This window comes from Nocardia arseniciresistens, from assembly GCF_046764875.1.
GTDB classification, from domain to species: Bacteria; Actinomycetota; Actinomycetes; order Mycobacteriales; family Mycobacteriaceae; genus Nocardia; species Nocardia arseniciresistens.
In genome coordinates this window covers 344,723-401,128 of the sequence record NZ_JBKORD010000008.1, presented here as the reverse complement: position 1 = coordinate 401,128, position 56,406 = coordinate 344,723, and the positions used below count along the sequence as shown (strand labels likewise).

The window sequence follows — 56,406 nt, the reverse complement described above, 5'->3', positions numbered from 1 at the left end:
CCGAGCGAAGCGAGACCGAGCACTAGAGTTCGCGGCCCGTCTCGCTTCCGAGCAGTCGAAGCGCATGCGCCGAAGGCGCGAGTCTCGACTGCTCGGAAGCGAGACCAAGGGGGCCGCGAACACGCCGCGCCCGCGCGGCCGAAAACACAGCTTCACCCCTTGCGCATGGGGACGTGCATGATGCCGTCCTCTTCGAATTCGTCGCCGTCGGGCTTGAAACCGAACTTGGTGTACATGTCGATCAGGTAGGTCTGGGCGCTCAGGCGCACGGTGGCCGAACCGGCTTCGGCAAGCGCGGCTTGCACCAGCCTGGTGGTGTAGCCGTGGCCGCGGGCGGGGACCGCGGTGCACAGCCGGCCGATGCGGAAGGATTTCACGCCGTCGTCGTACTCTTCGATCAGTCGCAACGTCGAGATGACCTCGCCCTCGTCATCGAGCCAGAAGTGTCGGGTTTCCGGCACCAGATCGAGCCCGTCCAGTTCTGGATAGGCGCACTTCTGCTCGACGACGAAGACTTCTACGCGAAGTTTCAACAGCTGATAAAGGGTGGCGGTGTCGAGATCCTGCGCCCATGACCGTTTGAGTGCAACCGTTGACATCATCGCGTTTTGATACCACGCCTACGCGGTCGGCGCGACCCCCTTGCGCTTGGGCGTGTTGTCCGACACGCCCGTCAGGTTCAGCGTCTTCGACGTCCAATCCCACATTTCGCGGTACAGGGCCTGGTTCTCCGAGAGCTTCACGCCCAGCGAGGGGACCATTTCCTTCAGCTTCGGCGTCCAGTCGGCGTACTGGCCAGGGAAGCAACGCTCGAGCACATCGACCATGGCGCTCACACAGGTCGACGCGCCGGGCGAAGCACCGAGCAGACCGGCGATGGAGCCGTCCTCGGCCGCGATCACGGCGGTGCCGAGCTCGAGCACACCGCCCACACCCTTGCGCCGGATGATCTGCACGCGCTGACCCGCGGTGATCAGCTCCCAGTCGGGGCCTTCGGCCTTCGGTACGAACTCCTGCAGTGTGTGCACCTTGCCGGCCTCAGACTTCAGCAGCTCGCTGACCAGGTACTTGACCAAACCCAACTCGGTGACGCCGACGCCGAGCATGGAGAACAGGTTGCCGGCACGCACCGACTTGAACAGGTCGGTCAGCTTGCCGTCCTTGAGGAACTTCGGCGTCCAGCCCGCGTACGGACCGAACAGCAGGCCGGGCTTGCCATTGATGACGCGAGTATCCAAGTGCGGCACCGACATCGGCGGCGCGCCGACGGCTGCCTTGCCGTACACCTTGGCTTCGTGCAGCTTGACCAGTTCCGGATTGGTGCTGCGGAAGAACTGACCGCTGACCGGGAAGCCACCGAAACCGGCGATTTCCTTGATGCCCGACTTCTGCAGCAGTGGCAGCGCGCCACCGCCCGCGCCGACGAAGACGAATTTGCTGATGACGGTGCGGGTTTGGCGGGTACGCAGGTTGCGGACCTGCACCAGCCAGGTTCCGTCGGACTGCTTGGTGAGGTTGCGCACCTCATGGCCGAAGGCCAGATCCGCGCCGGACTTGCCGAGGTATGCGAGCAGTTCCTTGGTGAGCGAACCGAAGTCGATGTCGGTGCCGAGATCGCTCCAGTTCAGCGCGACCGGATCGGAGAAATCGCGGCCCTTGGCCATCAGCGGCAGTCGCCGCGCGAATTCGTCCGCGCTGTCGATGTACTCCATGCCCTCGAACAGCGGGTGGCGCGCGAGCGCCTCGTACCGCTTGCGCAGGTAATCGACATCGTCGGCACCGTGCACGAAACTGACGTGTGGGATGGGATTGATGAAGCCAGACGGATCGTTGAGTAGTCCGTTCTCCACGCCGTAGGCCCAGAACTGCCGCGAGACCTGGAACCGCTCGTTGATATCGATCGCTTTGGAGACATCGACGGAGCCGTCCGGTCTCTGCGGGCTGTAGTTCAACTCACACAGTGCCGAGTGGCCGGTGCCCGCGTTGTTCCACGGGTCGCTGCTCTCCGCCGCAACGGCGTCGAGCCGCTCGAACAGCGAGATCGACCAGTCCGGCTGCAGCTGCCGAAGCAGCGCGCCGAGGGTGGCACTCATGATGCCGGCACCGATGAGTACCACATCGGTCTTTTCAGTCATGGCAGCGTTCGGCACGGGTAGATCGACTTCCTTGTCACTCTCTGCGGCAGTTCACCGGCACGGTGGCCTGCCTGGCACGGGCGCTATTTGGTTTTTTACGAGCCTGGCGTGACTCGGCGGTGAGAAGGTTACCCGCCGTTCACCTATTGCCAATTGTGCACCTCACCGGTTCGACAACCGGCAACGAACCTGTCGAATGTGACGTAAATTCCTCCCTCGGCCTCAGCGACGGTGGAACTTCAATCCGAAGCGAACCTCGCCTAGATTGGTTGTCGTGACGAACGAATCCTCGCTAGACGTGTCGGACATCACGACCGGCGCACAGTGGCAACCGGACGTTCTCGGCGCGGGTTACGAACAGCGGACCTTGACCTTCGGCCCCGATCCCGACGGCGAGGGTGACGCGGTGGCCACGCTGGTCAGGTACACCCCGGAATCCGGCGCCGCGGCCACCGAGCAGGCGGTGCTGTATGTGCACGGCTTCACCGACTATTTCTTCCAGCAGCACCTCGCCGAGCATTTCGCCGGGCGCGGGCACCGGTTCTACGCGCTGGATCTGCGCAAGTGCGGGCGCTCGCTGCGCGACGGGCAGACACCGCACTACGTGACCGACTTGGCGCTCTACGACGCCGAGCTGAACGAGTCGCTGCGGATCGTGCGTGAGGAGACCGGCGGCGAGGTGCTGCTCGTCGCGCACTCCACCGGCGGACTGATCGTGCCACTGTGGCTGGACCGGCTCAATCGAGCGAAGGGCACCGTCGCCTCCGGCATCACCGGCATGGTGCTCAACAGCCCCTGGTTCGACCTGCAGGGCCCGTCGTACTACCGGACCATCGGAACTCCCGTGATCAAGGCCCTCGGGAAGTTCCGGTCGATGATCGAGCTACCCGGCGGAGGCATCAGCTCCTACGGCGACAGCCTGCACCACAGCGTCGCGGGCGAATGGGATTACAACCTCGATTGGAAGCCGCTCAGCGGCTTCCCGGTCCGCTTCGGCTGGTTGCGGGCGATCCGCAATGGTCATGCCCAGCTACATGCCGGTCTCGATATCGGGGTGCCCGCGCTGATCCTGCGCTCCAGAATCACCAAGTTCGCGCGCAAGTACGGACCCGCCGTCGACGTGGCGGACGCGGTGCTCGATGTCCGGCAGATCCAGCGCTGGTCGGGCTGCCTCGGTGATCGCACGAATATCGTCCCGATCGACGGCGCACGCCACGATGTTTTCCTGTCCTCGGCCGAGCCCCTCGCGCAGGCTTTCACCGAGCTCGACAACTGGCTGGACTGGCTGGCGATCTACCGACGCAGTTACACCTCACCAAAGGCTGGTGCGTAACACGATCTCGGTCGCCAGCTCGTGGTCGGCTTCGGTCGCCACATTGTCGACGTCGATCTCCACCACCCGGAATTCGCCGTAGACGTAGCGGCCCGAGGTATCCGCGACCACGCGCGGCAGGTTCTTGGTGACCAGCACCGTGACCGCAAGCTCGACAGGACGCGCGGACGGGTCACGCACGGTGCCGTCCGCGGCCGGTGCCGCGGGATGACCGCGATCGGCGACCACGAGGCTGATGAAGCGGCCGAAACCGCCCCCGCACAGCTGCCAGGCCAGCTCCGCGCCCGACCCACGCCCCGCGACGTTCACCCATGGCACGCCGAGTTCGTCGAGAATGCCGTGCACACCTGCCGGATCCAGGTCCGCGGTCGATTCCACTGCGATCGTGCGCAGGTCCGAGTTGTGCAGTCGAGCACAGACCTGGTCGTACACGTCGACCGGATCACCCGCGTCCGGCAGCAGCAGCACGCTGTGCCGAGATTCGGGCCCGCCGACCCGCACGGTCCAAGCCCGGTCACCGACCGTGATCCGCCGAGATTTCATGCCGGAGCACGCTACACGGCCCGGTTGAACAGAACCGCGTGTCGAACCTCACGTGCGAGTCAGACGTGGGGTTCGCCACTATCTCACCGATGCGATGCACCGCTGTTCGACCAGCTCAGCGGCTTGCTGAAGCTGCCACGGCGGTGAGGGTGGGGAGATCGACTGGGGCACCCTCGTCGATCAGGCGTTCCAGCTGCGGGAGGTCGAGGTGGTCCTCGACCAGATCGGCGAGCAGATCCAATTGGTCGGAGCGAATCGCGGCGACCGAAACATCATCGGCGACAACGAATCCCGAGCGTCCTGCGGCAACGGCGATCCGCCGCAACCACATTCGACGGAACTCGTCCGATTCCAGCAGGCCGTGCAGGTGGGTGCCCCAGACCGCGCCGCTGACGCTGCCCTCCGGTGCGCCGGCGAGCTCCAGCCAGGCGTTGTCGGTGCTGCGGCGTACCCGCCCGTGGTGAATCTCATAGCCATGCAGCGGGATTCCCTCCAGCAGGCTACGACCGGAGACACGCCGCAACACCTTCGGGTCGGCGAATTCGATATCGAGGTCGAGCAATCCGAGGCCCTCGACGACACCCGCGTCGGATTCGACGGTGTCGGAGATCCGGCGGCCGAGCATCTGGTAACCGCCGCAGATACCGAGAATCGGTTTGCCGGCGGCAGCGCGGGCCGTCAACGCGGCGGCAAGCCCGGTGCGGCGCAGCCAGGCCAGGTCGTCGACCGTCGCCTTGCTGCCTGGCAGCACCACCAGATCGGCGTCGAACAGTCGAGACGGTTCACTCACCCAGCGCACCGAGACTCCCGGCTCACAGGCCAATGCTTCGACGTCGGTGGAGTTGGAGATGCGTGGCAGCCTGATGGCGGCGACGGTCAGCCATTCGGTGCCGACGGGTGGAAGCGGCCGCCCGACCGGCGCGTCCGCGACTGTGCTCAGCGAGTCCTCGGCGTCGATCCAGAGGTCTTCGGCGAAGGGAATCACACCCAGCGTCGGTCGGCCGGTGAGTTCGGTGAGTCGGTCGAGTCCAGGGCGGAGCAGCTCCACATCACCACGGAACTTGTTGATCACGAAGCCCGAAATCAGTTGCTGGTCCTCGGGATCGAGCACAGCGACGGTGCCGAACAGGTGTGCGAGCACACCGCCGCGATCGATATCGCCGACCACGAGTACCGGCATTCGAGCCGCCCGCGCGAGTCCCATGTTCGCCAGATCGGTAGCGCGCAGGTTGATCTCGGCAGGCGAACCAGCGCCCTCGCAGATCACCACGTCGAATTCCGCACGCAGAGAGGCGAGTTCGGCCGCGACAACCTCTCGCAATTGCTGTCGGTGCCGGAAATAGTCGCGCGCACCGACGGTGCCGACCGCCCGTCCACGAACCACCAACTGGGAGCGGCGGTCACTGCCGGGCTTGAGCAGCACCGGATTGAACCGCACGCTCGGCGCCAACCCGCACGCCTGCGCCTGTAGCGCCTGCGCCCGCCCGATCTCCCCGCCGTCGAGCGTGACAACAGAATTGTTGGACATATTCTGCGCCTTGAACGGCGCGACCCGCACGCCGCGGCGCGTCAGCATCCGGCAAAGCCCAGCCACCACAACGCTTTTGCCCGCGTCGGAGGTGGTTCCCGCGATGAGCAACGCACCCTTCACGACGCCGCCGCGTATCCGCACACCCGCTTCGAACCGCGCGGTCCACCCGTCACGGCAAGGTCAGGACTTCGGCGCCGGTGTCCGTTACCACCAGGGTGTGTTCGAACTGCGCGGTCCACTTACGGTCCTTGGTGACCACGGTCCAGTGGTCGTCCCAAATGTCGTAGTCGATGCCGCCGAGGTTGATCATCGGCTCGATGGTGAAGGTCATGCCCGGCTCGATGATGGAGTCGATGGCGGGCTGGTCGTAGTGCAGGATGACAAGGCCGCTGTGGAAGGTGGGGCCGACGCCGTGGCCGGTGAAGTCCCTGACCACGCCGTAGCCGAAGCGGTTGGCGTAGGACTCGATCACCCTGCCGATGACATTGAGCGCGCGACCGGGACGAACGGCCTTGATGGCACGCGCGGTGGCCTCCTCGGTCCGCTCGACGAGCAGCCGGACCTCCTCGGCCACATTGCCCGCGAGAAAGGTCTTGTTGGTGTCGCCGTGCACGCCGTTGATGTAGGCGGTGACGTCGATGTTCACGATGTCGCCGTCCTCGATCACGGTCGAGTCCGGAATCCCGTGGCAGATCACCTCGTTGAGCGAGGTGCAGCACGACTTCGGGAAGCCCTTGTAGCCGAGGGTCGAGGGGTACGCCCCGTGATCACACATGTATTCGTGTGCGATCCGATCCAATTCGTCGGTCGTGACGCCGGGGGCGACGGCCTTGCCCGCCGCCTCCAACGCCTGTGCCGCGATCTTTCCCGCGATCCGCATCTTCTCGATGGTTTCAGCCGTCTGCACCCAGGGCTCACTGCCCTCGTTGACGGTCTTCTTCCACGCGTACTCCGGACGCTCGATCGAGCGCGGAACTTCCCGAGTCGGTGAGAGGGTTCCGGGAACAAGCGGTTGGCGAGTGCGCACTGACATGGCACAAGACTATCTGCACCGCCGACTCCGCACCCTCCGACGCCCACCGCGCTCGATACGATCGGACCATGGTCCGTTTAGTTCGGCTGCTAGGCGGATGGGGTGTATGGAACGGACTCAGCCATGCAGGATGGGCCGGTAGATGAGCTCTTGGATGTTGCCGTCGAGCGTCCGGCTCTCGATCAGCTCGAGGTCGAAGTCGGCCGCACCCCGGAAGATCGGGTCAGCACCGGTCTCACCGGTGATGACAGGGAAGAGCGTCACCTGAACGCGGTCGACCAGGCCGGCGGCCATCAGCGCCCGGTTCATCGACAGGCTGCCATGCGAGCGCAACGGCACCTCGGAGTCCTGTTTGAGCCGGGCGACGACGTCGACGGCGTCACCGCTCACGACGGTCGCGTCCGGCCAGTCGAGAGGTCCATCCAGGGTGGTCGACACCACCGTCGCAGACAGGCTCCTCATCCGGGTGACCCAGGGGTCACGCACCGACTCCTCGGTGCCCGAGCTCAGCATCTGCGCGAACGCCCGATAGGTGTTGGCCCCGAAGACCATTCGCTGCTCCGTGTCGTACAGGGCGAGGCGGCGGTCGAGCAGCTCGGGACCTTGCTTGCCCCAGTAGCCGCCCCAGTCGCCGCCGCTGACGCCGCCGAAGCCGTCGATGCTGGAGAACACGTCGAAGGTATAGGTAGCGGTCATGATGCTCTCCTCGGGTGCGTTTGATCGGACATGTAGTTACAGACTGGAACGAACCGCGAAATTCATCGTTCGACAAAAATCAGGCGCAGGGACAAACCGACCTCGCGGTCGAGGCCCATCGCGACTCGCATGCCGTTGCATCCCGGAATAACTCCGGACCTCGGTCCGTTTAGCCCAATAGTTGACGTAGAAACCTCTCGAGAGGGATAGGACGCTATGGAACTGGGACTGACGACATTCGCCGAGCTCTACCCCGTCGGTGACCAACCGGCGCCGACCGCCGGACAGCGGCTACGCGAGGTCCTCGACGAGGCCGTCGCCGCCGAGCAGGCCGGACTCGATGTCTACGGCGTCGGAGAACACCACCGCAAGGACTTCGCCGCCTCGGCCCCCGCAGTCGTGCTGGGCGCCATCGCCGGACAGACACAGCGAATCCAACTGACCAGCGCGGTGACCGTGCTCAGCTCCGCCGACCCGGTACGCGTCTACCAGGAGTTCGCCACCCTGGACGGCCTGTCCAACGGGCGCGCCGAACTGATGGCCGGGCGAGGCAGCTTCACGGAGAGCTTTCCGTTATTCGGTTTGAGCCTCGGTGACTACGACGAGCTCTTCGAAGAGAAGCTCGCGTTGCTGCTGCACCTGCGCGAGGACAACCCGGTGACCTGGACCGGGAAATTCCGTGCTCCGCTGACCGACACCATCGTTTACCCGCGCACCGACAGCCGGCCGTTACCGGTGTGGATCGCGGTCGGCGGCAGCCCGGAGTCCGTGGTCAGGGCCGGACTGCTCGGGCTGCCTTTGGCGATCGCGATCATCGGTGGCGAGCCCGCGCGCTTCAAGCCGCTTGTGGATCTCTATCACCGCGCCCTCGAGGAAGGCGGCCACGACAAGCAGCCGGTGGCGGTACACGCACACGGCTACATCGCCGACACCGACGAGCAGGCCATCGCGGACTTCTACGAGCCATACGCGCTCGCGATGAGCACCATCGGTCGCGAACGCGGTTGGGGCCCGATGACAAAGGCCCAGTTCGACGGGCTGCGCTCACAGAGCGGCTCACTGTTCGTCGGCACACCGGACTATGTGGCGGAAAAGGTCGCCGATGTTCGCGACACCCTCGGCCTCGATCGGTTCATGCTGCACACCAGCGTCGGCACGTTGCCGCACGAGAAGGTGCTGCACAACATCCAACTCCTGGGCGAGAAGGTGGCACCGCAAGTTCGCTGATCGTCAAACCACAAGTCGAACGTCACACCAGGCACCTGCGGTACGGGCCGCCACGGACCTACTCCGTGGCGGCCGTTTTCATTCTGGCGGACGAACTACCTATCGAGGCCGCGACCTGTGCACGGAGCCGGTCGAGACGCAGCTCCGCAATATTGCGGTAGGCGGGGACAAGAATGGCGGCGAGCGCTCCTCTGTGGCCGAAGTTGTGGACGACTTCCGTACGCGCTCCGTACGGACGGACATGCCAGCTGCCGAGCTCGGTGAATCCCGGTACGCTCCAACGAGTGTCAATTCGGTCGGCTTCGATGCCCGTGTAGGTGAACGTTCCGGACAGCCCCATTGGGACGGTTATTCGATACGTCTCACCGACCGCGACTTCGGGCGAGCCGGTGAGTCCGAGGAATGCCGGATTCCACGTGGGCAGCGCCAAGGGATCCAAGAGCACGGCCCGGACCTGGTCCGGCCTCGCGTCGATGACCAGGTGTGCGGATTGCTGGCTGATCACGACTACGCCTGCGTCCCAATGTGTACCGGAGGGTTTTCCAACGCCCGCGCCAGTCGGGCACTCGCACCCGGGTCGTGGGCGGGAAGGATGACGAGTCCTGGCAGCGTTTCACGAAGCTCGTTCACCATCTGCGCCGACGTTCGCATCTGCCGCTTGTCACCGACTCCCGGGATGCTGCCACCGGCGAGTAGTTCGTCGTCATACGTGAGATCGCCGACCAGCAGCAGCGGATGCTGGCCCGGCCGACGCACCAGCATCGACAACGATCCCGGAGTATGACCCGGGGTCCGAAGAAGCACGAGGCTCCCGTCGCCGAACAGATCGTGCCCCTGATCGAACGGCAAGAGAGTCGTGTCCGCCAACCCCTCCGGCTCCACTTGCTTCCACCGCAGCCCTGGAATGTCGATGTGCCTCGGCATCAGGCCCCGAGCCTCAGGGAAGGGTTTACCCAGCGTGTTCCATTCGGCCCGATCGATGACGATTTCGGAGCGACCGAGTTCGGGAAGGCCCCCGATGTGATCCTGATGCAGGTGCGAGATGACCGCGGTATCGACGTCCCCGGGTGCGTAGCCGAGTTTGCGCATCCCCTCCGAAAGTGTTTGCGCAGGCTCGATCTCGAACTTGGCAAGCCGGGAGTACACGAACCCGTTGAGCCCACCTGGGAAGTAGTTCGGATCGGTGACCGAGGCCCGATCCTGGCCGGTGTCGAACAGAACAAGGCCGTCCCGATGCTCGATGACGTAGACGTTGATCGGTCGCGGCGCGGTCCACCGGCGCGAGGAGAACAACCACACGTAGGTGTTCTTCCACGTCGGCCCGACATGCTCGGGACGAATGATGACCGTGCCGGTACTGATCACCGACACGCCGGAAATGGGGTCCACCGTAGCGTTCATTGACTTCCTCCGATGTATATGCCGTGTCAATAGATTACACGACATAGGTTACACGACATCTATCTCTGCCACCACCCTAACCCGAGATAGATGTCGTGTAACCTTCCCGTATGGCTGTACACGCAGGCGGGAGCAACGGTGGGCATAGCGCGAGCGATATGAGGCCAGCGGAAGAACTGCGATACCTCATCCTGGCGATCCAGCGAGAAGGCAACAGGCAGCTCGCCGCAGACTTGCGCCCGCTGGGCGTGACCCCCTCTCAAGCCGAGGTCCTGCGTGTCCTCAGCGATTTCGGACCACTGACGCTGGTGGGCCTTGGAGAGCTACTCGTGTGCGAAACGAACTCGAGCCCGAGCAGACTCGTTGACCGACTTGCGATTCAGGGCCTCGTGCAGCGCGAGACGGGCCCCGACGACCGGAGGTTCGTCACCCTCGCGCTCACGCCGGACGGACGCAAGGTCGCGCAACAAATCATCGCCGTCGAGAGCCGGATGTACGAGGGGCTGGATCAATTGACTTCCGGGCAACCGGTCGAGCAAACCCTGCGCCTGCTGCGTGCGCTGGCGAACGGATCTCCCGCAGGCCAGGCCCTTGCCCGCAGGCGGGGGACTCACGGGGCGGGATAATTCTTCCTACCTGGATAGCTGGGCCTCGAAAGCGATCCTGTCGCCGCGATACAACGACCGAACCCGCTCGATCGGCTCACCCTTCCCGTCCACACTGCGCCGGTGCAGCAGCAAAAGCGGTAGGGCCGTTGTGCATTCGAGCAAGGCGGCCTCGCGCGGGGAAGCAAGGACGGTCTCTATGCGCTCGGTCGCCTTCCCCATCTCGACTCCGGCCGCACGCACCGCGGCGTACAACGAGGTGGTCGGGTCGTAGGTGTCGTACAGGTCGCGAAATCGAGCGAGCGGAAGAAAGGTGCTTTCCAGTCCGATGCGCTCCCCATCGGCGAGCAGTACCCGCTCGAGATGCATCACCGCGGCGCCGAGCGTGAGGCCGAGCGCGTCGGCGACATCGGCATCGGCGGGCACATCCTCCCAATTGACAACCAGTCGGCCGGGCACCCGGCCGTGACTGATCGCACCTTCGGTATAGGACCGCAACGACAACGGCTGCACCATCTTGGGCCGGGAGACCACCGTGCCACGACCCTGCCGCCGAATCCTGCCCTCCACCAACAGTTCTCGAAGCGCTTGCCGAACGGTTTCACGCGCGACTTCGAACCGTAGGGCCAGGTCTCGTTCGGAAGGAACGGGATCACCCTCGGACATGTCGCTGAGGATCTCTTCGAGTTCCGTGCGCACCAGATACGACTTCGGCAATCGGCTCGGCTGCGCAGAATCGATACGCCCACCGCGCCTTTCATCGCTTCCCTGCGCAACCGCCACCTGGTCGCCGACCCCCGCCACGTCCGCTCCGTTCATGCCGACAGCGTACCCGCGATTGGTCTATACCAATTGTTAACCTAGCGTTTGCGCAGGAAACACCCATCGGTCTAGACCATTGCTCAGTATGTGTGCATGCGATTGGTCATCATCGGAGGAGGAATCCTCGGCACCGCACACGCCCTTGCCGCGGTCGGCCGAGGGCATGAGGTCGTGCAGTTGGAGCGAGAGCCGGAGGCTCGCGGCGCGACGGTACGCAACTTCGGCCTGGTGTGGGTCTCCGGACGCTCGGCGACCGAGCTCGATATCACCCTGCGTTCTCGTCAGCTGTGGGAGGAGATCGGTGGGCGCGTGCCCGGCGTCGGGTTCCGCCCCGCCGGATCGATCACCCTGGTGCGCACTCCCGCCGAGCTCGCCGTCGCGGCGGCCGCCGCGGCGGGTCCGAGCGCACAGGTCCGCGGCTTCGAATTGCTGGAGCCGGAGCGGGTGCGTGCGGTCAATCCCGCGCTGCGCGGCAAATTCCTTGCCGGACTGCATTGTTCGACCGACGCCGCGGTGGAATCGCGCCAGGCCCTGCCCGCGCTGCGCGCCCACATGGCGGCGTCGGGCCGCTACACCTTCCATGCGAGCACCGAGGCGAGGTCGATCACCGATACCGGTACCAGCGCCACCGTCATCGACGACCAGGGCCGCCGACACGACGCCGACCTGGTACTGGACTGTCCTGGGGCGGCGCACACCGGCCTGACCCGCGAGCTGGTCGGGACCATCCCGGTCCGCAGAGTGCGGCTACAGATGATGCAGACCGCACCACTGGACGAGCCACTCACCACCGCCCTCGCCGACGGCGACAGCTTCAGGTACTACCCAGGATTCGCGGGCGCCGAAACCGACGCGCTGAACCGGGAGCAGTCCCAGACCGCGATCGCCGCCGAGCACAAGATGCAACTGCTGTGCGTGCAGCGCCTACACGGCGGCCTCACCATCGGCGACACCCACGAATACCAAGAGCCGTTCGCCTTCGATGTCGACGAAGCACCCTACGAGCACCTCACCGCCGTCACCGAGGAATTGCTCGGTCGCAAACTGCCGCAGGTGGTTCGGCGCTGGGCCGGGGTCTACAGCCAGAGCACCGACCCGGCCGCCCTCGTTACCCGCGCGAAGGCCGACGAGCACGTCTGGGTTATCACCGGCCCCGGCGGCCGCGGCATGACCCTCGGCCCCATCCTCGGCGAGGAAACCGCCGACCTACTCAACCTGTGAGGTTTGTCTTGTCGAACAAGAACATTCAACTCGCCGTACTCGATATGGCCGGAACCACGGTCGCCGACGGCGGACTCGTGCTGCGCGCCTTCGATGTCGCCGCCACCGCCGCGGGCATCGAAATCGAAGGCTCCGAACGCGATAGGGCACGCCAGTACGTGATCGACACCATGGGCCAGTCGAAGATCGCGGTGTTTCGCGCGCTGCTCGGCGACGAGGACCGCGCCCAGCTGGGCAACCGCGCCTTCGAGGCCGCCTACGACGCGCTGATCGACGAGATCGACATCACGCCGATTCCCGGTGCGGCCGAGGCGATCGCCGCACTGCGGGACGCGGGCGTCAAGGTCGCACTCACCACCGGCTTCAGCCGCGGCACCCAGGACAGACTGCTGAATGCGTTGGGCTGGAACGACATCGCCGACTTGACCCTGGCGCCGTCGGAGGCCGGGCGCGGTCGCCCCTACCCCGACCTGGTCCTCACCGCACTGCTGCGTCTCGGCATCGACGCCGTCGATCAGGTTGCGGTACTCGGCGATACCACCAGCGATATCGGCACCGGCCTCGCCGCGGGAGCCCGCATCGTCGCGGGAACTCTTACCGGTGCGCACAACGAGGAACAGTTACACGCGGCAGGCGCCACCCACGTTGTTGCCTCGGTCGCCGAGTTCGCGGAACTGATCCTCGCCAATCGAACCTGACCAGCCGCCCCCGGCGAACGCCAGGGGCCAACAGACCAGATCCCGGCACTCGCCGGAACACCGGAAACCCCGTCCCTTCGACACCACACTCGACACGAACCGAAAGTTGCAGCAATCGTGCGTACTTCGAACACGCAGACCCGCCTGGCACGCACCATCTCCCGCTCCACGCTGATCATCGCGTACATCTGCGCCATCACACTCACCGCCGCATGCGGTGGCACCGGCACCGATAGCGGCGACGGCAAGACCATCACCGTGTACTCCGCCGACGGCGTCGGCAGCTGGTACACCACCCAGTTCGCCGAATTCAAGAAACAGACCGGCATTTCGGTCAACCTGGTCGAGGCGGGTTCCGGCGAGGTCGTCAACCGGGTGGACAAGGAGCAGTCCAACCCGCAGGCCGATGTGCTCGTCACGCTGCCGCCGTTCATCCAGAAGGCGAAAAGCACTGGGCTGCTCCAGGACAGCGGAGTGGACACCGCCGCTGTGGCGGCCGCGGACAAGGACGCCGAAGGCAAGTACGTCACGCTGGCGGGCAACTACCTGAACTTCATCGCGAACCCTTCGGTCGACACCACCAACATCACCTGGGACGACCTGCTGAAGCCGGAGTACAAGGGCAAGTTTCAGTACTCGACCCCCGGCCAGGCGGGCGACGGCACCGCGGTGCTGATCCTGCTGCAAAACCTGCTCGGAAAGCAGGGCGCGCTGGACTACCTCGCCGAGCTCCAGGCCAACAACGTCGGCCCGTCGTCCTCCACCGGCAAGCTCCAGGCCAAAGTCGACAAGGGTGAGCTGCTGATCGCCAACGGCGATGTCCAGATGAACCTGGCCAACATCAAGGACAAGGGCTCCAAGTTCACCTTGTTCTTCCCCGCCGCCGACGGCAAGCGCGCCACCGTGGCCGTCCCCTACGTGATGGGCATGGCCAAAGGCGCTCCGCACCAGCCGGAGGCCAAGAAGCTGATGGAGTTCCTGCTCTCGGCCGAGGCACAGCAGACACTGCCCGACGCCTTCGCGGTGCCTGCCCGCACCGACCTGCGCGACGCTCCGGCCGCAGCCGCGGGGCCCTCGGCCGCCGCCGCGCTGAAGGGTGTCGAGATCGTGAACGTCGATTGGAACAAGGTGCTCCAGGAACTGGAAGGCGACGTAGCCGCCTATCAGAAGGCCACCGGTAGCTAGTTCACCAGAAGTGAGGAGCCGCAACATGTCCGACGGTGACGCGCCCCCGAAATCGTCCACCGCGACCGCACCGACCACCCTGTCCACCGACATCGAACCCGCCATCGTGTTCGACCGGGTCGGGGTCAGCTATGGCCGCGGCCGCAAAACCACCGTCGCGTTGACCGATTTCAACCTGCGCGTCGCCGTCGGCGAGACAGTGGCGCTGCTCGGACCGAGCGGCTCGGGCAAGTCGACCGCACTCCGGGCGCTGGCCGGATTCGTCCGGCCCACCTCGGGTGCGCTGCGACTGTCCGGCCGCGACGTCACCGACCTGTCCCCCGCCAAGCGCGGGATCGGCGTGGTCGTACAGTCCTACGCGCTCTTCCCGCACATGAGCGTGCACGGCAATGTCGCATTCGGGTTGAAGTCACATCGTGTGCCGCGCAAGGAGATCGATGGCCGAGTAGCCGAGGCGCTGGCCATGGTCGGCATGGCCGCATATGCCAAGCGGCTGCCCCGCGAATTGTCCGGCGGCCAGCAGCAACGGGTCGCGATCGCCCGCGCACTCGCGATCCGGCCGAAGGTGCTGCTGTTGGACGAGCCGTTGGCCGCGCTCGACGCCCAGCTACGGCAGTCCATGCTCGGCGAGCTCCAAGAGCTGCGCAAGGCGTTGTCGGACACCGCGATGCTGTATGTCACCCACGATCAGTCCGAAGCGCTGGCGCTCGCCGATCGGATCGCGGTGATGCGTGAAGCGAGGCTCGTCGATATCGACACTGCCGAAAACCTGTGGCAGCGCCCGCCCACCGAATTCACCGCCTCCTTCCTCGGCGGCGCAAACCTATTACCGTGTACCGTCAATCGCGTCTCGGGGACCTCCGCGCTGGTCACCGTCGGCACGCACACGCTGCGCGCCGACGCGCCACAGCCCGCCTTCGGCCACGCCGAATGGACAGTGGATTCGGCAGGGCTGCTGTGCATCCGACCGCACACGGTGCGGATCGGCGCCACCTCGGAGCGCGACGCCGTGCGCGGCACCATCGTCTCCAGCGTGTGGCGAGGCGCGTCGACTCGACTGTATTTGACGGTCGACAGGATCACCGACCAGGTCAGCGTCGACGTATCGGGCCGATTCGACGCCGAGGTCGGCGCTGTGGTCGGCGTGCTCTTCGCCGATCCCGCCGGTGTGCTGATTCCATCGCAGCTCAGGTTGGAATCGTCGACTTCCGCAACGAGTTCCGTTGCGAATGGGCCAGGAGCGAAGGCGTGAGGGGCCATGCGGTCCTGGACCGGCCGGGCGGCACGCGAGTGTCCGGCCCGGCCGGTGCCTACGCGCGGCACAACTGGCGGCCGGTGCTCTGGAGTATGCCGCCGCTGCTGGTGGTGCTGGTCATCGCGGTCTACCCGATCGTGCGGGTGCTCGCCGAATCCACGGTGACATCAGACGGGCGCGGCACGGCGGTCTGGTCACAGACGCTGAGCTCGGAGTCGTTCCGTGCTGCGTTGTGGCGCACGATTTCCATCGCGGTCTTCTCGACAGCCGGGTGCCTGGTGCTCGGCACCTTTCTTGCGATCGTGCTGGCGTTCGTCCCGTTTCCCGGCTCCGCGCTGGTCGGTCGGCTGATCGACACGATCCTGACCATGCCGTCATTCCTCATCACGCTGGCCTTTACCTTCCTGTACGGCACGGCGGGCGCGTTGAACGCACTCGTCACCGACATCACCGGACACCGGACACCGCTGCTGGATTTCCTGAGCACCCCGCTCGGGGTGATCCTCGCCGAGATCACCTTCTTCACACCGTTCGTGGTGCGGCCGCTACTCGCCGGTTTCGCGCAACTGCCGCGCGAACAACTGGACGTGGCCGCGAGCCTGGGCGCGTCGCCATGGCGGGTGTTGCGTCAGGTGGTCCTGCCCGAGGCGTGGCCCGCGCTGGCCGCGGGCGGCAGCCTCGTACTTCTGTTGACGCTCAACGAGTTCGGCATCGTGCTGTTCACCGGCGCGAAAGGCGTGACAACTCTGCCCGCACTGATCTACACCCACGGCATCGTGACCTTCGACCTGCCGGGCGCGGCGGTGCTCGCCTCGGTGCAGGTGCTGCTGTCACTGAGTCTGTACATCGGATACCGGTTGGTCTTCGCCCGGTTCACCGATCGAACCGGGAAGGAGAGCTGACCATGCTGGTGTGGACGCGACGCGGCCGAGCCGCGGTGCTCACGGTCTTCGCATTGATCGTGCTCGTGGTGTTCGTCGCACCGATCGTCACCGTGCTCGCTGCCGCGCTGGCCGGCAGCTGGACCGGCCCGCTGCCGTCGGATCTCGGCCTGTCGAACTTCCGGCAGGCACTGACGGGGCAGGACGCGGCCAGTCTGTCGGTCAGCTTGCAGACCGCGCTGCTGGCAGGCGGGTTCGCCCTCGTGCTCGGCACCTGGGCGGCGTTGGCCGCGAGTGCGGCGCCCGGCTGGTGGCGAAAAGTCACCGACGCGGTCTTCCATCTGCCGGTCGCGGTGCCGTCGGTGGCCATCGGTCTCGGGGTGCTGATCGCGTTCAACGGACGGCCGCTGCTGCTCGGTGGCACCAAATGGATTGTCATCGTGGCGCATTCCGTGCTGGTGCTCGCCTACGCCTTCAGCGCCGTCACCGCCGCGCTCGACCGGCTCGACCCCGCCTACCGGCAGGCCGCCGAGTCGCTCGGTGCTGGACCCGTCCGGGTGTTGCTCCTGGTGACGCTGCCGCTGCTGCTTCCCGCGCTCGGCGCCGCGGCCGGTCTTGCCCTCGCGCTGTCCATGGGCGAACTCGGCGCGACCGTCATGGTCTATCCCGCGACATGGAAGACCTTGCCGGTCACCATCTTCGGGCTCACCGACCGGGGCGAGGTATTCGACGCGGCCGCGAGCACCTGCCTGCTGCTATCGGTGACGCTGGTAGCTCTTGTCGCCCTCGGACGTGTGAACGGCCGCGCCGCACTGCGTTGAAACTCGGCGGTACAGCGGCGGGCGTGCCGCGTCGGTCGACCACGCGGCACGCCGGGCGGAGCGCAAAACCAGGACGAACCCGTCGGTCGCGCAGTTCACTGCTCGGGCAAACGGCGACGGCCCCCGACCACGTCGGTCACGAGATCTGTGTACCCGTCGACTAGTTCGGCCAGGTGGTACCAGTGCTTGTGGGTGTTATCGCTACGCGCGCCGTCGACATCGATCGCCTGGTTCGCATCCACCCAGCTGCGAGCCATCCGGTCGACGACCGCACCCAGGCTTTCGGTATGCAGCGACGCGCCATTGCGATGCTGCGGGACCTCCTGCGCGATCCATTCATTGATGTCGTCGACGAGTTCGCTTCGACGACAATCGATCTCGGATACCAGGTGCGCGGCGCCGATTTGCCCACGCCGCGCGTGCAGCTCGGCGAGCGCATGCGCGGACCGCAGCAATTCGCGATCCTGGAAACGACGCCCCTGGAAAGCGCACAATATTTGAGGAGCGGTCGGCAGCACTCCCACCGTCGGCGCGCTCATCCCCATACCCCGAATTCACCCGTCACCAACGCGCTTTGTACCAACATAATTGGCTCTCGATTCGGTTATCCCGGTCATCGGATTGGTTGTTTAAAACTAGGCTAGCTGGATTCTGCTCTTACAGATGCAAGAACGCAAGAGTGCGTCCTCACTGCTGCAAAGCGAGTGTGCTTACATCTGTACGGTGCACTTCCGCAGCGAGACAACGACTTCACCCCTTCGGCCCGGCGGGTGGCCGGTGCGCCCAAGCGCGATAAAACCCCTGGTCCGACGGCCGGTAGCTCTGAATTGCCCTGCACCAGCTTGTCCTTCACGGCTGATCCCGCCACGGAAACCGACCGGTCTGAAACGTGAACCGAGGTCCACCTCCGGCGTCCACACCCCTCGACGACCGTGGGCAGGTCGCGACTGCGACCTGCTGGACGCGCCGGACGGGCGCCGGGAGATCGCGACAGCCGGCGCGCCTCCGATTGCCGGATCGCTGACATCCAGCTATCACCCGTTCCGCGCTATCGGCGGTCCGGCGCATACCGCGACAGTGCCGGGCACACGTGAGACAGTCTATTCAGCAAAGGCCCGGTACCTGCGAAATGTCTGACAGCCGTGCGGATTCGACCTGAACCCATCATTCGGCCTGCCGAGTCGCCGTACTCTGGATTTGCTGGGAGAGGTTGGTGATGAACAGACGACACCGACGACCACTGCTCGCACCCCGGCGGGGCCCGCTTCCATCGCTGTGGCCGCCCAGGATGGCTGAATAGTCTCCCCTGCACCATGTTCTGCGCCGGCGTTGACCATACCCATTGACCTCCCACATTTTCGGATGACGGCCGTTCGCCGCACGAGCGGAGATGCGGGCAGTTCGGCGACCCTCCGCCAGGCTCGTCAAGAATGCCGAAATGTGTTCTCCTAGTTGCGAACTCACGGACGATCGCTACACTCGAAGACAGGCGGACTCAGCTCGGCCGCGCGCCGACTCTGCGGCGCGGTGGGCAAAATCGGAGGCTGAGTTGCGGAACGAAACCTCATGTGAAGGTGGTGCATCGAGCTTTTGACGGGCGATCGTCCGGCTCCCCTGTACCGGTCCTCAGCGGTATCCGCGTGAACGTGCGGTAACCGCCGCTCCGGTGCGTCGAAGTTGGGCAGCGATAGCCCCAGGTATGCCCAACGGTGGACGAGTAACCGCTGGGATCGGCAATGAGTAGGGAGTCGGTTATGGTTACACACGAGTCCAGGGAACGCACATCGCTGGCCGAGGTTCTTCGGCACGGCGACATAGAGTTCCACCAGCAGCTGCAGCATGTTCTGAGCAACCCGGACTACGCCGTCACTGACACGCAGAGCCAGGAGCAGCGCCGGGAGAACGCGTACAGCCAGTTGCGGTATCTCGTCAAAGAGATGGGCAGTACTCGCGATGTCGCGACCGATCTGCCCAAGCTGTTCGCGGTGTTCGACGGTTGCGCAGTGCTGGCGACGGACCTGATCCCGCTGATCTCCGGACACTACAATTTGGCCGCGGGCAGTCTTGCCAGCCTGACCGATCCCTACTCTGCGGCGCCGTATCTGCAGGACCTCGATGACGGTTCCAGCATCGGGAACATGCTGCTGACCGAGTACGGGTGCGGTTCCAATATCGGATTCATGGAGACCACCGCGACCTGGGACGGTGACGGGTTCGTGCTCAACACCCCGCATCCGCGGGCCCGGAAATTCATGCCGAGCGTCGGCATCCCGGTTGCACGGGTCTGCGTCATCGCCGCGCAACTCATCGACAAGGCGGGCACCGGTCATGGCGTGCACCTGTTCACGGCGCGGCTGCGCGATGCCAACGGTGATGAGTGCCCCGGCGTTACGATCACCCAGCTCGGCCGTCAGCCTCTGGTCGTCATGGACAACGCGATCATCAGCTTCGACCACCTCCGGGTCGAGCGCAGCGCCTGGCTGAGCAACGACCTGGCCACCATTGATGACAACGGTGTGCTGAGCTGGCGCGACGAGATCAGTCGGCAACGGGCATTCCCATCGGTCACCAGCCAGTTGACCATCGGGCGAATGGCGCTGTCGTCATGCCTGAACGCCGCGGCCCGCGCCGCGCTCTATATCGCCTTGCGCTATGCCGCCAACAGGGTAGTGCCGATGACATATGTCGACAGACCGCTCATGCTCGACATTCCGCATGTGCGAGACACCCTGCTCACCGACCTAGCGGCAACTGTGGCTCGCACCACCTACGGCAACGCGATCAAGACCTCCCTGGCGAGCAGCGATCTCACCGATCGCGACACCGTCGTGTCGGTGATGTTGGCCAAGCGCTTCATTCAGCTGCATGCACTGGACACCATCACGCACTGTCGAATAAAAATGGGTGCACAAGGCATGTTCAGCGCGAACCGGGTCGCCGACTACCTCGGCGTCTGTCATGGCGCGATCACAGGCGAGGGCGACTGCGACGTCCTGGGTTCCGTAGCCGGCCGCATAGTGGCCAAACAACTTTCCGTCACCCCGCCACCCGAACCCGGCCTACACGACCCCACCGACCCCCACGATCGCGCCCGCTTGTTCACCGCCCGCGCTCTGACGATCGCACAAGAGGCACAACAATACCTGGCGACTCCAGCGCTCGCAGATCGGCTGGCGGTCATTCCGGAGGCGCTCGACCTCGCGGAAGCCTATTGCGCCGAAGAAGCCTTGCGGTTGCTCAACGAAGATGTCGATCATGCCGAGATCGCTGCCGTGCGTGATGTTTTCGCTCTGCACTATCTCGACCAGCATGCCGCATGGTACCTCACCCATGGCCTACTCGACATCGCCGCTGTCCAGACGACGAAGCAGCAGCTCCGCCACGCCATCGACAACCTCGCCGACAACCTGCCCGCACTGCTGGACGCCTTCGACTTCGACGACGAAATTCTCGGCGCACCAGCACTATCCGAGGATCTGCCTGCCGCCTGGGACTCCCGCTGCAACGACCTACCCCGTCACTGATCCAGCCACGCCAAGTCCGGATAGGGCGCCCCGACGGGGCGCCCTATCCGGGGCGGCGTAGTGGAACTCCTGAACCAGTGCTGCGGTGGATTGCGCGGGATGGCCGCAGTCCCGAAACCGACCTGACGGGCGAGTAGGCGAGAGCACCTCCTCATCGAATGAGACCTGCGCAGGTACCTCATCGGTCATCACCCCATGAACTCGATCTTCACCACCGAAGCGGCGTGAGCACCGGTCCCGCCATGGGATCCACGTCCGTTGCGGACCGCGAAAACCCAACTCCAGGTATGGATTCCGATCTCACCCGAAAGCAGGAAAGACGCGGTAGCATTTTCACCAAAGCTCCTGTCTTCGAATAGTTTTAGACAGATCGTCGAACAATGCGACCGCCTTCGGCGGCGCTGTTCCATTTTGCCGTAGCTGCGGAATTCCTTACGCCACATCGACGTGTGCGGGCCATATTCCATTTCCCCCAAGGAGAAAGCGCGATCTCACGAGATTCACCGGACGGAACATGATCGAAAGGATAAGAACATGTCAAACGCGCGTTCGAATCAATTGCGATTGCTGGCCCCCGACCAGGAAACCGATGTCGATGCCGTGGTGAACAGTCTACTCACCGGCACCCCCACCGGCGTCCCGGAGTATCTCGTCGACGATATCGCCGCCGTGCGGGCACAGAGCACGCTCGGGAAGGTACAGATTCCGGGCGAGGGGGGCGTGCTGCTCGACGGCATTGCCGCGTGGCCGCTCACCGACGGACCCCATCCACTGATCGTGCTGCCCGCCGGACTGGACCCAGCTGGATGGAAGATGTACTCCGGAGCCATTATTCGGCTATTGATGCGCGGCTATGCCGTCGTCGCCTACACCGAACGCGGGCTGCCGGGCTCCGAGGGAGAACTGACCGTCGCCGGGCGCGAAGACGTCGAGGACGGCAAAGCCGTCATCACCTGGGCATTGGAACACACCCAGCTCAACGCCGACGCGGAGAAGATCGGCATGGCCGGCATCTCCTACGGCTCCGGTATCAGCCAGTTGGTCGCCCAGACCGATACCCGCGTCAAAGCGGTTGTCGCGCTGAGCACCTGGGCAGACCTGAGCCAAGCGCTCTATGACAACGGAACACGGCACACGGCTGCGGCGGAAGCCCTCGCCGCGATCAGTGACCGCCCGAGCGCCGAGCTGCTGAGCGTGCTCGCCGACTTCAGGGCGAACACCAATATCGACCAAGTCCTGGACTACGCGCGACGGCGCTCGCCCGCTCACCTTCCCGGTGACATACGGCCCGTGCCAACTTTCTTCACCAGCTTCTGGCACGAGACGATCTTTCCGCAGAACCAACTGCTCGACTATTTCGGCCGCTACCCCGGCCCCAAACGCCTGGACTTGGCAGTGGGCGACCATGGCGCGGTGGAGATCCCGGGTCTGCTGCTCGGCGTGTACACCCGCACCACCGAAGCTGCCTACGACTGGTTCGACCATTACCTGCTCGGAGTCGACAACGGCATCGACCGCGACGGCGGTGTGCACACCGAGACTATGCATACCTTCAACGTCACCGCCACCGCGGACCTGCCTGCTTGGTCCAAGCCCGCGCGCCGCTACTACCTCACCGCGCCCGGCGCCGAATCCTCCGACGGCACACTGACCAGGCAAACACCGTCCGCCTTCAGTCAGAGCTTCCAGGCAGGCGGTCAACAGGTCCAAGCGGCAACGGCGCTCGTCGTGGACGGCTTACTGGAGCGCCTGCTGATGCCCCGACGCCAACAGCTCGCCGGCGTCGACCGCAAAGCCGCCGCTGTCTGGACCACCAGACCTGTCTTCCTGCGACCCCAACACCTCTCAGGTGTCCCAGAAGTCGGGCTCACCCTCACCCCGTCCGGCACCACGGTCACCCTCATCACCTACCTGTTCGACCTCAATCCCTTCACCGGCTCCATGCGCATCATCACCCACGCCGCCACCACCGTGGACAACCAGCAACCCGGCCACCCGACCGATGTACGAATCCGCCTGCAGGCTACCGACTACCAGATCCCCATCGGCCACAATCTGGTCCTGATCATCGACGCCCGCGACCACCTCTACTTCTACCCCGATCAACCGGACACCGGCGGCACCGTGACACTCTCGAATGAACACGGTCCGGCCTACCTCGACATCCCCGTCGGCTCCTGATACTCCAGCAGCACTTAGTCATATAAGAAGCGTCTTCGCCGGTAGTGGGCTTGTTCGGCCTGATACCGGCGGTGTCGGGGCACGATCGACCAGTGCCAGATCTGTTCGAGGGTCTCGGCAGTGGTGATCAGGTGTCCAGAAGACGTCGGATTCAGTGAGATGAGGCCGCTGCGGGCAGGGTGGCCACAGCCCAGTTGAAAGGGCGTGGCCCCCTTGGCTCGCCATCCGCGGCTCCGGCGTTTCGACTCCTGTGAAAATGCTTGTGCGACAACATGGTCCGCTCGTGAACTACCGCCGAACCTACCCACTGCCTCGTCCCCCATCCTGGTTATGCCGCTTCCTCTTCCACGGTCAAGCTATCTACTGATCGTGAGATCGAGGTTGGTGTTGGTGTTGACGGGGGTGTAGCTCGTGGTGGTGGTGGTGGATGCGTGCGAGTGTCTGGGCGAGGAGTTCGGCGGGATGGTGGCGGTGGTTGATCCGGGGTGTTCGGGCGGGGTCGATATGTGGTGGCGCAATCCAGGCGGTGCGTCCCGGGTATTGCGAGTCCTTGTCGAGGACAAGGGTTTTCCATCCGCCGCGACCGTCGTGGATGAGCACGTGGCAGCGATCACAGGCCAATGTCTCGTTCTCGATATCGGTGTTGCCGCCTCTTCGGTCACTGCTTGGCACAAGCCGTCGCCGCCTCCACCCGAGGCGCCTACCTCGTCATCTCGATCGTCCGGGTCGGGCGCGACCATTCATTCCTCGGGAAGGGGAGTTGGCCGACCCTGCTGCAGTCCGTCGGCAGCCGCCTTGGCGAAATCGCCGAGCACGGTGGTGTGCTCGCTAGGCTCTGCGATGCCGAGTTGGTTCCAGCCTTCGTCGAAGTTCTTGTTCCGAACGGGATAAACCGGCAGATCGGTGGTCTCCACACCGGATTGGAGGGTGAAGATCGCTGGTTCCAAGTTGGAATTGCCCGCCCACAGGCGCGCGTCGTTGACCCGGCCCTTGTGTCGGATCTCTCGGTCGTTGTCATTTCGCGCCACTTCGGGCGAGGACGAGGGGTGGTACGGCGACAACTCACGTGCCAATTTCGTGTAGTCGCGCGAACGGACCGCGATCCCGGTCTCGCCGTCCACACTCACCCGCGGATAGCGCGAGCGGTCGAGGATCTCATCGAGCCACGGCGCTAGGGGCCGGCTCTCTCGGACCGACATCGACACTTGCCTGGTCCATCCGTCGCTGTCGGGGTCGTGCAGCTGGTAGTCGAGGCGGCCGTGGACTGCGTCTTCGAGCACGCCCTCCGGTGGAGGCGTGGTGCCGGTGTCTCTGACCACTGCCTGCAATTCTCGATTGCCGCGCTCGCCTGTGCTGCGCAGTTCGACCTGCACCTTGCCCTCGGAAGTCTGCAACGCGTGGGAGACGGTTTCGGAAAGCGTGAGACCTGCATCATCGATACGCTCGGCAGGCCAATCCGGCAGTTTTTCCTCCATCCAATCCCAGACACCGGCGTCGGTATGCGGAGTGTTTCCGAAGTACGTCGTATGGGCCGTGGCGCGGTCGGCATCGAGCAGCCACCGCGTCGCGTCGGCACCGCGCTCGTCGTCGGCGGCAAAACGGGTTGTGCCATCGTCGACAACCCCGCTGATGTGCCGCATAGGTTGCGCCACGGCCTCTCCTGCGGTCTCCGCCGTCTTCGCCAGGCCTTTCCTGAGATCGCGTAAGAACTCATCGATCCACGCTGCCGTCGGCCCCCGTTCTGTTCGAAGGCGAGTTGGCTGCGGTCGATCACTCCGATGCTCGGTGTGGGGGTATGGCCGCTCGCGAGCACGCCTCAGGTGTCGGCCAGGCAAGGCAGGACCAGCCTCTCGACATGCGCACACACTGGGACTAACAGCGGGCAACCTGCTGATCTGACCCCTGCCCGCGCATTGTCCATGCTCCGCGTGAACTCGGCAGCCACCGCGCTTTCGCAAGTCCCCGGTGCGACAACCGAACTCGCCTCCGACGCCTGCCACTGGGTTGACGCAAGACACAATCCTGCGCCACACATCGAGTGACATGGCTCGACCAGTTCCCACACGAACGTCATCGCCTGTGTTCGGCGGAACCTTCGCCAGCTGACGACGGAGCCGTTACATTCCCGCACGATTGTGCGGGATGAATATCGTCGATCCTCATCCGAGCAGCGATGTCGACGTCCACCACATCCGCAAGGCACCCGTGCGCCGGTGCAGGCCTGGGGGCCGTGCGGCGCGATCACAGCCGGTTCGGCGAAGATTCGCGACGTATAACCCGTAGATTTGGCGTGGAACAGTGCTAGTACGGGTACAAGACGCAATAGTGCGTCCCAAGTCGTGCGCTGGCGAAAGGGTTGTTTTCATGGCAGGCAAGCGGACGGTCCTGACCGCAGGGTTGCGCAGACTCTCGGTGCTGCTCAACGACATGCGCGAACAGGCCGGGCTGTCGAAGGAAGATGTCAGCGGCAAGACCGGTATCAACATCACCACGCTGTATCGCATCGAGACCGCACAGGCCCGTCCGCAGCGACGCACCCTGACGGCGATGCTCGATCTGTACGGCGTCACCGACCAACAGCGCACCGATGCGCTGGAGTTGCTCTCGGATGCGCTCAAGCCCGGTATGTCCCGGCCGTACGAGGCCAGCCTGACCGATGTGTACGCCGCGTACATCAACTTCGAATCCGAGGCGCTCTCGGCGAGGCACTACCAAACCTCGCACATCCCAGGGCTGTTGCAGACCGAGCAATACGCCATCGCGGTCATCGACACCTCCATGCCGAAGCTGGAAGCAGCGGCACTGGAACGTCGCGCAAGGGCACGTCTCGACCGGGCAGCGGTATTGACCAAAACCGATCCCCTCGAACTGTGGGTTGTGCTCGACGAAGCGGCGATCCGCAGGATGGTCGGCGGGCCAGAGGTCATGAACGGCCAGTTGATGCGGCTGCTGGAGGAGATCAAGAAGAAGAATGTGATCCTGCAAATCCTGCCGTTCGAAGCGGGCGCGCACCCCGGTATGGCAGGAGCTTTCACGCTGCTGGACTTCCCCAACCCCGCAGACCCCGAACTGGTGTACGTGGAAGGCATCGCGGGCGACGAACTGATCGAGGGACACACCGAAATCCGCCGCTTCGGAGTGATTTTCGACCAACTGCGCGCCATGGCACTGAGTCCACGCGACTCCGTCGCCCTCATCAACGACGCCGCAGCCCACATGCGCTAGGCGTACCGTCAGGCGCGGCTGGCCCGTCGGTAACCGAGCGCGGCGGGGATCGCGAAGACGACGATGGCACCGACCGACCAGGCCGTGGTCGCGAGCAGCGGCGCGCGCACCGGGCCGCCGAGCGACAGGCCGCGCATCGCGTCGATGGCGTACGTCATCGGCTGGTGCTCCACAATCGGACGGGCCCAGCCCGGGTAGGCGATCAGCGGCACGAAACCGGTACAGAAGAACATCATCAGCGATGAACCCAGCGAAACCGCCTCGACCAGAGCGGCTTTCGCGCCGAACACCGCGACGGCGGTGACCATCGTGGAGAACGCGAGCCCGAACAGCATCGGCACACCGAACAGCGCGACACCGGCCGCCGCTCCCCGCTCGAACCGGAAGCCGAGCGCGACCCCGACCGCGAAAATCACCAGCGTGCACAACAGGATTCGGACCCCCTCGGCCACGATCCGAGCGGCAAGCCCGGAGGCGCGATGCACCGGCAGTACCCAGAATCGGGCAAGAAGTCCCTGATCGCGCTCCCTGCCGAGGGTGACAGCCCCGGCCACCGATCCCGACATCACACCGACCAGTGACACCATCGGCACCGAGCCATAGAGCGCACTCGCGCCCGCGAACGACGAAATCTGGCGGCCTAGAACAGCATTGAACATAACGAGCAGCAGCGCGGGGAAGACCAGCGACTGGATGACGGTCAACGGATCGCGCCACCAGCGCATCAGCAGCCGCTTGGTCTGAATCATCGTCTGCGGCAACATCAGTCGCCAGATCTCGGTATCGCGGGTTACCCTCGTCATGGACACCGCAGGGGTCGGCGCGGATGTCATGCGGACCTCCGCATGGCGACGAACGTCGAGGCGCCACCGAACACCGCGGCGAGACCGAGCGTCCATGCCAGCGGCGGACCGAGCGTCGACCAGCCCACAACGCCCGCGTTGGGTGTCGAGTCGCCCGCCAGCACCCGCAACCCGTTCACGAATTGCGACACTGGCTGGTTACGCGCGAAACCCTGTATCCAGGATGGGAATTGACTCGCAGGTGCGAACCCGGTCGAGACCATGCCGAGGATCAGCTGCGGCAGGATCAGCGCCTGGGTGGCCGCCTCCGGGCTCTTGACGAGACTGCCGAGCAGGTCGGCACCGAGGCACAGCACCAAGGAGATCGACAACGCGTAGCCGAGGAAACCCAGTGTCTGCCACCAGCTTCCATAGAATCTGAATCCGATGACATGCCCATTCACCAGTGCCGCAGACAAGGCGACCAGCCCACGGTAGAGCGCAGCGGTGACGCGCGCGGCCAGCGGCGTCGCCGAGGGCATCGGCATCGACCCGAACCGCTGATCGAGCCCGTCTTGGGCATCACCGGCCGCGCGGAAGGCGGCCGAGATCCCGCAGAAGGCGGCCGCCTGCATCACGATCATCGGCATCAGGAACTGGGCGTAGCTGCTCAGTCCGTGGCCGTAAACGGTCATCACCAGATTCAGTGGCACGTAGAAACCGACGGTGAACACGGTCGGAGCCAGCACAGCTGTGATCAGTTCACCGTTGCGCCACGAGGGCCGGATCAGCCGCCGGGTCAACACCCACCACTGCGTCACGGGTGCCGTATGCGGCCGCGGCTCGGCGGCCAGCCGATCGCTGCTCATCTGCACACCCCCATCCTCCGCGACACCCGGGCCCGCCGTCGGCCGACACGGCATATAGTCGGCGACTATCTTGCGGGCCGATCGGGTACTTATCAGGTATGACGAACACCGATGCCGGTCGCACGTCCGGGACAACGCAAGAACCCAGCCTGAACCGGGTTATGGGACCGGGATTACTACTGTTGTTCGTTGTCGGAGACATTCTCGGCACCGGGATCTACGCCCTCACAGGCAAAGTCGCGAACGAGGTCGGCGGAGCGGTGTGGGTGCCGTTCCTCGTCGCCTTCCTGATCGCACTCGTGACCGGCTTCAGCTACCTGGAGTTGGTCACCAAGTATCCCCACGCCGCGGGGGCCGCCCTTTATACCCATAAAGCCTTCGGCATCCAGTTCCTCACCTTCATGGTCGCGTTCACCGTGATGAGCTCCGGCATCACCTCGGCGGCGACCGCTTCGCGCGCCTTCGCCGCGAACTTCGCAGAGGCATTCGAACTCAGCCTGAGTGCGGGTATCGGCATCACGCTGATCGCGCTGGCCTTCATGGTTGTGGTCGCCGCCATCAACCTGCGCGGGGTGAGCGAGAGCGTGAAACTCAACGTACTGCTCACCTGCGTCGAGCTGACCGGACTGCTGATCGTCATCGGTGTCGGGCTGTGGGCGCTCGGGTTCGGCAACGGCGACTTCGGGCGGGTCACCGAGTTCGAGACCGGCGACCGCAGTGCGCTCGGCGGCGTCATCGTCGCAACCACGCTGGCCTTCTTCGCGATGGTCGGCTTCGAGGATTCGGTCAATATGGCCGAAGAATGCAAGGAACCGAGCCGTATTTTCCCGAAGGTCCTGCTCAGCGGACTGATCATTACCGGAACGATCTACGTTCTCGTGTCGATCACCGCGGTCGCGCTGGTCCCCGCCGACCAGCTCGGCGCGGGCGATACCCCCTTGCTGAAGGTCGTCGAGGCGGGGGCGCCGGGCTTCCCCACCCATATCTTCGCGTTCATCACGATGTTCGCCGTCGCTAATTCGGCGCTGATCAATATGTTGATGGCCAGCCGCCTGCTCTACGGGATGGCACGCCAGGGCGTGCTGCCCCGACAGCTCGGGCGGGTGCACCAGGGGCGACGAACGCCCTACATCGCCATCGCATTCACCACCGTGCTCGCCCTCGGGCTGATCGCGTTCGTCGGCGAGGTGCCCGAGCTCGGCGGAACGACGGCGTTGTTGCTGCTCGCCGTCTTCACCGTCGTCAATGTGGCGGTACTGGTGTTGCGCAGAGATCCCGTGCCGCACAAGCATTTCCGCACACCCACCGTGCTGCCCATCATCGGCGCCCTGGCCTGCGGATTCATGGTCACCCCGTGGACGGATCGCAACCCGCAGCAATACACGATCGCCGGCGTGCTGCTCGCGATCGGCGTCGGACTATGGGTACTCAACCACTTCGCGATCCGGGGCCAGCACGCCGAAACGGCAGCCGAGGAGTCGCAGACGCCCGACGCCTGAGCGATGGCTTTCGGACGCCCGGGGTGATTGCGCTTCGAGCGACCTGAGAAGTTGGCGTCGGCTGCTGATTCGAGCCATCTACAAGCGACCCCGGCGACTGTTTCGAGTGGCCTATGAGCGGTCGCCAGCGGTGTCGGCGTCCGACGCCGGTCCAATTGCGGGACACCCGAGTCGATCACGGCAGTATGCCCGGATTCCAAAGGTGACGGCCGGGCCTGGTGTCGGTAGTGTGTGCCCCGATGACCAGCATGGAAGCCCGATTCCGTGACGCTGCCCGGACCGTGCCACGCCCCAACCCATGGAACCTGTCTGCCTATCTGGCGAGCGTTGCCGCACATCGCGGCCGTTCGATCTCGCTACACCCGGTTCCGGCCGGGGTACTCGCGGAGACCGGCTGCCGAGGCAGCGGACTGTGGGTCGCACGCAAGCACGACGACATCATCGTTTACGACGCCGACGCCAGCGAGCGCGATGCCGACCACATCATCCTGCACGAGGTGGGGCACATGCTGTTCAGCCACGGCAAGGACGAAGCCGAACCCGCGACGCCGATGACACTGACGCTGACCGCATTGCTGCCATCGCTCTCGCCGGTCACGATCCGACACATCCTCGGCCGCAGCGACTTCGGCACCGAACGCGAGCAAGAGGCGGAGGTGTTCGCCGACATGACCATGGTGTACGCGACGCTACCGCAGCGCAGGGACCGGTCCTTCCGCTTGTTCGGCCGCAGACGCAAACGCTGAGCGGTGACCTCGCGAAGGTCAGTCGATCAACAGGTCCCGTCCGGTAGCCGCCGTGTTCCTGCGCGCAGTTCATCGACCAAATCCTGGTAGTGGTCGGCCAATTCGTTCACCCGCACCCACGCGTCGTAAAACACCGCATCGGGGGCCTGCGCCAAAGGCACGAAGGCCTGGGTGGTTATCGCGGCCAGACGATCGACGATCTCACCGACCGTCTCGTTGCGCACGGCCGCGGCGCCGAAGGGCAGCGGCATCGCCAACATCACCCACAGATTGATCGACCGCACCAACTTCGCCCGCCGCCGATCCAGCTTGTCCATCTCGCACACCGGCGTTCGCTCACGAATCTCGTGTAACTGAGCCAACTCTCCCGCAGCGTCCAGCATCGGATGATCGTCGTGCGGTAGCCCGCGGCACGCCGCGATCAGCAGATCCCGACCAGGGACCATCCGATCATTGTCGGGAAATCCCATCAACGGCCTCCTGCCGACGCCGAACCCGCACCGCCCGACCGCACCCCCAATCATTCTCCCCCATCGCCACACCCAGCGGTTATCCCCCTATCCCTGCGCCTCTCGGGACGGACTACGTCCGACTGCGCCTATTGGACGGGTGCGTGGAGGTAGTCCTGCCCACCCACGTAGGTGGTGCCGCCCGCGGCGGTGGTGCGGCTGCCCGCTTCGGCGACGGCGGCGGCGAACTCCTCGATGGTCGGGAGCGCGCCGTGCTCGCGCCGGACGGTCACCGCATCGGGGTCGCGGCGTTCCAGCAGGCGCACGATGATGGTGCCGTCGATCATGTCGCCGGACACCACGTTCAGTCCGATGCCGTGATCGGTGAGTTCCGGCTCCATCGCGCGCAGTGCGTCTTCGCCCGCGCGTTTACTCGCCGCGATGGGCTCGTAGTCGGCGGGAACCGGTTTGCGACCGTGGAAATGGGCCTGATGGCTGGTGACGAAAACGATCCGGCCACCGGAGGGAATGTGCGGCAGCGCCAGTCGCACCAAGCGCACCTGCGCGTCCCGATTGAGCGTCATCGCGTAGTCCGGTCCAGCATCGCGCTCGAGTCCGCCCGATGCGTTGAGCACCAGGACGTCCAACCTGCCGAACCGGTCCACAATGCTCTCGATGAGCGCATCCGTTGAGTCGGCATCGGCGATATCGGCACCCGCCGTCGACGCGCTGCCCCCCGCCGCGATGATCTCGTCGGCGATGACCTCGGCCCGCTTGAGCTTCTCCCGGTAGTTGACGATCACGTGATCACCCGCGGCCGCCATCGCCCGCGCGGTCTGCGCGCCGATCCCGCGTGACGCACCGGTGATCAGCACGATCCGCTGTTCTGTCGAGTTACCAGCTTCGTCCACCGTCTCCCTCTCGTTCGCCGACCGGCCCGCAGCATTGCTTCTAATTTAGAACCACTATGGTAGTTCGAAATGAGAAGTGCAAGCGGAGCGAAACCGTCGCGAGGCCAGGCCGATGCGGCCAATGAGCCGATGCTGGCCACGATGGAGCTCATCGGCCAGCGGTGGATCCTGCGCGTGCTGTGGGAGCTGGAACCCGGCTGCCTCGGCTTCCTAGAGCTGCGGCGCCGAATGGGCAATTGTTCATCGAGCATGTTGTCGACGCGATTGCAGCAGTTGCAGAATGCCGGGCTGATCGTGAAGAAGTCCGACAAGTCCTACGAGCTGACCACCGCGGGACACGAACTCGGCGACGCACTGCAATCGGTGTGGGACTGGTCGCAGCGGTGGACAGAGCTCGTGACGCCCGCGATCGACGACTCCGAATAGCAGCCGGTCACCCACTGTCATAACCCGATTCGGCCGACCGGCCGTGCCGATACGACAAAGGCGGCTCCGGGCGCGTGTCCGGGAGCCGCCTCGTCGTTGACGGACTACTTCAAGCGAAGCTTGCCGAAGAGGCCGCCTTTTTCGTCGTCGGGGCCCGCGGTGAAGTACAGGGAGTTGGCGTCGCCGAGGCTTTCGCCGTTACCGAACATCAGGGCCCACAGGCCTTCGATCTCGGCGGGCTTGCCGTCGGCGTCACGCAGGTAGTCGACGAACTTGCCGGTGGTGTCGTCGTAGGCCAGGACGTGGCCCGCGCCGCCGAAGTTGCCGACCAGGAGCTTGCCGCTGAGCGGGCCGAAGTCGGCGGGAGCCACCGTGACCGCCCACGGGGCGTTGAGGCGGCTGCCGTCGTCGAGGATGCGGATCAGCTTGCCGGTCTCGTCGAACTCGGCGACCTTCCCCTTGGCAGGCTTGCCCTTGGCGTCCTTCTCCTGATCTTTGTCGAGCGAGTCCTCTTCACCCGCATCGAACTTCGTCGCGTCCTGCTCGTCGGGCTTGGTTGCCGCGTAGGAGACGAACACTCGCTTACCGACGGTCGACACGTTGAACGGGGCCGGATCGCCCGGCTTGGCCTTCTTGCCCCTGTCGGGGGCGGCAGGATCGATCTGGTCGCCGGTGGCGAACGGATTGGCGAAACCCGAGGTCGGGATCGGCTGCCAGTTCTGGTCGAATGTGCGGACCTGCGGGTCGACACCGAAATCGGCGGCGAGCAGCTTGTCACCCGACGGCGCGAGCGCGATACCGAAGAACTGCATACCCTCCGGCTGGCCATCGAACATCAGGTTGGCGGGACCGTCTTGCCGAACGATCTGCCCCTCGGCGCCGAGCTCGGTCCAGGCCGCGATCTTGCCGGAGTCGGTGGCGAAGATGAATCGCGACGAACCGGTCAGCAGCTGCTGGGCTCCGTCCACCTCGACGGGCTGGTCGCGCACAACGAACACATCGGAGGTGATCGGGGCACCGTTGAAGACCACGCCGGTGGTCTTGCCGATGCTGTTGTCCGAGGTATCGGAGTCGGCGCCGGGAATGGTGACGATCTTCAGCGGATCCTGGAACAGCTTCTGGACGTTGGCGTCCGAGGAGGCGGTGACGTCGCCGACGAACTGGAACGACGAGCCGCCGCCACCGACCCAGAAGTGGCCGCCCGCGCCCTTGGGACGATCGGCAAGTCCCCACGCATTCACCATGTCGGGGAAGGTGAACTGGGCCTTGTACTCGTCCTTGTTCGCGGCGAGATTCGTCTGCGCGTAGTGATTGCCGTCGAGAGCAGGCACGTCCTCGTCCGACGACGAATCCGAGCATGCGGCAGCGACGACCAACGCCGCACCGAGTACGGATACGCGCACCAGACCACCACGGGTCCGCGACCGCCACGCACCATTTCGGCGCAATTCACTCCAGCATCCGTTCAATTTTTTCGTCCTTTCGGCCACACACCACCCTCTTGGCGATTAGGCGACGCTAACCTTAGCGCGGGCAGAAATCGGAAGTATCCGAACACCCGTAATTCACGGGTTCAGGCGCACCTCCGCCTCCGCTCCGGCCATGCGCTCTTACGTACCTCGGCCGCCGCTCCGACCATGCGCTGGTCCAAGGCCGGCCTTACCCCAGCTGCGTCGATTAGGATGTGCGCCGTGGTCGAACCCCAACCCCCCGTCGCCCCTCATCCCGATATCGCGCCGCTTGCGCCGTTGCTCGGCACTTGGCGCGGCCCTGGGCACGGTGAGTATCCGACCATCGAGTCGTTCGACTATTTGGAGGAAATCAAATTCGGCCATCTCGGCCGACCATTCCTCACTTATCGGCAACGCACCCGCGCCGCCGACGGCAGCAGGCCGATGCACGCCGAAACCGGCTATCTGCGCTGCCCGCAACCGGATCGTGTAGAGCTGATCCTCGCCCACCCGACCGGTATCACCGAAATCTGCGAAGGCTCACTGTCGATCACCGACGGCGAGGTACGGATGGAGCTGGACTCGACCAGCATCGGCCGCTCCAGCACCGCGAAGCTGGTGACCGCACTCGGGCGCTCGATCCGACTGTCCGGCAACACCATCGACTACACCCTGCGGATGGCGGCCGTCGGCCAAGACCTCCAACACCATCTCGCCGCAACCCTGCATCGGGCCTGACGCGGGTCCGGCCCGAGCGGGATCGGGGAGACCGGTTCCGCACTCTCGATCGATCCACCTGATTCGGCTGGCGCAGAACAGATTTCACCCGTCTTACCGCGCCCTTACCGCACTTGCGTATGCTGAGACCGATCGCAGGGCTCGATGCCTGCGAATCAGCTCCGCGCACTGGGTGATTCGGAGGCAATGTCTTGGCGGCTGCGGGTATCGGACAAGTGGCACTCGATCTACGAGTGCTCGGGCCGGTGCGCCTGCTTGTCACAGGTAAGGCAATTCCGCTGCGGGGGGCCAAGCTGCGCGCCCTGGTGGCGATGCTGGTCATCAATCGACGCAGCGCGGTAGCGAAAACAACTCTCGCCAAAGGTATTTGGGACGAGGGCCCGCCGAGCCGGTCGGTCGACGGTCTATATGCCTACGTGTCGAATCTGCGCACGGTGCTGCGCGGGGCCGGAGTAGACGACCGGACGACGCTGCGCACGGTCGGCGACGGGTATCTGCTGGATATCAGCGACGAGCAATGCGACGTCGGCCGATTCGAACGCGCTCGAAATCAAGGGACGCTCGCCTTCAGTACCGGCGATCCGGAAACGGCCGCGCAATGCTTCGCCATGGCGCTGTCGGAATGGAGTGGCGAAGCCGTCGCCGGACTGCGCGGGCTGCGCTTCACCGACAACTTCGCCACCGACATGGACGAACGCAGGCTGAACGCGACGGCCGACCGCCTCGACGCGGACATCGCCTGCGGACGGGAGAGCGTGATCCTCGGCGAACTCACCGCACTGACCGCCGAACACACCGTGAACGAACGACTGTGGCGGCTATTGATCACCGCGCTCTACCGCGGCGGTCGCCAGGCGGACGCCTTGGCCGCCTGTCTGCGCATCCGCCGCAATCTCGCCGACCAGCAGGGCATCGACCCCGACCCCAAAACCGTCGCACTGGAAGCGGCGGTCCGCAGCCAGCAGGCCCTGCCGACGATCGCCTCGCCACCGGGCGCCACCACCAGGGACATCCCCGACATCCGACGCCAGGCCTGGTTACGGGTCGACGACGACGAGCCGATCGTCATCCCGGCCGCGGGCCTGCGCATCGGCCGCGATGCGGACAACGACATCGTGCTCGACGATTCGTGGGTCAGCCGCAAACATGCTCGCATCCTGACCCGTCCCGACGGCATCTTCATCCGGGATCGGGATTCGGCCAACGGCGTCTACGTGAACGGGTCCCCGATCGGCGCGGATACGACCCTCTCGGACGGCGACGTGATCAGGATCGGATCCACCACGATGCGCTACGAGGTGCCCGGGCGCAGAACCGAAAAGCCACCTCCGTAAAATGTGATCTACGCGATATATCACGATCTGATGTGCGGCCGATCACTTCATCTTGCCCGATCGAACGATTCGTTCTACGGTTCGCAGGCCAGCAAACATTCAGATAACTAGTCGCGGAACACCCACATCGCGGACCCGGTCGAACCCTTCCCCTGTCGATACCCCTGACCCGAGGGAGCCGAACATGAAGCGATCCACCACCATTCTCGCCACCGCCGGTCTGATTTTCGGCGGCGCGGCAACTATCCAGGCACTCGACAGCGGCGACGCGGGGCGCGCGGCACCGATCGTGGAGGAACGCAGCGAACCGGTTCAGCTGTCGGTGTCGACCCTCGAGTGTCAGTACCCCGCGGGCAACGCCTCGAACATATCGCGGGTGACCGCGACCGCATGGTCGGAACTTCCGCCCCTGACCAGCAGCGTCGCGAACGCGATATCGCCCCGGTAGCCCACGAACCACGAGTGCGACCCACCTTCGACCTCGGCCTCCCCCGTCTTGCCATACACCTCGCCCTGGTCGGCGATCCGTTCGGCGGTGCCTCCGGTTACCACCGTGCGCATCATCGCGCGCAACCCGTCGATCACCGCGGGCGCGACGGCAGCCCGCTCACCGTCGATCTCGGTGGTGCGACCGGCGATCAGATACGGCACCGGCGCCGAACCGTGCGCGATCGTCGATGCCATCACCGCCATCCCGAACGGACTCACCACCACCTTGCCCTGGCCGATCCCGTCCTCGGTGCGCTGGATCAACTCGTCCGAGGGCGGCACCGAACCCGAGGTGGCCGGTAGCCCGGCGATCGCATAGCCGGGTCCGATACCCAACTTCGCCGCGGTCGCGTGCAGCGCGTCGCCGGGCAGTTCGCTGGCGAGTTTCGCGAACGAGGTATTGCAGGAGCGTTCGTAGGCGGTGGTCATCGAGACCTCGCCGAGGGTGAAGAGATCGTAATTGGGAATCGTTCGATCCCCGATCACAATTCGGCTCGGGCAGGGCAGCAGCGTGTCCGGAGTGGCCCCAGCTGACATCGCCGCGGCCGCGGTGACGGTTTTGAACACCGAGCCCGGCGGATACTGCCCGATGGTCGCCACCGGACCATCCCGGTCGGCGGCCTTGTTCTGCGCGACCGCGAGGATCGCGCCGGTGGATGGGCGCAGCACCACCATCATGGTCTGCTCGGTGCGCGCGTCGACAGCGCGCTGCGCGGCATTCTGCACGAAGCGATCCACACTCAGCGAGAACGACGGTGCCGGCTGCGATGCGACCTCGGTGAGCACGTCGGTATCGGCGCCATTGGCGTTCAGCGTGACAACGCTCCAGCCCGCTTTGCCGTCCACCTCGGCGATCACCGTTTTGCGCACCTGTGCGAGCAGATCGGGCGCGAAATTGCGGTCGGTGGCGACCAGGTCCCACTGCGAGGTGAGGGCCACTCCCGGCAGCCCGATGAGATCCGCGCTCACCTCGTCGAATTCGTTCTCACTCAGCAGCGCGACGGTATAGGCGCCGTCGGCGGATTTCGCCGAACTCAGAATCGTTTCTGGCGTCAGCCGCTCGTCGAACCGATGGAGCGCAGCGGCCAGGGCGGTCGCCACGGAACCCGGGTCGGCGGCCGCGGCCGCGGTGAACGCGACCCGGGAGACCTTGCCGGGTACCAGCACGTCACTACCGGACTGCTCGTTGACTCGCGCACGCGGCGCCGGGTTGGCGCGCAGCGCCATGGTCTGGGTGTTGCCGAGCTTCGGATGGATATCGGAGGAGGCCCAGCGCACCATCCAGCGGCCGTCGCTGCGGCCCATCTGCAACTGGCCGGTGTAGCGCCACATCCGATTCTTGGGCAGTCGCCACTCGTAGGTGTAGTCGACGGTCGCGGTGTCTCCGGTGACCCTCGCCGCGCCGGTGTGCGCGGTCAACTGCTCGGCCTGTAACTGCTGCCACGCGGAACCAAGTGTGGCTGTTGCCTTCTGGGGTTGACTGGTGAGCCGGGCCGCGGCATCCAGATCACGGCTCGCGAAAGCCGAGACGAAGGCATCGGCCGCGGGGACCGGTCCCTGCGAACTCGCCGAACAGCCGCTTCCCGCGACAGCAAGTACCGCAACGGCCAGCGGGATGAGCATGCGAGTCGACATCGGCACCGATGCTAATAGCCAATTGCGAGCAAACGCCTGTGGCACACCGATGTTCGGTCGATTTTCAATCGAGCAAGACCGTCGCGAAGGTGGCGATCTGGCGGAAGCCGACCCGGCCGTAGGCGCGGCGGGCGACGCTGTTGTAGTCGTTCACATACAGGCTGGCGGTCCGCCCCGACGCGACCACCGCATTCGCGACCGCCGCCGTACCGCCGGTGCCGATGCCCACGCCGCGGCGTTCCGGATGCACCCATACGCCCTGGATCTGGCCGGTGCGCCGGGACAGCGAGCCGATCTCGGCCTTGAACACGACCTCGCCGTCCTCGAACCGCGCCCAGGCCCGCCCCGATCCGATCAGGCTCGCGATCCTGCGCCGATAGCCGCGGCCGCCGTCACCGGCGCGCGGGTCGACGCCGACCTCCTCGATGAACATGGCGATCGCCGCGTGGAGGTAGCGGTCCAATTCGTCGGGACGGACCCGGCGAACCCCGGCGTCCGCTGCGGCGAGCGCGGGCTGGCCGAGAGCGAGCAGCGGCTGTTCGCCACGCAGTTCTCGCTCCGGTCCCCAATGCGACGCGAGCATTTCCCACAGCGGCAGCGTCAACTCCTGACGCCCGACGACCGAGGAACAGACACGCGGCCAGCGCACCGCTCGGTCGGCGAAGGCGCGCAACGCGTCCTGTCCGCCGCGCAGCGGCACCATATTCGCGCCGGAGAAGCACAGCGACTCAGACGGGCCACCGCGGCTCCAGAGCTCACCGGTCCCGCTGCCGGTCTCGAGCCCGAACTCCTGCAACCGCGCCGCGACCATGCACGAGGCGACCGGATCGGTGTCGAGCACCTTCAGGACCTGTGCCAGATCTCGGTTCGCGAGCTGACGCGCGGGGGCATATTTAGCCCGTCGCGTCGGCTCCAGCAGACTCCGCACGAATGACAGCCTGCCACGAATCACGCAGATGTGGTACGCCGATGCCGAATAGCAATGCCGTAGCGATGCCGCAGGTGCTGGTCAGCCGACGGTGATGACCGGTTCCCCCGCACCCGACACCTCGCCCATCTGCTCGGCCAATCGCATGGCCTCCTCGATCAGCGTCTCCACGATCAGCGCTTCGGGCACCGTCTTGATGACCTCACCCTTGACGAAAATCTGGCCCTTGCCGTTACCCGAGGCGACGCCCAGGTCGGCCTCACGGGCCTCACCGGGACCGTTCACCACACACCCCATGACCGCTACCCGCAACGGAACCTCCATGCCCTCCAGGCCCGCGCTCACCTCGTTGGCCAGCTTGTATACATCCACCTGGGCGCGGCCACACGACGGACAGGACACGATCTCCAGCTTGCGTGGGCGCAGGTTGAGCGACTGCAGGATCTGGTCGCCGACCTTGATCTCCTCGGCGGGCGGTGCGGACAACGACACCCGGATCGTGTCACCGATACCACTCGACAACAGTGCACCGAAGGCCACAGCCGACTTGATGGTGCCCTGGAAGGCCGGGCCGGCCTCGGTCACACCGAGGTGCAGCGGATAGTCCGACTGCGCGGCCAACTGCCGGTAGGCCTCGACCATGATCACCGGGTCGTTGTGCTTGACCGAGATCTTGATATCGCCGAAACCGTGCTCCTCGAACAGACCGGCTTCCCACAGCGCCGACTCGACCAACGCCTCCGGGGTCGCTTTGCCGTACTTCTCCAGCATCCGCTTGTCCAGCGAACCGGCGTTCACGCCGATGCGGATCGGAATACCCGCGGCACCAGCAGCTTTCGCGACCTCGCCGACGCGGCCGTCGAACTCCTTGATATTGCCGGGATTCACCCGCACCGCCGCACAACCCGCATCGATCGCGGCGAAGATGTAGCGGGGCTGGAAATGAATATCGGCGATGACCGGGATCTGGCTCTTACGCGCGATGGTGGCCAGCGCGTCGGCGTCCTCCTGGCGTGGACACGCCACGCGCACGATGTCACAGCCCGAGGCGGTGAGTTCCGCGATCTGCTGCAAGGTCGCGTTGATGTCGTGGGTTCTGGTGGTGGTCATCGACTGCACCGAGATCGGATGATCGCTACCGACGCCGACGCCACCAACCTTCAGTTGGCGGGTCTTACGACGTGGCGCGAGAACGGCCGCGGGTGCGGTCGGCATCCCCAATCCGATTGTGCTGGTCACTTCCGGCTGCCTACTTTCGTGCGTTCTGGTGAGCCGTTCGCTTACCGAGCTTAGCCGCGTGGCAGCCACTCACCCTGTGATGACGATGACATGGCGTTATCACCCAGTGCCCGCGACAGGGTACCTCGTCGGCGCGAACAGCTGAAGTGGTCGGTATGTCGAGCGTCAGGGGAACAGCTTGATGGGGTTGACGACGTCAGCGACCAGGGTGAGCACCATGTACGCGCCACCGATCACCACCATGACGTAAGTCATTGGCAGTAGCTTCATGTAGTCGACAGGCGCGCCGGGCGCGAGGCCCTTCAAGGCACGGATCGAGTTGCGGATCTTCTCGTACAGCACGACCGCTATATGGCCGCCGTCCAGCGGCAGCAACGGCAGGATATTGAACGCGCCGAGGAAGAAGTTCAGGCTGGCGAGCACGAGGATGAACACGCCCCAGAGCCCACGCTCCGCCGTCTCGCCGCCGATCTTGCTCGCGCCATAGACGCTGACGGGGGTTTCGGGGTCACGCTCGCCGCCGGTCACCGCGGTCCACAGCGCTGTCACCTTCTGCGGCATCTGCGCCAGCGACTCGAAAGTGCGCACGAACATACCGCCGGTGAACGCGCCCGCGGCCGGAATCGCGGCCAGCGCGTTGTATTTCACGGGTTCGTAGTACTCGGAGCCGACGCCGACGGCGCTGACCTCGCGGCCGGGCCCTCCGTCGGACGGATAGCGCATCACGCGCTCCGGGTTCACCGGAATGGTGAGGCTCTGTCCGTCCCGCTCGACGGTGTAGGTGAACGGTCCGCTCTGCTTCTGGGTCTCGGCTTGGAATTCGGGCCAGGTCTTCACCTTCACCCCGTTGACCGCGGTCACCACGTCGCCGGTCTGAAGACCGGCCTGTTGTGCCGGGCCGGTGCCGCTGCACGCTTGCAGCGTCCCGTCGACGTTCTGCTGCGCGACACAGCTCATGTTTCCCAGCGCGGTGGCAGGCGGCTGATCGAAGCGCGGCAGACCCCAACCGATCGCGAGAATGACCACCAGGATGAAGCCGAGCAGGAAGTTCATCGCGATGCCACCCGACATCACCACCAGACGTTTCCAGGTGGCCTGCCGGTACATCGCCCGGTCGAGGTCTTCGGGCGCCAGTTCGTCCAGCGCGGTCATGCCGGCGATATCGCAGAAGCCACCGAGTGGAAGCGCCTTGAGGCCGTACTCGGTCTCACCACGCTGAAAAGAGAAAATCTTCGGTCCGAAGCCGACGAAGTAGCGACGCACCTTCATGCCGGTCGCCTGCGCGGCCCACATGTGCCCGCATTCGTGCAGCGCGACCGATATCGTGATGCAGAGCGCGAACAGCACGAACCCCAACGCGAACACCATGTGGTTTACAGCCCTCCTGCATTGCGCAGCTCGCCTCGATGAAATGCGGCTACAGCCGCGAGTATCCGCACGCACGTCCGGTCTTGGCCGCGAGCACTGCGACCACAGTAACCGGACACCGACCGACCCTCTCGGTTCAGTCTGCCAGGCCACCGTCGCACGGCGCGCCCGATCCCTTCGAACCTGGGTCTATCGCGGATGCGCCGACCGCTGCGCGGTCAGCCGTGGACAAGCGCCCTTGCGTACTCCCGCGCCCAGGTGTCGGCCGCCAGAACCTCTCGCAATGATTCGGGTTCGGCGCGCCATTGCTCGGCTGCCTCGACCGCGCGCGCGACGGTACGCACGATGTCGGGGAAGCGAATCGCACTGTCCAGGAAAGCTTGCACCGCAATCTCATTGGCCGCGTTGTAGACCGCGGTGATGCTGCCTCCCGCCATTCCCGCCTGCCGTGCCAGCTCCACCGCGGGGAACACCGCGTTGTCGAGCGGCTCGAATTCCCATGTCGATGCGGTGCTGAAATCGCAGGCAGCGGCGGCTCCCGGCACTCGGTCCGGCCAGCCGAGCGCCAGCGCGATGGGCAGTTTCATGTCCGGCGGGCTGGCTTGGGCCAGGGTAGAGCCGTCGGTGAAGGTGACCATGGAGTGCACGATCGACTGCGGGTGCACGGTGACGTCGATGCGGTCGTAGGCAATGCCGAACAGTAGGTGGGTTTCGATCAGTTCGAGCCCCTTGTTGACCAGCGACGCCGAATTCAGCGTGTTCATCAAACCCATCGACCAGGTCGGATGGGCCTTGGCCTCGGCAGGGTTCACCGATTCCAGCATTTCGGCGGTCCAGCCGCGGAACGGGCCGCCCGATGCGGTCAGCACCAGGCGGTCGACCTCCTCGGCCCGACCGCCGCGCAGGCACTGCGCGAGCGCCGAATGCTCCGAATCGACCGGCACGATCTGGCCTGGGGCGGCGGCGCGTGTCACCAGTGAGCCGCCCGCGACCAGCGACTCCTTGTTCGCGAGCGCGAGCCTGGTGCCCGATTCCAAGGTGGCGAGGGTCGGCTCCAGGCCGAGCGAGCCGACCAGCGCGTTGAGTACCACATCGGCCTCGGTGCGGCGGACAAGTTCGGTGACCGCACCCGGCCCGCCGAGGGTGAGGTCCAACCGCTGGGCGGCGGCGGGATCGGCGACGGCGACATTGCGAGTACCGGTAGCGGCCATCTGCGCGGCAAGCAACGCGGTGTTGCCGCCGCGAGCCGCCAGGCCGACCACCTCGAACTTGTCGGGATTGGCCGCGATCACCTCGAGCGCTTGGGTTCCGATGGAACCAGTGCTGCCGAGCAGTAGGACTCTCACAATGTCGGACACGGCCCCATTGTGGCAGGGCCTGCTGGCTACGACGACCGGTCGTATGCCACGATATCGATAAGTAATCGACCCACCAGCCGAGGAGCGATCGTGGCCGCCACGGAACTCGAAACCACCCACAGTGACAGCGGCGTCCTCACCCATGTGGACACCGCAGAGGTTCCCTCCGCCGCGTGGGGTTGGAGCGGTGAGTCCCGCAGGACCTTCCGCGCGGCAGGCTGGGTCGTCGCCGTAATCCTGGTGGCCATGACCGTCGGTAACCACAAGGGCCGGGTCGAAGACGTTTTCCTCGTCGGCTTCGCCCTCGCCATCGTCGGCATTCTGATCCGCGACACGGTTCTGCGTCGCAAGCCGCGCTAGTTCGCCGAGATCACGCCGGTCGGTGACGGTGCGGCCGCTCTCGCCGCGTCGGCCCCGCTGATTTCGACGCCATCGTCCTCGATGTCATGATGCGGGGCGTCGACGGCCTTTCAGCTCACAGCGGCCGTCTACACACGACCGCTCCAGACGGCCCCTCGACATGGTTTGGGCCAGTCCGATCGCCCAGCAGGTCGGGCAACCCCGCAACACAACCAGGCCTAACGGTGCCAGAAGTAAACTCACCGGTCCGGTCAACGGCAGCAACACCACCGAACCGATCAAGGCACCAAATCCCATTGCGCCACGCACCAAGTGGCGAGGAATCGACGTGTTGGCAAAGCTCCGCTCGGCGCTCCTGCCCTGCCTACGGGCGTCGAATCCCACTGCGCCACGCACCAATCGGCGACGAACCGGTATGCCGGCAAAGATCCGCTCACCACTCATCCGCGGCCTCCCGGCATCGAATCCCCAAGGTGTCGTGCACGGCAGACCTGGCACGGTGCAGCCGCGACTTCATCGCCGCGGTGCTGAGCCCGAGCAGATCGGCGACCATGCGGCCGCTGTAGCCCTGAACGTCCCGCATGATCAGCACTCGCCGCTGATCATCGGGCAGCCCCGCAATGGCCGCAGCGACCCGCTCAGCCTCCAGATGACGCATCGCCGCATCCTCGGCGGAGACAACACACTCCTCGACGACCGGTTCGGAGCGACGAGACATCGACCGCAGCTGACGCAGACACTCGTTCCGAACGATCCGAAACATCCACGACGCCAACGCCCCTGACGCACGCAGCGTTCCGATCTTGCGATACAGAACGATCAGCGCCTCCTGCGCGGCATCCTCGGCGTCCTCGGGCGTCGCGCACAGCGAGTAGGCGAAGCGCCGGACATGAGGATGAGCCCCCGACACCAAAGTGGCGATCGACTCGGTGTCCCCCGATTGGGCGGCGGCGACGAGCTGCTCGTCGGGCCAACGCACCTCAGCCACGGGAGCGCCCCCGCCTACGCAGCACAGCAACGCTGCACGCACAGACCGCAAGCACACCAATAACAATCGCGGCAATAATCACGACAACCTCCCGATCTCGCGCCGACGGTGTTGCCGACACAGGTATGAGAGGCACGAACCCTTCGAAAGGATTCTCATCGAGTGTCGTCAACGCCCCCGGCGCTTGGCAGGCTTCTTCTTGGAAGGAGTCGGACGCCCACCGGTTGTCCTTTTGGGCGGGGTCTTCTTGGTCTGCTGCGCGGGCTTGCTACGCGCCGCCGGTGACCGCGAGCTTCGTTCCGAGCGACCACGGACGACCCCCACGAACTCTTCGACCAGTTCGGTCGTCTGCGCGGTCGGCCAGGCCAGCGCAACCTCGGTATCCCTGACACCCATCAAGGTCCGGTAGACGAGGTCTTTGCGCGCATGCAACCTGGCGATCGAATGCGGCACGATGGCGACACCGACCCCCGCCGCGACGAGTTCGATTGTCCCCTCGATCGCATCGATATCGTCGGAGTTCTGAATCTGCTCGTCCGCCAGCTCCGCCATACCGACCTGTTCGAACACCGAGAGCGGATGATCCTTGGGCACCACGACGACAGGAACCTCGCGATAGAGCGGTATCGCACTCATCCCGTCACGGTCGATCGGCAAGCGAACGAAACAGGCATCGACGCGCCCGTCACGCAGCGCGACATCCTGTTCCGACATCGGAATCGGAACTACCTCGAGAACAGCGTCAGGAAACCGCTCGCCCCAAATCCGCGTCCACTTGGACACCGTGACGCCCGGCACGAACCCGACCCGCAGCGCGACGTCCGCCGCAGGCGCCTGGTCACCCTGCGCATCAGCAGCCGCGACGAGTTCGCGAGCGTCCCGCAGCAACTCCTGTCCCGCCTCGGTCAACTGAGTCGGCTGCGCCCCCGGCACGAACAGCTTGACCCCGAGTTCGCCCTCGAGCTCGATGACTGTGTGACTCAGCTTCTGGCGCGAAATATGCAGCGCTTTCGCCGCGCGCGCGAAGTGCAGCTCCTCGGCAACCGCGGCAAACCAGCGCAGCCGCGTCACATCGATGGACTCGGGGTTCATTCAAGAAAGGGTATTGCCCCCTCGATTACGCAGCTTCACGGGTGCTGGGTGGGCGTGGTGGTCAGGACCCACAGGCGGGCCAGATAGTCTGTATCGGTGAGCCCGGACAAGAAACCGCAGACCATGAAGCCGCTGACCGCGGCAAACAAGCTCGGCATCTACCTCCCGGCGGCGCCCGAAGATTTCCGGAACACGCCGATCTCACGTGCCGACCTCGAAGACCTCCGCACCAACCCCCCGGAATGGCTGACCGAACTCCGCCGCACCGGCCCCTTCCCCCGCGACGTAGTAGCCCGCAAGCTTGGTGTCTCCAACACCGGCCTGGCCCGCGCCGACGTCTCCGACTCCCTCACCACCGAGGAAATCGCGACCCTGCTTGCCGACCCGCCCGAGTGGTTGATCCGCGAGCGCGAAAGCTACGCGGCGGTGCTGAAGGACAACGAGCGCATCAAGGAGCAGCAGGCCGAGCGGCGTGCAGCGTCGAACCGGCCCGCGAAGAACTACCGCTAGTGCGTCGGCCAGCTGACCGGACTGCCGAGTCCACTCTTATTTGAGTTCGGGTCCCAAAACTAAACTACAGCCGCCCGTAGTTGCGTCTCCCGCCATAAGTAGGCGCCATGAATGGTCACGGGTTGGGGACCACCCCGGGTAAACACCCGATGTGACGGCATACCGTGCCGCCGTTCGGCATCACCGGCACAGAGGCCGCCATCAAGTCGGTTCGAGCATTGGTTCGGCGGCGAAGACAAATCGCCGAACAGCACGTCTTCGCCACCGCAGGCAATCGCATCGAATCCCTCGACCTACTGGGGCACTTTTCTCCATTCAGCCCGGATCTTTCGTAGGGTCCGGCTACCGTTTAGGTGCATCTGAATGGAAGTCGAGTAGTTCCGTATCAACGCCGGTCGGGCGCTGCACGGCGCACCAGATGACCGGTGCTCAGGTGCGTGGCCACGCTCCACATTCCCACGGAGTTGTGCCGCGCCGTGAAAGGAGCAACGATGGCGACCTACCCCAACACAATTGCGTTGACAACCGAAACCCAGTTCGACGAGCGGATCCCGGAGGACCGCCGACAAGAAATCCGGAACTCGATCAATAACATGGTCGCACGGCGCATCGACGAGAACACGCACCGTCGTGAACTCGCCGCCGAGGACCGCGCCTTGGCCGACGCCTTTGCCGAGCCGTTCCTCGAACAGTTGCGCAATAGTGCGCGCGGCGCCGACGCACTGCAGCTGGCTGCCGACCGTGGGCGGACCAGGCCCCTCGACGTGAGCGAACTAGGGGTGGCAAGCGAGGAGAATCCGTCACGGTATGTGTCCGCGGGAGCGCTCGATTACCCGTTTACCACGACCCGTGACTTCCAAGGACCGGCGACGCAGATCTTCCCGATTCCTTACAACTTCTCCTGGTCATGGCACGATCTGAATGGAAGCCCGCCGTTCAAGCAGATCATGACACCAGCTAGTGGCCGTGCCGCACTCGATGCTCGGGTGGGCAACGCCCCGGGCGCGACCGGCACGTTCGTCAACGCGCACGCCGGCTACGGTGTGAGCCTGCGTTCGGATCACCGGGTCGCCTGCATGGCCCGCTCGCTGCGGTCCACTCGCGATGTCGGCGCGGCCGCCGCGGGGTTCAACGGCGACGCGACCGTCGAAGCCGGATGTGAGATGACGGTCATGCAAAACGGTCGTCTGGTCACCATTGCCGTCGACAAGCGATTCCGTGGTCGGGTCAGCGGATCGATCGGCCATCCCACCGAGAACTACAACTATGACAACGGCGGTTTCGGCCCGGGCGCAACGATCGAGGTGTTCTGGACAATGGAGGCCAACACCAACTACGAACTCAATGTCGGTGCATGGGTTTTCGCCGAGGCGCACCAAGGTATCGGAGGAGCCGGAGCGCAATCACTGATCGACGCGAAGATCATCTTCATGAGCCTATGGAAATGACCTGATCGTATCGGTGCCGGCTACGTTCTCGGCGCGCACGATCCGCCGGTCGGCGATGCCGTCCCCGGCACCGCATATACGGCGAATACTATTGCAGAGCAACAGTTGTCCCCGACGCTTCACCTTGACGATCGGTGCGGTCGATAAGCCTCTGGCAATGACCTTCCAGCTTCCGCATCGCATGGTTCTGAGTCGGGGACAACTCTGCGTGGGTCCTGCCGTAGTTCGGGGCGAACGCCGCAGCCGCATTCTTCTACGCGGTGCCATGCCTCGCGGTCAACGCCGACAGGTCCCGGCCATGACGGCGATGACCACGACGACCTACCGCTGATAAGGCTTTCGGGCTCGAACTACCCGTGCGAGCCGTCTCCGTTGCCCGAAGTGTCCTGCTCCTGCTGGGCGAGCACGAAAGTGCTCTGTCCGTTGGGGTCCAGTCCGGCGTCGAGGATCTTGTCGTCCAGGAACGCCGCGGCCTGCTGATCCAGGAAGATTCGTGATCCTTCGGCGCTCAGAACCTGGTCTTGCTCGGCCGGGATAGCGGCGACTGTGAGCTGGAGCGTGTCGGCCTCGTCGTCGGTGAAGATTCGCAGCCCGGCGTTGTCGGGTGTCCCTTCCGCGGACGTGATATTGCGAACAACCTCGATGGCAGTGGGGGTGAGCATGAGCATATGTCTGTTTCCTTCCCGCTGTCGTAATAGTCGGCCAGTCGATTGGCTGACTCTATTTCCGCAGGTCAGTCGCCAACACGATCATCATCGGCGTCGGCAACCACGACCGGCGTTCTCCCCCGAGTAGCCATAGTCCGCTTCGCGAAACCCCATTTCGGCGTCGGCCACACTCCCCTGGTCGTGCTGTCGCCACTCACACTCGCCGAGGTCGACCACGTCGCCTTGCAGTATTTGCCGTGCGCATCCGCTCGAAAAGAGGGCCTCGAACCCCAAAGGTTAGGAGTACAGTCCCACCAAGCGACGGCATTTCCTCTGCGCTGAGCCCAACCATGATCGAATGCGAGCACCGGTGCTGACAACACCCGTGATACGAGCCCTGCTGGAGGCCGTCGACAAACTCGACATACAGCTCGCGCGACGCGCGGCCCCCGCCCTCGCCGAAGAGGTCCATAAATTCCCGCGCACTATGCGGGATGGTCTCCAACACATCGAGCACGACGACACCCGCCTCGGACACGAAATCGACAAGGCCGGGTCGCGTCTGCACCCGAATCGTGCGAACGTCACCGCGCGCTCGGAATCCGACATGGGCACAGCGGTAAGGCGATTGGCCGGGACCGGTGGCATCAAGGAGACCGACTTTCCGTTTCCAGGTCGCCTGGAAACCTTTGCGAGGCCCTTCACCGAAGAAGCTTCGGTGAAAGTAGCCAAACTGCAAGAGTTCACCAAGTGGCAGGCCGACGCCGCGAACACCATGGCCAGCCGCCTTCGTGCCTTGGGTAGAGAACCGACACCGGAAGACTGGGAGGCAGAGTATTGGCACCTGACCGAAGAGCGGTCTAAGAGAAGCGGCCTATTCTCCACCGCTGATTTGGAAACCCGGATCACCGACAATTATCCGAACCTTACCTGGTTCGGGAACGAATTCACCAGAAAACACACATGGAACCGCATTGATGAGGAATGGGTCAGGGGTGAGGCGACGCGCCGCAATATAACCTACATGGAGGCCGCTGAGCGAGCTTTGGCGAGATTTCCTGCCGAAGGCGTAACCGGGGACAAACTCCAAACCGTAGTTCACCTGACCGACGGAACAGATGTCAACGGGAACCTGACTCTTCGGGGCGAAAGCGCCGAACAGCATTTCGAGTACTTGCGGCAATGGAGCGCCGCGAATGGCCGCGACGTCAGTCAATGGCCGGTACCGACGTCCGAGGAAGCTATGACGATCACGGCGACCGAGGCTGACCGACAAAAGATATTCAAGGACGCTTTAAAACAACTCGCCGAACCCGGTGATTTCGCTACCGAAAAATGGGCGGAAGTTTCCTTCAAGCTTTATGAGTCACCACAGACGAAAAATGGATCCGATGCAGTGATCAGATCCTATATCGTCGGCGCGGCCGAACACCGCATGGGTCGGGTGCCAAATTTTCCACACGATATCGACCTGCGCGCGAATACGATGACTCAAGAAGACTTCGTGAGATACGTCGTGGATCACGATGCGCAGTATGGACGGTGACGAGGCCTCCGTTTCTCGGAAAGCTGCGGACACTGGGCAGGGCCGCCCCTCACTGTTCGTCCAACACCGCACGCAAGAAATCCCGGGTCCGCTCGTGCACGGGATCGGTGAAAATCTGTTCCGGATCTCCGTCCTCGAGCACCCGACCGGCATCGAACATCATGACCCGATCCGAAACCCTCTTGGCGAAGCGCATTTCGTGCGTGACGCAGAGGAATGTGATCTCGGTGCCTGCCGCTATGTCCGCCAAGAGGTGCAGAACACCGGTCACCAACTCGGGGTCGAGTGCCGAGGTCACCTCGTCCAGCAAAAGCACGTCGGGGTCCATGGCCAGTGCCCTTGCGATGGCGACGCGCTGCTGCTGACCACCGGACAGGTGCGCGGGACGGGCGTCGATCTTGTCGGTGAGACCTACGAGCTCGAGCAATTCCCGTGCGCGTTCTTCGGCCTCACCCTTCGACTTTCCGAGACCACGGACCTGGCCCTCGGTGACATTGCGCAGCACGGTCATGTTCGGAAACAGGTTGAACTGCTGGAAGACCATGCCGATCTTGCGTCGCATCCGGCGCAGATGCGCCTCGTCGGCGGGCACCAGCTTGTCGCCCCGCTGCCGATGGGTGAGATATTCTCCGGCGACCTCGATGGTGCCCGCGTCTATCTGCTCGAGTGTCATCACCGATCGCAGAATTGTGGTCTTTCCGGAGCCGGACGGCCCGATCAATGTGACGAATTCCCCTGGCGCAACCGAGAAATCGAGTTTGTCGAGGCACACCGTGGTGCCGAAGCGCTTCTCAACGCCGGTGAACCGGATCATCGGAGTAACGGTGGGTTCGTCGGTCGAGCTCACGACCATCGATTCAGATTTTTTCGACACGTCGTTCCAACTTTCGTACCAGGATCGAGCACGGATAGCTCAGTGCGAGGAAGACCAGGCCCGCCGCGAACCATGCCTCGGGCCCCGCACCACCGGTGTCCGCCGCGTACTCGGTTTTGACCTGATAGACCATGTCGAGAATGACGATCGAGGACAGCAGCGGCACTTCTTTGAACATGGCGATGGTGTAGTTGCCCAGTGCGGGCAACACCCGCGGAACCGCTTGCGGCAGGATCACATCGGTCCAGGTACGCGTTCGCGGCAGGTTCAACGCCGTGGCCGCCTCCCATTGCGCCGCGGGCACCGCATCGATGCCCGCACGGAATACCTCCGAGGTGTAACAGGCGTAATGCACACCGAGCGCGGTCACACCCACTATCAGGCGTTGGGTGTCGACGGAAAGCCCGCCGAGCAATTCCGGGCGCACCACCCAGTAGAGCACGAAGATCTGCACCAATAGTGGTGTGCTGCGGACGAATTCGATGAAGGCCCACAGTATCTGGTCGACGACCGGGATCCGCAGTCGCCGGATTATGGCGAAAACCAGACCGAGCACGTACGCGACAAGGGCACCGAGGAGGGTGTACTGGATCGTGACGATCAACCCGTCCCAGATGAAGGGAAAGGCGTCGAAGAAGCGGTCCCACCGCCATTTCTCCATCAGACCCCCACCTGCGCCGACAGGCGGATACTCGAGCGCTTCGGCCGCCGACCGAGCCGCCGTGCCGCCAGCCGCTCCAGCACCCGCATGATCAGCGTGACAGCCACGGCGATGAGTAGGTACACGACGAGTTGGATCGCATAGATGAGACCGAGCTCGCGGGAGAACGCGGGCACCGCCCTCAACTCATCGGCCTTCTTGAACACCTCCGGCACCGCGATAAAGCTCAGCAGCGCAGTCGCTTTCACGAGCTGGATGAATAGATTGTTGAACGAGGGCAGCATCTCCACCACGGCCTGCGGCAGCACCACCCGCCACATGCGTTGTGCCGGGGACAGATTCAGCGCGACCGCTGCCTCGATCTGAGCCTTGGGCACGGATCGGATGGCGCCCCTGACGATCTCGGCGCCGTACGCACCATGATTGAGGCCGAGCACAACGATGCCGATAACCAGCAGCCCCTTCGCTGTCGCGCCGAGTGATACCCCGAAGAAGATCGGGATCGCCACCGCGAAGAAGAACAGCTGCACAACCTCCGAGCTGCCACGGAACCCCTCGACATAGACGCGGGTCACGAAACGTACCGGTAGTGAGCGCGACAGCATCGCGATCCCGGCGGCGAAGGAGAGTACGACGGTAAGCGCTATGCCGCCGACCGCCGCCCAGAGCGTGAAGGGAAGCCCCTCGAGCACTCGCTCGAGGTAGATCGAAAAGTTCGACGACACGAGATCAAGCCGTGCAGTACTGCTCGGTCGTGGCCGCTGGGGGTGGTTCGTTCGACTTGGTCAGGCCGAACGGCTCGACCAGCTTCAACCATTCGCCGCTTTCGTGCAGTGCACGCAGCTCGCGGTTGAAGTCCTCGCGGAACTGGTCGTCACCGATGCGGAAATTGAAGGTGCCGACCTCCGGACGGCTGCCGAACTGGGCGGACTGACCCACTTCCAGCTTGGCGTCCGGGTTGTTCTTCACCAGCCACGCGGCGGTGACATCGAGAAGCGCGGCGCCGTAAACGTCCTTATTGCGCACCGCTCGCAGGATGTCGTCCTGCTTGGCCATCGGCTCGACAAGCTGGGACGGCACCCCGGCAGACTCCGCGAAGCCGTTCTCGACCGCACCACCCAGGGTGGCTATCCGGACGTTCTCCCGCGTGACGTCCTCGAAACGGGTGATGTTGCGTGGGTTGCCTTCCGGCACCAGGAACGTCGAACCCACCTGGAAATCGGGGACGGCGAACGCCGAACTCTCGCACCGCTTAGGTTTGATGGACATGCCAGCCGCGACGAACGCGTAATTCTTCGCCCTGACTCCATCGATGAGTCCGTCGAAATCGGTGACCACGCCCTCGACCTCGTTGATGCCGAGTCGTTTCAAGACCGCGCGCGCCACGGTCGGCGCATACCCGGTCAGCTGACCGTCCGCGCCGAGGAACGCCCACGGCGCCTCGTTGGCGAAACCGACCTTGATCTTGCCGGACGATTTGGCGTCCTCATAGGTCACCGCCGCAGCGTCGTCACCGCCCAATCCGCAGCCCGACACCACTACAAGGGTGGCCGCGGCCACCGTGGCGGCCATGGCGCGGCGCAAACGCCCGCGTGACCCCCCGATTTCGATCCTCATCGAGTATTCCTTTCTATCCCGCACCGCGCGCGCATCGCCTTGTGGTGGCGAATGTGGACTTGCCGCGGTCCGGTCGTCTTCGCTACGCGCGCATGGCAACCCTTTCGGATGCTGCCAATTCGGCCGCACGGTGCGCGATGGCGCTACCGAGGTCACTGGTCGTCGCGGCGCCGCCGAGATCAGGGGTGCGGACACGTCCTTCGCGCAGTACGTCGCAGACCGCGCGATCGACCGCGGCCGCAGCGGTGTGCTCGCCGAGGTGGTCGAGCAACATGGCTCCGGCCAGGATCTGCGCGACAGGATTAGCGATGCCCTGTCCGGCGATATCGGGCGCGCTGCCGTGAACCGACTCGAACATCGACGGCGTCGAGCGGTCGGGGTTGATATTGCCCGAAGGGGCGAGGCCGAGCCCACCGGTCACGGCGGCGGCGAGGTCGGACAGGATGTCGCCGAACAGATTCGACCCGACGATCACGTCCAGCCGATCGGGGTGCAGCACGATTTCGGCGGCGAGCGCATCGACATGCAGTTGCCGGGTCGTGACCTGCGGGTACTCGGCGGCGATGCGCTCGAACACACTGTCCCAGTAGGGCATCGAGTGGATGAGACCATTCGATTTGGTGGCCGAGCACAATCGGCCGTCGCGTTCGGTGGCTCGCTCGAAGGCATAGCGGATGATCCGTTCGCAGCCGACTCGGGTGAATACCGATTCCTGGAGGACGAATTCGTCCGGGCGGCCGGGGTTGTGCGTGCCGCCGATCGAGGAGTATTCCCCCTCGGAGTTCTCCCGCACGATCAGGATGTCCAGGTCCTCGGCCGTGCGGTCGCGCAATGCCGATTCGGTGCCAGGCAGCAGCCGAACGGGACGCAGATTCACGTACTGGCTGAAGGCGCGGCGCAGCGGGATGAGCAACCCCCACAACGACACATGGTCGGGGACACCGGGGAATCCGACTGCGCCGAGCAGGATCGCATCAAATCCGGCCAGGAGTTCGGGCGCATCGGCGGGCATCATCGCTCCGGTGCGCAGATAGTTCTCGCAAGACCAGTCGAATTCGGTCCATTCGATTCCGGGCAGCACCGCATCGAGCACCGCGACGGCCTCGACGGTCACATCGACACCGATACCGTCGCCGGGAATGGTCGCGATGCGATAGGTCGCCGGGCTGTCGGTTTGTTCGCTGAGCTCGCTCACAGCCGTACTCCGATGTACTTGGTCTCCAGGAACTCGTCTATGCCGGTGAGGCCGCCTTCTCGGCCCAATCCCGATTCCTTCACACCGCCGAATGGTGCGGCGGGATTCGATACGACGCCCTGGTTCAGCCCCACCATGCCAGCTTCCAACGCCTCGCATACCCGTAATCCGCGCCGCAGATTTTCGGTGAAGACGTAACTCACCAAGCCGTAAGGCGTGTCGTTGGCGCGCGCGACGACCTCGTCCTCGGTGTCGAATGTGCCGATCGCCGCGACCGGTCCGAAGATCTCGGTGTGGCACATCTCGGCGTCGTCCGGCACTCCGGTCAGCACGGTCGCGGGGTAGAAGTTCCCCGGCCCGTCCAGTGCCGTGCCGCCGGTGCGCACAGTCGCGCCCCTGCGGACGGCGTCGGCGACCAGGGTCTGCACCTTCGCCACCGCGTCGGCGTCGATGAGCGGACCTACGACGACTCCTGGCTCGGTGCCCCGCCCCATCGGCAGTGCCTCCAGCCGGGCGGCAAGCCGAGCGGAGAATTCATCGGCGATGCCGCGCTGCACGAAGATTCGATTCGCCGCGGTGCATGCCTGCCCGATATTGCGCATCTTCGCCTGGACAGCGCCCTCGACGGCCTCGTCGAGATCGGCGTCGTCGAACACGATGAGCGGCGCGTTGCCACCGAGCTCCATCGAGGTGCGCATTACCGTCCGCGCGCACTGCTCGAGCAGCAGTTTGCCGACCGCGGTCGAACCGGTGAACGACAGTTTGCGCGAGCGGCTGTCCAGAATGAGCGGGGTCATCACCGCACTCGGATCGGAGGTGGTGATCACATTCACGACACCGGGCGGGACGCCGACCCGGTCCAGGATGTCGGCGAGCGCCAGCATCGACAGTGGCGTCTGCTCAGCGGGTTTCACCACGCAGGTGCACCCGGCGGCCAGCGCGGGACCGATCTTGCGGGTGCCCATGGCCAGCGGGAAGTTCCACGGCGTGATGAGCACGCTCGGTCCGACCGGCTGCTTGGTCACCATGAAGCGCGAACCGCCCGCGGGGGCGGGCATATACCCGCCGTCGAGGCGGACGGCTTCCTCGGCGAACCAGCGGAAGAACTCTGCCGCGTAGGCGATCTCGCCGCGGGCCTCGGCCAGCGGCTTGCCCATTTCCAGGGTCATGATCAGCGCGAGTCGTTCGGTATCGGCGAGCAGCGCCTGGTAGGCGCGCATCAAGATGTCGCTGCGTTGTCTAGGCGGCGTGCGCGCCCACTCCGTTTGCGCTCGATCGGCCGCGGTAAGGGCGTCGAGCCCTGCGGCCGGATCGGCGTCGGACACCTCGCACAACAGCTGTCCGGTGGCCGGATCGGTGACCGGCAGTGTGTCGGAGGTGTCCCGCCACCGCCCGCCGATGAACAGTCCGGTGGGCACGGTGTCGATCGCAGCACGTTCCGCCGCGGTCAGGGTGGTCTCGATGAGCATGGCGCGGGCTCCTTTCATGTCGGGCCGAGCACAGGCGCCCCATTGCTGCGGACCCCGCGCTCATGTTATGCATATTGTCGACAATCCGACAATAGACAATCTGCGGACGCGCGCTCCACAACGCCCCGGGAGGCGGATCACCATGACCGAGCTATCCCCCGTTCTGAAGCAGGCCACCCCGATAACCGTCGATCACGGCGAGGGCTGCTACCTGTTCGACACCGACGGCCGCCGCTATCTCGACTTCACCGCGGGCATCGGCGTGACCAGTACCGGACATTGCCACCCACATGTGGTGGCGGCGGCCCAGGCGCAGGTCGCCAGCCTGATCCACGGCCAATACACCACCGTGATGCATCGGCCACTGCTCGAGCTGATCGAACGGCTCGGCACGGTGCTGCCCGAGGGCCTCGAATCACTGTTCTTCGCCAACTCCGGTAGCGAGGCCATCGAGGCCGCACTGCGTTTGGCCCGCCAGGCGACCGGACGACCGAACGTCGTCGTCTTCCATGGCGGATTCCACGGCCGCACCGTCGCAACCGCGACCATGACCACCTCGGGCACCCGCTTCTCCGCCGGGTTCAGTCCGCTCATGTCCGGTGTGCACGTTGCGCCATTCCCCACCGCGTTCCGCTACGGCTGGACCGAAGAGGAGGCCACCGCCTTCGCGCTGCGCGAGCTCGACTACATTTTCGCCACCGTCACCTCTCCCGCCGAGACCGCCGCGTTCGTGGTCGAGCCGATGCTGGGCGAGGGCGGATATGTTCCCGGCAATACCGCGTTCTTCCACGGGTTGCGCGAGCGCGCGGATCGGCACGGCATTCTGCTTATCTTCGACGAGATCCAGACCGGTTTCGGACGGACCGGAAAGTTCTTCGGACATCAGCACTTCGAGGTGCGCCCAGATGTCATCGCCATCGCGAAGGGACTGGCAAGCGGGTTCCCGCTGTCGGGGATCGCCGCGTCCCACGAACTGATGTCCAAGGCGTGGCCGGGTTCGCAGGGCGGAACCTATGGCGGCAACGCGGTGTCCTGCGCGGCGGCTGTCGCCACGCTCGATGTGATCGAATCGGAGGGGCTGGTCGGCAACGCCGCCGCGCGCGGCGCACAGCTACTGGCCGGGCTGCGTAACAGCGCTACAAAGGCGATCGGCGATGTGCGTGGCCTCGGACTGCTGGCCGGCACCGAATTCACCACCGCGACAGGCGAACCCGATGCCGCAACGGCCGTCGCCGCCCAGCGGCTCGCGGTCGAGAAGGGGCTGATGCTGCTCACCTGTGGTGCGCACATGAATGTGGTGCGGATGATCCCACCGCTGATCGTGACCGATACGCAGATCGACGACGCGCTCGCGATCTGGTCGGCGGTTCTCGCCGAGTTGTAAACGTGCGCGTCCGCTGCTTGCGACTGCTTGCAGGTCGCTCGAAATGGTCTGCTTGCGACTGCTTGCAGGTCGCTCG

General features: G+C 64.9%; 53 protein-coding genes. 22 read left to right on the top strand and 31 right to left on the bottom strand.

The features are described from left to right. Positions 1 to 152: 152 nt before the first annotated feature. Both ACLMAJ_RS17670 and mqo read right to left on the bottom strand, forming a co-directional pair. Positions 153 to 602, bottom strand: coding sequence for a GNAT family N-acetyltransferase (locus ACLMAJ_RS17670; RefSeq protein ID WP_412014789.1), 450 nt, complete (start codon positions 600 to 602; stop codon positions 153 to 155). 18 nt (positions 603 to 620) lie between these two features. Continuing rightward, a complete protein-coding gene (gene mqo / locus ACLMAJ_RS17665; protein ID WP_412014787.1) occupies positions 621 to 2,135 on the bottom strand; it encodes a malate dehydrogenase (quinone) in 1,515 nt (504 codons plus the stop codon). Positions 2,136 to 2,409: 274 nt separating this feature from the next. Here mqo and ACLMAJ_RS17660 point away from each other — a divergent pair, with 274 nt between their 5' ends. Next, positions 2,410 to 3,468, top strand: coding sequence for an alpha/beta hydrolase (locus ACLMAJ_RS17660; RefSeq protein ID WP_412014786.1), 1,059 nt, complete (start codon positions 2,410 to 2,412; stop codon positions 3,466 to 3,468). Here the strand turns inward: ACLMAJ_RS17660 and ACLMAJ_RS17655 are convergent. The 4 genes from ACLMAJ_RS17655 to ACLMAJ_RS17640 all read right to left on the bottom strand — a co-directional run bounded on the left by ACLMAJ_RS17655 (position 3,448) and on the right by ACLMAJ_RS17640 (position 7,271). Next, entirely contained in the window at positions 3,448 to 4,011 is a 564-nt protein-coding gene (locus ACLMAJ_RS17655) for an alpha/beta hydrolase (RefSeq protein ID WP_412014785.1), read from the bottom strand. The two genes, ACLMAJ_RS17660 and ACLMAJ_RS17655, sit on opposite strands and share 21 nt — an antisense overlap. Positions 4,012 to 4,126: 115 nt before the next feature. Beyond that, positions 4,127 to 5,662 (bottom strand): cobyric acid synthase, encoded by a 1,536-nt coding sequence (locus ACLMAJ_RS17650; protein ID WP_412014816.1) that lies wholly within the window; start codon positions 5,660 to 5,662, stop codon positions 4,127 to 4,129. A gap of 49 nt (positions 5,663 to 5,711) precedes the next feature. Further along, positions 5,712 to 6,575 (bottom strand): type I methionyl aminopeptidase, encoded by an 864-nt coding sequence (gene map, locus ACLMAJ_RS17645; protein ID WP_412014784.1) that lies wholly within the window; start codon positions 6,573 to 6,575, stop codon positions 5,712 to 5,714. A 117-nt stretch (positions 6,576 to 6,692) separates the two neighbouring features. Next, positions 6,693 to 7,271, bottom strand: coding sequence for a dihydrofolate reductase family protein (locus ACLMAJ_RS17640; RefSeq protein ID WP_412014783.1), 579 nt, complete (start codon positions 7,269 to 7,271; stop codon positions 6,693 to 6,695). Positions 7,272 to 7,487: 216 nt separating this feature from the next. On the opposite strand from ACLMAJ_RS17640, the gene ACLMAJ_RS17635 reads away from it, so the two are divergent. After that, positions 7,488 to 8,498, top strand: coding sequence for an LLM class flavin-dependent oxidoreductase (locus ACLMAJ_RS17635; RefSeq protein WP_412014782.1), 1,011 nt, complete (start codon positions 7,488 to 7,490; stop codon positions 8,496 to 8,498). Between the two features lie 58 nt (positions 8,499 to 8,556). Here ACLMAJ_RS17635 and ACLMAJ_RS17630 read toward each other — a convergent pair whose 3' ends face one another. Then, on the bottom strand, positions 8,557 to 9,003 hold the full coding sequence (locus ACLMAJ_RS17630) for an SRPBCC family protein (RefSeq protein WP_412014781.1): 447 nt from the start codon (positions 9,001 to 9,003) through the stop codon (positions 8,557 to 8,559). Between the two features lie 2 nt (positions 9,004 to 9,005). Continuing rightward, on the bottom strand, positions 9,006 to 9,899 hold the full coding sequence (locus ACLMAJ_RS17625) for an N-acyl homoserine lactonase family protein (RefSeq protein WP_412014780.1): 894 nt from the start codon (positions 9,897 to 9,899) through the stop codon (positions 9,006 to 9,008). Positions 9,900 to 10,057: 158 nt separating this feature from the next. Between ACLMAJ_RS17625 and ACLMAJ_RS17620 the strand changes: the two genes are divergently transcribed. Then, positions 10,058 to 10,525 carry a MarR family winged helix-turn-helix transcriptional regulator gene (locus tag ACLMAJ_RS17620; RefSeq protein ID WP_412014779.1) on the top strand — a complete coding sequence of 156 codons (468 nt, stop codon included), beginning with the start codon at positions 10,058 to 10,060 and terminating at the stop codon, positions 10,523 to 10,525. Between the two features lie 6 nt (positions 10,526 to 10,531). Here ACLMAJ_RS17620 and ACLMAJ_RS17615 read toward each other — a convergent pair whose 3' ends face one another. Then, complete coding sequence (locus tag ACLMAJ_RS17615; RefSeq protein WP_412014815.1) at positions 10,532 to 11,170, bottom strand: GntR family transcriptional regulator; 639 nt, start codon at positions 11,168 to 11,170, stop codon at positions 10,532 to 10,534. A gap of 249 nt (positions 11,171 to 11,419) precedes the next feature. On the opposite strand from ACLMAJ_RS17615, the gene ACLMAJ_RS17610 reads away from it, so the two are divergent. The 6 genes from ACLMAJ_RS17610 to ACLMAJ_RS17585 all read left to right on the top strand — a co-directional run bounded on the left by ACLMAJ_RS17610 (position 11,420) and on the right by ACLMAJ_RS17585 (position 17,387). Further along, positions 11,420 to 12,547 carry a TIGR03364 family FAD-dependent oxidoreductase gene (locus tag ACLMAJ_RS17610; RefSeq protein ID WP_412014778.1) on the top strand — a complete coding sequence of 376 codons (1,128 nt, stop codon included), beginning with the start codon at positions 11,420 to 11,422 and terminating at the stop codon, positions 12,545 to 12,547. Between the two features lie 8 nt (positions 12,548 to 12,555). Beyond that, on the top strand, positions 12,556 to 13,245 hold the full coding sequence (locus tag ACLMAJ_RS17605; RefSeq protein WP_412014777.1) for a phosphonatase-like hydrolase: 690 nt from the start codon (positions 12,556 to 12,558) through the stop codon (positions 13,243 to 13,245). A gap of 117 nt (positions 13,246 to 13,362) precedes the next feature. Then, positions 13,363 to 14,430 carry a 2-aminoethylphosphonate ABC transporter substrate-binding protein gene (locus ACLMAJ_RS17600; protein WP_412014776.1) on the top strand — a complete coding sequence of 356 codons (1,068 nt, stop codon included), beginning with the start codon at positions 13,363 to 13,365 and terminating at the stop codon, positions 14,428 to 14,430. A gap of 25 nt (positions 14,431 to 14,455) precedes the next feature. Continuing rightward, complete coding sequence (locus ACLMAJ_RS17595) at positions 14,456 to 15,682, top strand: ABC transporter ATP-binding protein (protein WP_412014775.1); 1,227 nt, start codon at positions 14,456 to 14,458, stop codon at positions 15,680 to 15,682. A 38-nt stretch (positions 15,683 to 15,720) separates the two neighbouring features. Then, positions 15,721 to 16,587 (top strand): 2-aminoethylphosphonate ABC transporter permease subunit, encoded by an 867-nt coding sequence (locus ACLMAJ_RS17590; protein ID WP_412014814.1) that lies wholly within the window; start codon positions 15,721 to 15,723, stop codon positions 16,585 to 16,587. Between the two features lie 2 nt (positions 16,588 to 16,589). After that, positions 16,590 to 17,387 carry an ABC transporter permease gene (locus ACLMAJ_RS17585; RefSeq protein ID WP_412014774.1) on the top strand — a complete coding sequence of 266 codons (798 nt, stop codon included), beginning with the start codon at positions 16,590 to 16,592 and terminating at the stop codon, positions 17,385 to 17,387. Between the two features lie 95 nt (positions 17,388 to 17,482). Here the strand turns inward: ACLMAJ_RS17585 and ACLMAJ_RS17580 are convergent, their stop codons facing one another. Continuing rightward, positions 17,483 to 17,842, bottom strand: a complete 360-nt coding sequence (locus tag ACLMAJ_RS17580) for a DUF4254 domain-containing protein (protein ID WP_412014813.1) — start codon at positions 17,840 to 17,842, stop codon at positions 17,483 to 17,485. Positions 17,843 to 19,141: 1,299 nt separating this feature from the next. Here ACLMAJ_RS17580 and ACLMAJ_RS17575 point away from each other — a divergent pair. Together ACLMAJ_RS17575 and ACLMAJ_RS17570 are read left to right on the top strand one after the other, a co-directional pair. Then, positions 19,142 to 20,911, top strand: a complete 1,770-nt coding sequence (locus ACLMAJ_RS17575; protein ID WP_412014773.1) for an acyl-CoA dehydrogenase family protein — start codon at positions 19,142 to 19,144, stop codon at positions 20,909 to 20,911. Between the two features lie 534 nt (positions 20,912 to 21,445). After that, positions 21,446 to 23,092: a CocE/NonD family hydrolase gene (locus tag ACLMAJ_RS17570; protein ID WP_412014772.1), complete on the top strand. Its 1,647-nt coding sequence runs from the start codon at positions 21,446 to 21,448 to the stop codon at positions 23,090 to 23,092. A 360-nt stretch (positions 23,093 to 23,452) separates the two neighbouring features. On the opposite strand, the gene ACLMAJ_RS17565 is transcribed toward ACLMAJ_RS17570, so the two are convergent. Both ACLMAJ_RS17565 and ACLMAJ_RS17560 read right to left on the bottom strand, forming a co-directional pair. Continuing rightward, a complete protein-coding gene (locus ACLMAJ_RS17565) occupies positions 23,453 to 23,764 on the bottom strand; it encodes a hypothetical protein (protein WP_412014771.1) in 312 nt (103 codons plus the stop codon). 68 nt (positions 23,765 to 23,832) lie between these two features. Continuing rightward, positions 23,833 to 24,744, bottom strand: coding sequence for a hypothetical protein (locus ACLMAJ_RS17560; protein ID WP_412014770.1), 912 nt, complete (start codon positions 24,742 to 24,744; stop codon positions 23,833 to 23,835). Positions 24,745 to 25,456: 712 nt separating this feature from the next. Between ACLMAJ_RS17560 and ACLMAJ_RS17555 the strand changes: the two genes are divergently transcribed. Then, complete coding sequence (locus ACLMAJ_RS17555) at positions 25,457 to 26,317, top strand: helix-turn-helix domain-containing protein (RefSeq protein ID WP_412014769.1); 861 nt, start codon at positions 25,457 to 25,459, stop codon at positions 26,315 to 26,317. Between the two features lie 8 nt (positions 26,318 to 26,325). Here ACLMAJ_RS17555 and ACLMAJ_RS17550 read toward each other — a convergent pair whose 3' ends face one another. Then, on the bottom strand, positions 26,326 to 27,150 hold the full coding sequence (locus ACLMAJ_RS17550) for an ABC transporter permease (protein WP_412014768.1): 825 nt from the start codon (positions 27,148 to 27,150) through the stop codon (positions 26,326 to 26,328). Next, positions 27,147 to 27,968 (bottom strand): ABC transporter permease, encoded by an 822-nt coding sequence (locus ACLMAJ_RS17545; RefSeq protein WP_412014767.1) that lies wholly within the window; start codon positions 27,966 to 27,968, stop codon positions 27,147 to 27,149. Before ACLMAJ_RS17545 ends, ACLMAJ_RS17550 begins: the two co-directional genes overlap by 4 nt. Positions 27,969 to 28,066: 98 nt before the next feature. On the opposite strand from ACLMAJ_RS17545, the gene ACLMAJ_RS17540 reads away from it, so the two are divergent. Both ACLMAJ_RS17540 and ACLMAJ_RS17535 read left to right on the top strand, forming a co-directional pair. Next, positions 28,067 to 29,467 carry an APC family permease gene (locus tag ACLMAJ_RS17540; RefSeq protein WP_412014766.1) on the top strand — a complete coding sequence of 467 codons (1,401 nt, stop codon included), beginning with the start codon at positions 28,067 to 28,069 and terminating at the stop codon, positions 29,465 to 29,467. Between the two features lie 239 nt (positions 29,468 to 29,706). Next, positions 29,707 to 30,213 (top strand): hypothetical protein, encoded by a 507-nt coding sequence (locus ACLMAJ_RS17535; protein ID WP_412014765.1) that lies wholly within the window; start codon positions 29,707 to 29,709, stop codon positions 30,211 to 30,213. 26 nt (positions 30,214 to 30,239) lie between these two features. On the opposite strand, the gene ACLMAJ_RS17530 is transcribed toward ACLMAJ_RS17535, so the two are convergent. Next, the gene (locus ACLMAJ_RS17530; RefSeq protein ID WP_412014764.1) at positions 30,240 to 30,683 is read right to left on the bottom strand and encodes a hypothetical protein; all 444 of its coding nucleotides are present in this window, start codon (positions 30,681 to 30,683) and stop codon (positions 30,240 to 30,242) included. 128 nt (positions 30,684 to 30,811) lie between these two features. After that, positions 30,812 to 31,573, bottom strand: a complete 762-nt coding sequence (locus ACLMAJ_RS17525; protein ID WP_412014763.1) for an SDR family oxidoreductase — start codon at positions 31,571 to 31,573, stop codon at positions 30,812 to 30,814. A gap of 69 nt (positions 31,574 to 31,642) precedes the next feature. Here ACLMAJ_RS17525 and ACLMAJ_RS17520 point away from each other — a divergent pair, with 69 nt between their 5' ends. Next, positions 31,643 to 31,999 carry a winged helix-turn-helix transcriptional regulator gene (locus ACLMAJ_RS17520; RefSeq protein ID WP_412014762.1) on the top strand — a complete coding sequence of 119 codons (357 nt, stop codon included), beginning with the start codon at positions 31,643 to 31,645 and terminating at the stop codon, positions 31,997 to 31,999. A 104-nt stretch (positions 32,000 to 32,103) separates the two neighbouring features. Here ACLMAJ_RS17520 and ACLMAJ_RS17515 read toward each other — a convergent pair whose 3' ends face one another. Then, positions 32,104 to 33,405 (bottom strand): TIGR03118 family protein, encoded by a 1,302-nt coding sequence (locus ACLMAJ_RS17515; RefSeq protein ID WP_412014812.1) that lies wholly within the window; start codon positions 33,403 to 33,405, stop codon positions 32,104 to 32,106. Positions 33,406 to 33,681: 276 nt separating this feature from the next. Between ACLMAJ_RS17515 and ACLMAJ_RS17510 the strand changes: the two genes are divergently transcribed. Then, on the top strand, positions 33,682 to 34,188 hold the full coding sequence (locus ACLMAJ_RS17510) for a peroxynitrite isomerase (protein WP_412014761.1): 507 nt from the start codon (positions 33,682 to 33,684) through the stop codon (positions 34,186 to 34,188). A gap of 191 nt (positions 34,189 to 34,379) precedes the next feature. Continuing rightward, positions 34,380 to 35,522: a BTAD domain-containing putative transcriptional regulator gene (locus ACLMAJ_RS17505; RefSeq protein WP_412014760.1), complete on the top strand. Its 1,143-nt coding sequence runs from the start codon at positions 34,380 to 34,382 to the stop codon at positions 35,520 to 35,522. 339 nt (positions 35,523 to 35,861) lie between these two features. On the opposite strand, the gene ACLMAJ_RS17500 is transcribed toward ACLMAJ_RS17505, so the two are convergent. From ACLMAJ_RS17500 to dxr, 5 genes are all read right to left on the bottom strand, one after another. Then, positions 35,862 to 37,646, bottom strand: coding sequence for a penicillin-binding transpeptidase domain-containing protein (locus ACLMAJ_RS17500; protein ID WP_412014758.1), 1,785 nt, complete (start codon positions 37,644 to 37,646; stop codon positions 35,862 to 35,864). Between the two features lie 64 nt (positions 37,647 to 37,710). Continuing rightward, a complete protein-coding gene (locus ACLMAJ_RS17495) occupies positions 37,711 to 38,574 on the bottom strand; it encodes a GNAT family N-acetyltransferase (protein ID WP_412014757.1) in 864 nt (287 codons plus the stop codon). Positions 38,575 to 38,655: 81 nt separating this feature from the next. Next, positions 38,656 to 39,813 (bottom strand): flavodoxin-dependent (E)-4-hydroxy-3-methylbut-2-enyl-diphosphate synthase, encoded by a 1,158-nt coding sequence (gene ispG, locus ACLMAJ_RS17490; protein WP_412014756.1) that lies wholly within the window; start codon positions 39,811 to 39,813, stop codon positions 38,656 to 38,658. Positions 39,814 to 39,978: 165 nt separating this feature from the next. Beyond that, positions 39,979 to 41,181, bottom strand: coding sequence for a M50 family metallopeptidase (locus tag ACLMAJ_RS17485; protein ID WP_412014755.1), 1,203 nt, complete (start codon positions 41,179 to 41,181; stop codon positions 39,979 to 39,981). Between the two features lie 218 nt (positions 41,182 to 41,399). Beyond that, on the bottom strand, positions 41,400 to 42,539 hold the full coding sequence (dxr, locus tag ACLMAJ_RS17480) for a 1-deoxy-D-xylulose-5-phosphate reductoisomerase (RefSeq protein WP_412014754.1): 1,140 nt from the start codon (positions 42,537 to 42,539) through the stop codon (positions 41,400 to 41,402). 90 nt (positions 42,540 to 42,629) lie between these two features. On the opposite strand from dxr, the gene ACLMAJ_RS17475 reads away from it, so the two are divergent. Continuing rightward, a complete protein-coding gene (locus ACLMAJ_RS17475; protein ID WP_412014753.1) occupies positions 42,630 to 42,899 on the top strand; it encodes a DUF2631 domain-containing protein in 270 nt (89 codons plus the stop codon). A 433-nt stretch (positions 42,900 to 43,332) separates the two neighbouring features. Here the strand turns inward: ACLMAJ_RS17475 and ACLMAJ_RS17470 are convergent, their stop codons facing one another. Next, complete coding sequence (locus ACLMAJ_RS17470) at positions 43,333 to 43,887, bottom strand: RNA polymerase sigma factor (RefSeq protein WP_412014752.1); 555 nt, start codon at positions 43,885 to 43,887, stop codon at positions 43,333 to 43,335. 168 nt (positions 43,888 to 44,055) lie between these two features. After that, positions 44,056 to 44,979 (bottom strand): LysR family transcriptional regulator, encoded by a 924-nt coding sequence (locus ACLMAJ_RS17465; protein ID WP_412014751.1) that lies wholly within the window; start codon positions 44,977 to 44,979, stop codon positions 44,056 to 44,058. 96 nt (positions 44,980 to 45,075) lie between these two features. On the opposite strand from ACLMAJ_RS17465, the gene ACLMAJ_RS17460 reads away from it, so the two are divergent. Both ACLMAJ_RS17460 and ACLMAJ_RS17455 read left to right on the top strand, forming a co-directional pair. Further along, positions 45,076 to 45,489, top strand: coding sequence for a DUF5997 family protein (locus ACLMAJ_RS17460; RefSeq protein ID WP_412014750.1), 414 nt, complete (start codon positions 45,076 to 45,078; stop codon positions 45,487 to 45,489). 491 nt (positions 45,490 to 45,980) lie between these two features. Continuing rightward, complete coding sequence (locus tag ACLMAJ_RS17455) at positions 45,981 to 46,937, top strand: hypothetical protein (protein WP_412014749.1); 957 nt, start codon at positions 45,981 to 45,983, stop codon at positions 46,935 to 46,937. A 350-nt stretch (positions 46,938 to 47,287) separates the two neighbouring features. On the opposite strand, the gene ACLMAJ_RS17450 is transcribed toward ACLMAJ_RS17455, so the two are convergent. Next, on the bottom strand, positions 47,288 to 47,599 hold the full coding sequence (locus ACLMAJ_RS17450) for a hypothetical protein (protein WP_412014748.1): 312 nt from the start codon (positions 47,597 to 47,599) through the stop codon (positions 47,288 to 47,290). Positions 47,600 to 47,942: 343 nt separating this feature from the next. Between ACLMAJ_RS17450 and ACLMAJ_RS17445 the strand changes: the two genes are divergently transcribed. Beyond that, the gene (locus ACLMAJ_RS17445; protein WP_412014747.1) at positions 47,943 to 49,130 is read left to right on the top strand and encodes a hypothetical protein; all 1,188 of its coding nucleotides are present in this window, start codon (positions 47,943 to 47,945) and stop codon (positions 49,128 to 49,130) included. 49 nt (positions 49,131 to 49,179) lie between these two features. On the opposite strand, the gene ehuA is transcribed toward ACLMAJ_RS17445, so the two are convergent. The 6 genes from ehuA to ACLMAJ_RS17415 form a co-directional block, all read right to left on the bottom strand. Beyond that, positions 49,180 to 49,944 carry an ectoine/hydroxyectoine ABC transporter ATP-binding protein EhuA gene (ehuA, locus tag ACLMAJ_RS17440; protein WP_412014811.1) on the bottom strand — a complete coding sequence of 255 codons (765 nt, stop codon included), beginning with the start codon at positions 49,942 to 49,944 and terminating at the stop codon, positions 49,180 to 49,182. 43 nt (positions 49,945 to 49,987) lie between these two features. Beyond that, complete coding sequence (ehuD, locus tag ACLMAJ_RS17435; RefSeq protein WP_412014746.1) at positions 49,988 to 50,665, bottom strand: ectoine/hydroxyectoine ABC transporter permease subunit EhuD; 678 nt, start codon at positions 50,663 to 50,665, stop codon at positions 49,988 to 49,990. Continuing rightward, positions 50,665 to 51,390, bottom strand: coding sequence for an amino acid ABC transporter permease (locus tag ACLMAJ_RS17430; protein ID WP_412014745.1), 726 nt, complete (start codon positions 51,388 to 51,390; stop codon positions 50,665 to 50,667). Before ACLMAJ_RS17430 ends, ehuD begins: the two co-directional genes overlap by 1 nt. 4 nt (positions 51,391 to 51,394) lie before the next feature. Beyond that, positions 51,395 to 52,282 carry an ectoine/hydroxyectoine ABC transporter substrate-binding protein EhuB gene (gene ehuB, locus ACLMAJ_RS17425; protein WP_412014744.1) on the bottom strand — a complete coding sequence of 296 codons (888 nt, stop codon included), beginning with the start codon at positions 52,280 to 52,282 and terminating at the stop codon, positions 51,395 to 51,397. A gap of 82 nt (positions 52,283 to 52,364) precedes the next feature. Continuing rightward, on the bottom strand, positions 52,365 to 53,477 hold the full coding sequence (locus ACLMAJ_RS17420) for a tartrate dehydrogenase (protein ID WP_412014743.1): 1,113 nt from the start codon (positions 53,475 to 53,477) through the stop codon (positions 52,365 to 52,367). Next, positions 53,474 to 54,946 carry an NAD-dependent succinate-semialdehyde dehydrogenase gene (locus ACLMAJ_RS17415; protein WP_412014742.1) on the bottom strand — a complete coding sequence of 491 codons (1,473 nt, stop codon included), beginning with the start codon at positions 54,944 to 54,946 and terminating at the stop codon, positions 53,474 to 53,476. The genes ACLMAJ_RS17420 and ACLMAJ_RS17415 overlap by 4 nt, the downstream gene beginning before the upstream one ends. 142 nt (positions 54,947 to 55,088) lie before the next feature. Here ACLMAJ_RS17415 and ACLMAJ_RS17410 point away from each other — a divergent pair, with 142 nt between their 5' ends. Then, complete coding sequence (locus ACLMAJ_RS17410) at positions 55,089 to 56,330, top strand: aspartate aminotransferase family protein (protein WP_412014741.1); 1,242 nt, start codon at positions 55,089 to 55,091, stop codon at positions 56,328 to 56,330. Positions 56,331 to 56,406 lie beyond the last annotated feature (76 nt).

Excerpts from the sequence above, each read along its gene's own strand:
- ACLMAJ_RS17670 (WP_412014789.1), bottom strand. The coding sequence starts at position 602 with ATGATGTCAACGGTTGCACTCAAACGGTCATGGGCGCAGGATCTCGAC.
- mqo (WP_412014787.1), bottom strand. The coding sequence starts at position 2,135 with ATGACTGAAAAGACCGATGTGGTACTCATCGGTGCCGGCATCATGAGT.
- ACLMAJ_RS17655 (WP_412014785.1), bottom strand. The coding sequence starts at position 4,011 with ATGAAATCTCGGCGGATCACGGTCGGTGACCGGGCTTGGACCGTGCGG.
- map (WP_412014784.1), bottom strand. The coding sequence starts at position 6,575 with ATGTCAGTGCGCACTCGCCAACCGCTTGTTCCCGGAACCCTCTCACCG.
- ACLMAJ_RS17640 (WP_412014783.1), bottom strand. The coding sequence starts at position 7,271 with ATGACCGCTACCTATACCTTCGACGTGTTCTCCAGCATCGACGGCTTC.
- ACLMAJ_RS17635 (WP_412014782.1), top strand. The coding sequence starts at position 7,488 with ATGGAACTGGGACTGACGACATTCGCCGAGCTCTACCCCGTCGGTGAC.
- ACLMAJ_RS17625 (WP_412014780.1), bottom strand. The coding sequence starts at position 9,899 with ATGAACGCTACGGTGGACCCCATTTCCGGCGTGTCGGTGATCAGTACC.
- ACLMAJ_RS17620 (WP_412014779.1), top strand. The coding sequence starts at position 10,058 with ATGAGGCCAGCGGAAGAACTGCGATACCTCATCCTGGCGATCCAGCGA.
- ACLMAJ_RS17615 (WP_412014815.1), bottom strand. The coding sequence starts at position 11,170 with ATGTCCGAGGGTGATCCCGTTCCTTCCGAACGAGACCTGGCCCTACGG.
- ACLMAJ_RS17610 (WP_412014778.1), top strand. The coding sequence starts at position 11,420 with ATGCGATTGGTCATCATCGGAGGAGGAATCCTCGGCACCGCACACGCC.
- ACLMAJ_RS17595 (WP_412014775.1), top strand. The coding sequence starts at position 14,456 with ATGTCCGACGGTGACGCGCCCCCGAAATCGTCCACCGCGACCGCACCG.
- ACLMAJ_RS17585 (WP_412014774.1), top strand. The coding sequence starts at position 16,590 with ATGCTGGTGTGGACGCGACGCGGCCGAGCCGCGGTGCTCACGGTCTTC.
- ACLMAJ_RS17575 (WP_412014773.1), top strand. The coding sequence starts at position 19,142 with ATGGTTACACACGAGTCCAGGGAACGCACATCGCTGGCCGAGGTTCTT.
- ACLMAJ_RS17570 (WP_412014772.1), top strand. The coding sequence starts at position 21,446 with ATGTCAAACGCGCGTTCGAATCAATTGCGATTGCTGGCCCCCGACCAG.
- ACLMAJ_RS17555 (WP_412014769.1), top strand. The coding sequence starts at position 25,457 with ATGGCAGGCAAGCGGACGGTCCTGACCGCAGGGTTGCGCAGACTCTCG.
- ACLMAJ_RS17550 (WP_412014768.1), bottom strand. The coding sequence starts at position 27,150 with ATGACATCCGCGCCGACCCCTGCGGTGTCCATGACGAGGGTAACCCGC.
- ACLMAJ_RS17545 (WP_412014767.1), bottom strand. The coding sequence starts at position 27,968 with ATGAGCAGCGATCGGCTGGCCGCCGAGCCGCGGCCGCATACGGCACCC.
- ACLMAJ_RS17540 (WP_412014766.1), top strand. The coding sequence starts at position 28,067 with ATGACGAACACCGATGCCGGTCGCACGTCCGGGACAACGCAAGAACCC.
- ACLMAJ_RS17535 (WP_412014765.1), top strand. The coding sequence starts at position 29,707 with ATGACCAGCATGGAAGCCCGATTCCGTGACGCTGCCCGGACCGTGCCA.
- ACLMAJ_RS17530 (WP_412014764.1), bottom strand. The coding sequence starts at position 30,683 with ATGGGATTTCCCGACAATGATCGGATGGTCCCTGGTCGGGATCTGCTG.
- ACLMAJ_RS17520 (WP_412014762.1), top strand. The coding sequence starts at position 31,643 with ATGAGAAGTGCAAGCGGAGCGAAACCGTCGCGAGGCCAGGCCGATGCG.
- ACLMAJ_RS17510 (WP_412014761.1), top strand. The coding sequence starts at position 33,682 with ATGTGCGCCGTGGTCGAACCCCAACCCCCCGTCGCCCCTCATCCCGAT.
- ACLMAJ_RS17500 (WP_412014758.1), bottom strand. The coding sequence starts at position 37,646 with ATGTCGACTCGCATGCTCATCCCGCTGGCCGTTGCGGTACTTGCTGTC.
- ACLMAJ_RS17485 (WP_412014755.1), bottom strand. The coding sequence starts at position 41,181 with ATGGTGTTCGCGTTGGGGTTCGTGCTGTTCGCGCTCTGCATCACGATA.
- ACLMAJ_RS17465 (WP_412014751.1), bottom strand. The coding sequence starts at position 44,979 with ATGAACCCCGAGTCCATCGATGTGACGCGGCTGCGCTGGTTTGCCGCG.
- ACLMAJ_RS17455 (WP_412014749.1), top strand. The coding sequence starts at position 45,981 with ATGGCGACCTACCCCAACACAATTGCGTTGACAACCGAAACCCAGTTC.
- ACLMAJ_RS17450 (WP_412014748.1), bottom strand. The coding sequence starts at position 47,599 with ATGCTCACCCCCACTGCCATCGAGGTTGTTCGCAATATCACGTCCGCG.
- ACLMAJ_RS17445 (WP_412014747.1), top strand. The coding sequence starts at position 47,943 with ATGCGAGCACCGGTGCTGACAACACCCGTGATACGAGCCCTGCTGGAG.
- ehuA (WP_412014811.1), bottom strand. The coding sequence starts at position 49,944 with ATGATCCGGTTCACCGGCGTTGAGAAGCGCTTCGGCACCACGGTGTGC.
- ehuD (WP_412014746.1), bottom strand. The coding sequence starts at position 50,665 with ATGGAGAAATGGCGGTGGGACCGCTTCTTCGACGCCTTTCCCTTCATC.
- ehuB (WP_412014744.1), bottom strand. The coding sequence starts at position 52,282 with ATGAGGATCGAAATCGGGGGGTCACGCGGGCGTTTGCGCCGCGCCATG.
- ACLMAJ_RS17415 (WP_412014742.1), bottom strand. The coding sequence starts at position 54,946 with ATGCTCATCGAGACCACCCTGACCGCGGCGGAACGTGCTGCGATCGAC.
- ACLMAJ_RS17410 (WP_412014741.1), top strand. The coding sequence starts at position 55,089 with ATGACCGAGCTATCCCCCGTTCTGAAGCAGGCCACCCCGATAACCGTC.